We start from the raw sequence: 57260 nt of genomic DNA, 5'->3' as shown, positions 1-57260 counted from the left end.
AGGACATCATCGTCGATCGATAGTGGGATCGACCCGTGCTGCAAGACCGCCCCTTGGTGCCGGACTTGAGCACTACCCGCCACTTTACGGCCGTCGACGGCGAGTTCGTAGTAAGAAGCGGCGTCGAAACAGACGGCCGACTTCGGTTTCCGCAATACTTCGCGGTCTTCTTCGGTCAACGGTACCGAGAATTCGGCCTGGACACCGAGCGCTCGGTAGCCGCGCCGGACGCCTTCGGTCAACAGGCGATAGCTCTCGATGACGTTCGTCGGGAGTGTCGGCGTCGTTTCGGGCAAGATGACGCTGTACGTCAATTCGTCGGCGTGTAAGACGGCCCGGCCCCCGGTCAAGCGGCGGACGACGGGGATGCCGTTCGCTGCGAGCGCCTCACGGTCAAGGTCACGGGTCGCCCGTTGGAAACGCCCGACGCTAATTGCGTGCGGGGCCCATGAATAGAAGCGGAGCGTCGGCTTCAGCTCGCCGCGTGCGACCCAGCCTGAGACCGCTTCATCGATCGCCATGTTTTCAGCCGGGGCGAGTGATTGTGTCGTTAAAATGTGCCATGTTGTATCAGTCATCGTGTCTCTTCTTTCTCTCAATCGATTGGCAACATCGTATGGCGACGTGCCTTATGGACTTGTTCGTCGGCGTGATATGACGAGCGGACGAGCGGACCGGCCTCGCAATGTGAGAAGCCTTTTGACAAGGCGATTTCTTTCAACTCGGCAAACTCGTCCGGGTGGTAGTAGCGCTCGACGTCGAGGTGTTTCTTTGTCGGCTGTAAATATTGACCGAGCGTCAAAATATCGACGTCATGGGCCCGGAGGTCGTCCATCGCTTGAATCAATTCTTCTCTTGTCTCGCCAAGACCGAGCATGATCGACGACTTCGTCGGGATGTCCGGATTCAATTCTTTGGAACGTTTTAGGAATTCAAGGGTGCGGTCGTACGTCGCTTTGGCCCGGACTCGCGGCGTCAAGCGGCGCACCGTCTCCAAGTTATGGTTCATGATGTCCGGCCCCGCGTCAATCAACGTCTGGAGTGCCGAGAAGTTGCCCATCATGTCGGACGGCAATACTTCGATCGACGTTTCCGGGTTCATCGCGCGTATGGCGCGGACCGTCTCGGCGAACACGGTCGCCCCGTAATCGTTCAAGTCGTCGCGGGCGACGGCGGTGATGACGACGTGTTTCAAGTTCATGAGCCGAACCGACTCGGCGACGCGTTTCGGCTCTTCCCAGTCGAGTTCGTTCGGTTTCCCGGTCGTGACCGCGCAGAAGCGGCACGCCCGTGTACAGATGCTTCCGAGAATCATGAACGTCGCCGTGCGGCGGACGGCCCAACACTCATGGATGTTCGGGCATTTCGCCTCCTCGCACACTGTGTTCAAATTCTTCTCCCGCATCATCTTTTTAAGGCCGGTATACGTCTCGTTCGTATTCAATTTGATTTTCAGCCACTCTGGTTTTCGTTTCAGTTCCCCTCTTGCCACTTCGGATTCCCCCTTTATCATGTCAACCCCTAACGAAATGAGTTTACCAAAAAACAAATGAAAATCGAACCACTCAAATTATTGGCTTTGCCAATACAGGTGGAACGTGTTCCAAGACAGGTCAAATGTTTCAAAATGGTTACGCTTTCATCAAAGTCATTGTTTCCCATTTTTTGAATTGCTATACTGACGTTGACCACCTGAATAATGACCATATGTAACTGATTCGATCAGGCATGGGGTGAACGAGCGTTGGTGAGGCAACGCTTATTCCTCCATGCCTTTTCGTTTGTGGTCGGGGGAACTTTCAAAAAGGAGTGAAAACATGAACAAAGTACTGAACTGGACAGCAACACTCGGATTGACGACAGCGTTACTCGTCTCGTCCGTCCCGATGGCAAACGCGGTCGTGGCAGAGGAGACGCCGACACAATCGATTGAAGCACGGGTGAACGCGCAACTCGAGGCGATGACGCTTGAACAGAAACTCGGACAGATGATCATGCCAGACTTCCGACTTTGGAACGGGGCGAACCATACGGCACTCGCGCCAGATGTGGCACGGGTCATCGACCGGTTCGACCTTGGAGGCGTCATCTTGTTCGCGGAAAACGTGACCGAGACCGAACAGACGACGAAACTCGTCCACGACCTGCAAGAAGTCGTCAAGCAAGACGACAGCAACGACATTCCGCTCTTCATCACGATCGACCAAGAAGGCGGGATCGTGACTCGGTTCGGAACCGGCACGAACTTGCCGGGGAACATGGCGCTTGGGGCGACGCGGAGCAGCCAATACGCGTATGATGCGGGGAACATCATTGGGTCAGAGTTGAATGCGCTCGGGGTGAACGTCAACTTCGGTCCGGTCTTAGACGTCAACAACAACCCGGCCAACCCGGTCATCGGGGTCCGCTCGTTCTCGAGTGATCCGGAACTCGTCGGTGAACTCGGCTCGGCGATGACGCAAGGGATTCAAGACCAAGGCGTTGCCGCGACGGCGAAACATTTCCCGGGACACGGCGACACGGCCGTCGACTCGCACTACGGCTTGCCGATCGTCGATAAGTCACTCGAAGACTTGCGCGGGCTCGAGCTGTTGCCGTTCAAGCGGGCTATCACGGAAGGTATCGATATGATCATGACGGCCCATATCGGGATGCCACAAATCGAGGACGAGGTCGTCAACTCGCCGCGCGGCACGTTCCCGCTCCCGGCGACGCTCTCTGACGACGTCATCACCGGCGTCTTGCGTGACGAGATGGGCTATGACGGCATCGTCATCACGGACGCCCTCAACATGAAGGCGATCACGGACAACTTCACAGAAGCCGAGGCGGTCATCAAGACGTTTGAGGCGGGTGTCGATATCGCCCTCATGCCGACGATTTTACGGTCGAACGCGGACGTCGTGAAACTTGAGACGATCTTTGAAGACGTCATGGCGGCTGTCGAGAGCGGCCGTTTGCCAGAAGCGAAGATCGATGAAGCGGTCGAACGGATCTTGAAGCTGAAAGCGGAACGCGGCATCTGGAGCGAGTCAATGGATACGACGACGCTCGAGGCGAAACTCGCGGAAGCAAATGCGGTCGTCGGTAGTGCCGAGCATAAAGCGACAGAACGTGAGATTGCCGAAGCGGCCGTCACACTCGTGAAGAACGACGACAAGACACTTCCGTTCAAACCGAAAAAAGGGGAGACGGTGCTCGTCATCTCGCCAGCAAAAGATCAGACCGACAGCATGGTCAAGACGATCAAATCGCTTAAAAAGAACGCGGGCAACATGAAGCAAGTGAACGTCATCACGGCGAACTATACGGCGTCGACACCGCACCTTGACCAAAACCCAGATTTAAAACAAAAAGTCGAGGCGGCCGACTACATCATCGTCGGCTCGAACGTCAACAACAGCGCCAAGCTGAAAGCGACGTCAGCGGACAATTATGTTCCGGCAGAAGTGTTCCGCTATGCCAACGAGACGGGCAAGAAATCGGTGTTGCTCAGCCTTCGTAACCCGTACGATGTGGCCGTCCAACCGGATGCGCCGGCCCAGCTGCTCATCTATGGCTTTAAAGGTGACCCGAACGGACCGGACTCTGAAGCAGGTAACGCCAAGTCGGCTGGACCAAACCTTCCGGCTGGCATCCGCGCCATCTTCGGTGAAGTCAAACCAGGAGGCAAGCTCCCGGTCGACGTCCCGACGTTTGAGAACGGTATGTTCGGTGACGAACTCCACTTCGAATTCGGTGACGGCTTCAAAAACTGGAATAAATGAAAACAGCGAGCGCCCTTGAGGGTGCTCGCTGTTTTTAGTTTTAGTTTACGCCTCGAAGTAACTGACGACAAGGAGTCCAGGACCTGTGTGCGCGCCAATTGCCGAACCGACGATCGTCTTCGTCACGCTGGCCGGATTCATCTGTTCAAGTAGCAATGCTTCCAACTGATCAGCTTTGGCCGGGTCATCCCCGTGGCCGATAAAGATATGATGTCCTTCGATGAGCGGTTTTGACTCGGTCATCCACTCGACGATGCGCCGCATCATTTTTTTATGACCGCGAATCTTTTCGATCGGGACGAGCTTACCATCTCGGACAGTGAGCAGCGGTAAAATCGTCAACAAGTCCCCGATGAACGCGCTCGCTCTCGAAACGCGGCCACCGCGCATCAAGTACTCGAGCGATTCGACGGTGAACAAGTGGCGGATCTTCCCGACGAGCGACTCGGCGTAGGCGATCGTCTCCTCGTACGAGTGGTCTTGGCCGTATTCGGCGACCGTTCGGACGAACAATCCTTGTCCGACCGACGCGGTCCGCGTGTCGAGAATATGGAACGTGCTGTTCGGGTATTCTTCTTTAAGCAAGTTCCCGACCATGACGGCCGTCTGATATGTACCGGACAGTTCGCCCGAGAAGGCGAGGTAAAGGAACGGGATCTCAGACTCGAGATGTTGACGGAAACAGCGCTCAATCCGGGCCGCCTCGATTTGGAACGTCTTCGGCGTCTTGCCGACACGCATCGCGTCATATACTTCTTTCGGCTGAATCGTCTCTCCGTCTAAAAACTCTTCGTTGTCGATGATGACCCCGAGCGGTAACATCTCGAGGCCGTATTCGACGATCTGGTCTTGCGTCAAATCAGCACCGGTATCGGTTATGATTTTGAACATGGTTGGATCACTCCTCTAGTAGTTGGTGTTCAATGTCGCGGATCGGTTCGTTTCGCTGCCACATGCGATCGAGCTGAACGACGAGCGTCGCTTGTTCGTCTGTGTCGAGCGTTGCCGGGACGAGTCGGCTCGTCTCCCCGAGCACGTCATAGGCGCGGCGGAGCACATCGTTGACGGTGAGCGGGATGTGAAGCAAGTCTTCGAGCGACGCCATCGTCTCCGGGACGATGGCCGGGTACGTGAATCGTGTCGCTTCGCCTTGGATGGCACGGTCGTAAAAGTCACGGATGAGGGCGGCACGAGCGCTTCCGCTCTTGCGGACGCTCAAATAAATTTGGACGGCGACACCGCCACGGACACGTCGCTGCGAGATGCCGGCGAACTTTTTACCGTCAATCGATAGATCGAAGCTACCCGGGCAGTACGAACCGACGATTTCTCCAGGCACGATTTTGTCCGTCACGTCTTTGAACATATGTTGAATGAGCGACGTCATCGCCTCATAGCCGCTATCGATTTGAATGCCGTCATTCTCGGGTAGAATAAGAGATAAGTTCAATACATCTTCGTCGAGGACGACCGCAAGTCCTCCCGAGTTACGGATGACGGGACGATAGCCATGTTCATGCAGCAGTCGAATCCCGTCGCGCAGATGAGGCAGCCGCGCGTCTTGAATCCCGAGCACGACTGTGTTCAGATGGACCCAGGCCCGAAAGACGGCGCCTTGGTGTTTTGTCGACGCGCACAGCGTATCGTCCGTCGCGAATGATTGCTCGGCTTGAAACGCCGCACCGAGCGATGATTGGTCGATCAGGCGGTAGGTCGGTTGCCGTAAAAGTGGATGGATCATATGCATAATTCCTTTTCAAAAAATAATGTCTTCCTCATTATAGCATGGAGGGAACGACTCGGAAGAAGTCGAATCAGTACAATACATAAAACGCAGGGGGCACCAACATGTACACATCACGAGGTCAGCTATCTGGGTCAAAAGTGTTTAAAGACCCGGTCCATCGCTATATATACGTCTACGATCATCTCATTTGGGAGTTGATCAACACGAAAGAGTTTCAACGGTTACGTCGGATCAAGCAGCTCGGGACGTCGTTTTTGACGTTCCACGGGGCTGAACACACCCGATTCCACCATTCGCTCGGCGTCTATGAGATTGCCCGGCAGTTGATCGACCAGTTCCGCGACTATCCGGAATGGGACGACCGCGACCGGGAGCTGTTGCTCGCGGCGGCACTGTTGCACGACGTCGGGCACGGCCCGTTCTCGCACGCGTTCGAGCACGTCTTCTCGGTCCGCCATGAAATCTGGACGGAACGGATCATCTTAGGGAACACGGAAGTGAATAAAGTCCTCTCCGAGATGGGCGTCGGGTTCCCGGAAGAAGTCGCGGCCATCATCAACAAGACGCACCCGAACCGGCTGATCGTCAACATGCTCAGCTCACAGCTCGACGTCGACCGGATGGACTATTTACTTCGCGACGCCCATTTCGCCGGCGTCAGTTACGGGAAGTTCGACCTCGAGCGGATGCTGCGCGTGTTGCGGCCGGACGAAGATCAAATCGTCGTCAAACAGTCGGGGATGCATACGATCGAAGACTATATCATGCGGCGCTATCAAATGTATTGGCAAGTCTATCTGCATCCGGCGACGCGTTCGAGTGACTTGTTATTAAAAGCCGTGCTCGAGCGGGCCCAAGAACTGCATGAATCGGGTTATGTGTTTGAGATGACACCGAAGCATTTCTTGCCGATCTTCAACCATGACGAGATGACGCTCGAACACTATTTGAAGCTCGACGAGACGATCGTCTACTTCTATTTCCAAGAATGGATGGACGAGGCAGACCCGATTTTGGCCGATCTGGCGAGCCGTTTCGTCAATCGTCGCCTGTTAAAGTACAAAAATTTCCCGGAAGCGAACCGCGTCCGCTATATGGATCGGTTACGGTCGACGATGGAAGCGATCGGGTTGCCGACGCGCTATTATTTGCTCGAGGACCAGCTCAGCCAGCTGCCATATGATCTATATAAAGGACACGGCACGTACGAAGGGATTTACCTGCAGATGAACGACGGCGACCGTCGCGAGATTTCAGAGGTGTCGATGCTCGTCCAATCGATTTTGAATTCGCGACAGTCGGACGAGAAAATCTATTACCCTGAGGACGTGCTGTTGAACTTGAAAGACCACGCCTCAGAAAAATCATGGATGTTGTCAACGTTACGCGGCGATTGAATCGCTTGAAAAGGATGTGACACCATGGGGATTGGGACGCTCATCGGCGGAATCGGCATCTTTTTGTTAGGGATGATGCTGTTGACCGATACGTTGAAAAGCTTGGCCGGGGAAAGACTGCGAGAGCGGTTGAACCGCATGGCGGAAGGACCGGTGGCAGGGGCGTTTCTCGGTGCGACGATGACGGCGTTGTTCCAGTCTTCGACTGTGACGACGCTCATGACGATCAGTTTCGTCAGCGCAGGGCTGTTGACGTTCACGCAGGCGCTCACGCTCGTCATCGGGGCGAACGCCGGTAGTGCGACGACGGGATGGATCGTAGCGCTCCTCGGCTACAACGTCGACATTCGGGAGCTCTTACTGCCGCTCATCGGCGTCGGGATGGCGCTCCGCTTGATCGGACGACGGGTCAAGCGGATTGGGATGTTGCTCGTCGGTCTCGGACTTGTTTTTGTCGGCATCGGAACACTTCAAGAAGCGATGCGGGAAGTCGTCACGTTCTCGTTTTCGGGCTGGGACACCGACACACCGCTTCATCAATTAGCCTTGCTCGGCACGGGCCTGTTCATGACCGTCGTCTTGCAATCGTCGAGCATCGGTCTCGTCTTGACGATGACGGCGCTCGCGACCGACACGGTGACGCTCGCGCAGGCTGCATTCCTCGTACTCGGGCAGAGTGCCGGGACGAGTCTTGTCGTCGCCCTCGGCTCGCTCGGAGGATGGAAATCAGCGCGGCGCATTGTGCTCGGACACGTACTCGTTCATAGTTCGATTTTGTTGATTGGCTGGCTGACGTTCCCGCTCTTGTTTGGTGTCGTCAATCGCGTGGCCGACTGGTTGAATTGGAATGAGCTATTGCGGCTCGCATTGTTCCATACGTCGTTTCACTTGCTTGGCGTGTTGACGTTTCTGCCGTTTTACGAAGCGTTCAGCCGGCGGTTGCTCAAATGGGTGCCGAGTCGGTCTGAAAAGCTGATCCGTTTCCTCGACCCGAACATGTCGCGGATTCCGACGGTCGCACTCGAGGCGGCAAGACGTTCGTTGATTGAAATCGAGCGCTATCTCGGAAACGAGACGAAACTGTTATTGACGGAAGCGCGCAAGCGGGAGGACGAGTTGCAGCTCGTCGAGAAGACGCTCGGTGACGTCCGGGTGTTTTTGAGCACGATTCAATTGGAAGAAGGACAGGGCCGCAACGACTACGGACAACACTTGTCACTGCTCCATACGATCGACCATTTGGAGCGCTGGCTGTTCGTCCTGCGCGAAGTCGATCCCGTCGACGCCCTCCGCGACACTGACTTTTTAGTCGCACGTCAGCTCGTCTTGCACGAGCTCGAGCTTGTCGATGCCCTCAACCATCACACGCCGCCGGAGGATTCGAAACAATGGAAGACGGCGTCGAAGCAGCTCGCCGAGTACCGGAAAGCGCATCGGGCCGAGATGTTAGAGGAGACGGCGGCGAACCAGCTTGAAATGGAGCAGACGATTCGCAAAGTTCAAGCGCTCCTTTGGCTCGACCGACTTGGTTATCACGTCTGGCGGGCGACGCGGCACTTGATCAAGCCGACCGTCCCGAGCGAGCGGTTCGAAGTGAACTTAGAAGACTGAAAAAACACCCGCGCGTCCAACTGGATGCGCGGGTGTCTGGCGTTATTTTTTGTCGGCGTGCATGACACCGGCTTGACCGTAGTTCGTCGCGTCCATCTCTTCGATGAAGACGGTGATGTTTTCTTTCGGTGCGTTCGTCGTCTCTGAGACGGCGTCCGTCACTTTCTCAATCAAGGCACGTTTCTGTTCAACAGTACGGCCCGGGAGCATTTTTACGGTAACGTATGGCATATCATTTCCTCCTTTTCTAGTTCTCTTCTATTTTAGAGAATCACTAGTCGAGAGGAAAGCGGAAAATCAATGGAATGCAGCTTCGATGATGTGAGGCGCACTCGATTTCGACAAGTTTTTGTGCACGACGCGCTCTGGTTTCGTCCGCAACTCGTCACGGAACGAGTTGGAAAGCTCGGCTTCTCCGATGACGACAAGCGATTCCCAGTCGTGTGCACCTTTCATCTGTTCGACAGTTTGGGCGAGGTCACGGTAGAACCGACCGAGGTTTTCGGCAAGTCGACGATCGAATTTATCGACTTGCGAGCTGCTCGACGCCATACGGTCACCCGAAGCCGTCCCTTCAAACCGAACCCACTCCTCGGTCTCAGGGTCGAACGCGAATTCGAACGTCGCATCGATGTGCCCGAGTGAGGTATCGAGTACCGTCACGTGGTCGAGGTTCGTCAAAATAATACCGGTGGACGGGAATTTTTGTTGTAACGCCTCGAGTGGTTCAAGTACTGGCTTCGTTTCCCAGTGGAACGACGTCTCGACATCGTGTTGAAGGTAGTATGTTTCAAATAAATCGTTTTCTTCCGAAGCAAAAATGATTAGGCTTCGCGCCAAGTCGTTCCGGTGTTTGCCGAGTTCCTGATCGACTTGCTTACGTACTTTTTTGAAGTTCTTCAGTTGCGTCTCGTTACCGGACGCCTCTAAATATTCACCGATTCGCTTCAAACCGTTCTTCAAGTGGATTGACCAGTCGCCTTGTTGGTTAGGTCCTGTATTAAGGTAGACCGATAGCACACACTTGTCCTTGCATTCAATCTGACGCAATTGTTTCAAGTCGCTTGCTAATCCCATCTTAATTCCTCCCTAAAGTAAACGTTCTCTTAACCTGTTTCCTACTTGGTTAGGACTCAAACACCGAACACGATGGGAAAATGTGAAAAAGCAGGTGCGAAACGAGATGAATCCGGGTAAGTAACAAGACAGACTAGCAGTAGGAGGAACAATCGTATGAAATGGAAAGGCAGACAGGCGAGTCGGAATGTCGAAGACCGACGGGGGCGAAGTGTTGGGGGGAAAGGGATTGCAGGAATCGGAGGCGGTCTTGGCCTGATTTTAGTCATCGTCTTCACGCTTTTGAACGGGGGTAACCCGGGAGACATCGTCAACAATATTGGAATCGGTGAGCCGCAGTCTTCTGAGACGTATCAAGGCTCGGCGCGGGAAGAAGAGATGGCGGACTTTGTCTCAGTCGTCTTGCGTGACACCGAAGAAGTGTGGACCGACATCTTTGCCGAGAACGGCTTGACGTATCGGGAACCGACGCTCGTCCTCTACTCAGGACAAGTCGAGTCGGCGTGTGGGATCGCTGGCTCTGCGGTCGGACCGTTTTATTGCCCGGGCGATCAGAAACTGTATATCGATTTGAGTTTCTATGACGAACTCAGTCAGCGCTTCAACGCGCCGGGCGACTTCGCGATGGCGTACGTCGTCGCCCATGAGGTCGGACACCACGTGCAGACGTTGCTCGGCACGACAGACGAGATCATGCCGCTGCGAAACGAGATGAGCGAGACCGAGTTCAACACGTACTTGGTACGGTTCGAACTTCAAGCCGACTACTATGCCGGTGTTTGGGCGCATCACGCCCAAGGCATGGGCTATTTAGAGGCGGGTGATGTCGAAGAGGCGATGAACGCGGCGCATCAAATCGGTGACGATACGCTACAAAAACAAGCACGCGGCTACGTCACGCCGGACTCGTTCACGCACGGGACGTCGGAACAGCGGAAACGGTGGTTTGATAAAGGTTTTCAAAATGGAACGATCCAAGGCGGCGACACGTTCAATACAAAAAACTTGTAAGTCTCACCTACAGGTTGAGCGCGAGCTCGGCCTTTTTCGTGTCCAAGTTGGAATGTAGGGAAAGAATCCGCTATCATTAAATACAGCAACTAGTAGCAGGAAGGGGATGACCTGATGGAATCCTTACTGAAAAAAATCGAGCTCGCCCAAGGCGAGATGACGTCCGTCGAAAAGAAGATCGCGGACTACATCTTGACCCATTCGACGCTCGTCCCGAATATGACGACGAAAGAACTCGCCCAAAAGACCGACGTGTCAGAAGCGAGCATCGTCCGCTTCGCGCGTGTCGTCGGGATCGACAGCTTCAAATCGTTCAAGCTCGCCCTCGTCAAAGACTTGGCGATCACAGAGACGATGCTGACCGACTTTAATGTCCTTCAACAAAAGGACACGCCGTACGACTCGTTCCAAAAAGTCATCCACGTGAACAAAATGGCCATCGAGGCATGTGCCGAGGCGATGGACAAACGCGAACTCGAACACGCGATCGATACGTTCGCTCGCGCGAACCGGGTCATCTTCTATGGAGTCGGCGGCTCATCGACGGCCGCCTATGACGCGCAGTACAAGTTCACGAAACTCGGCTACGCCGCTCTGACGTCGCAAGACTTTCACTACATGCTGTCGCTCATCCCGCATCTTGGGCCGACCGACGTCTTCGTCGCGATCAGCACGTCGGGCCGGACGAAAGACGTGCTCGAGCTCGTCCGGTTCGCCAAGAAAAAAGGCGTCACCGTCGTCGCCATCACCGATCTCGACAAGTCGCCGCTTTACCGCGAGGCGGACGTCCGTCTGTGCACACCGACTGTCGAACGAGATTACCGGATCGCGAGCATCGCTTCACGGATGACACAATTGACGATTATCGACACGCTCTACATGGGTCTGTTGCACCGAAAAGGCGAAGGGCTGATCGATCGTTACGCTGAGGCGCGCGACGAGATGGTGAAGCTGCGCCGGTGATTCGCCGATATGAAGCGTCAGACCGCGAACGAGTGGCAGCTTTCCTCATGAGACAACAAGCGTTCGCCGGATTGAACGCTCAGACGCTCGAATTGTTCCGCGATGAGAATTTGGCTGACTTCGAGGCGACAGGTACGGTCAGCCTCGTCGTGGAGGACGACGGGGCGATCGTGGCGATGGCGGATTTGTTGAGGCGTCACCCGATTGATGGCTCACTCTGGCTCGGCCTGCTCCTCGTCGATGAACAACTTCACGGCACCGGTCTCGCCCAGACGGTATACGATCAACTCGAGCGGGACCACATGCGTCCGTTCCAGACGACGTTCCGGCTCGGTGTGCTCCCGAAGAACGTGCGGGCCCGTCGTTTTTGGGAGCGGCAAGGCTACGTGTATGAGCAAGACTCGGTCACGGGGGATGGTGTCCACGTCCACGTGTTGAAAAAAGACATCGAATGAAGCGAACTCGGCCTCAAACGGCCGAGTTTTTTTTGTTGGCACTCGAGTCGAGCGTTTATGAAATTATAATTCTTTATTTTTTTAAATAAGTTTGACTTTTAATTTCAAATTAGTACAATAAAACTAGAGAGAAGAAAGGATGGTGGCGATGTTAGACAAATTGGCTACGGAACGACGGAACGAACGGACGATGCGCCTAGATGACATGACGGTTGAGGAACTGCTCGGCGTGATGAATGAAGAGGACCAGTCGGTGCCTCACGTGATCAAGCAACAGCTGCCGGTCATCGCACAAGTCGTAGAACGAGCGATCACATCGTTTAAACGAGGCGGACGCTTGATCTATATCGGTGCGGGGACGAGTGGACGACTCGGTATTTTAGATGCGGCAGAATGTGTCCCGACGTTCGGCGTGTCAGCGGACATGGTCGTCGGCCTGATTGCCGGGGGTGAACGCGCGCTCGTCAAAGCGGTCGAGGGAGCAGAAGATAGTATAGATTTGGCAATCAACGATTTGAAAGCGCTTCACTTGAGTCCGGACGATACGGTCGTCGGCATCGCCGCGAGCGGCCGGACCCCGTACGTCATCGGCGGACTCGATTACGCACGTGAAGTCGGTGCGACGACGGCGGCGCTATCTTGCAACAAAGGCTCGAAAATCAGCGACCACGCCGAGTTCAAAATCGAGGTCGAGACGGGACCGGAAGTATTGACCGGATCGACGCGTTTGAAAGCGGGGACGGCCCAAAAACTTGTCCTCAACATGATCTCGACGGCGTCGATGATTGGAGTGGGCAAAGTGTATCAAAACTTGATGGTCGACGTGCAACCGACGAACGAGAAATTGGAAGTTCGGGCCAAACGGATGATTGCGGAAGCGACAGGGGTCGACGAACAGACGGCCGCGCGTTATTTCGCTTCATCGAACGGCCACGTCAAGACGGCGATCGTCATGATTTTAGCCGACGTCTCCTATGCAGAGGCAGTCGAGCGATTACAGCGCGCGAACGGATTCGTCCGCGACGCGATTTAAGGGGGATTACGAGATGAAGAAAGAAGAGGTGTTGGCGCAAGCCATACTCGAGCACGTCGGGGGAAAAGATAATATCCGCCAACTCGCGCACTGTATGACACGCGTCCGGTTGGCGTTGAAAGACCCAACGAAAGTGAACATCGATGCGTTGAAAAAAATCGACGGTGTCATGGGCGTCATCGATGACGAGACGCTGCAAATCGTCGTCGGACCTGGAACGGTCAACCGTGTCGCGGATCACTTGAGCCGTGAGACGGGGCTCGCCATCGGGGAAGAGGCAGTCGATGCGAACTTGACGCCTGACGAGCGGGCGGCCATCGAGCGTCAAAAAGTGAAAGATAAACAGAAGTCACCGTTCAAACGTTTCTTGCGTCGCTTAGGGAATATCTTCATCCCGCTCATCCCGGGACTTGTCGCTTCAGGGATCATCAACGGGGCAGCGAACTTTGCCGTCAACGCTGGTGTCGACCGGACCGAGACGTGGATGCAAATTCTGCTTGTGCTCGGGAGCACGGTCTTCGCCTATCTCGCCATCCTCGTCGGGTGGAATACGGCGAAAGAGTTCGGCGGGACGCCGGTGCTCGGAGCGATTGCCGGGGGGGTTTTGTTCAACCCGTTACTCGCCGACATCGTCATCTATGGGGAAGCACTCGTCGTCGGAAGGGGTGGACTGTTCGGTGTCATCTTTGCCGCTTGGCTCATGACGTATATCGAAAAACACGTCCGCCGCTTCATGCCGGTCTCGATTGATATTATCTTTACGCCGCTACTTACGGTGCTCGTCGTCGGCTTCACGGCGCTCTATGCGATCATGCCGGTCGCGGGCGTGTTGTCAGACGGCATCATGCAAGGACTGAACGCCGTGCTTGAAATCGGCGGACCGGTAGCAGGGGCCGTCCTCGCTGGCTTCTTCTTGCCGCTCGTCATGGTCGGCTTGCATCATGGTTTGACGCCGATTCACCTTGAGTTACTGAACACCGTTGGCAACACGGCGCTCTTGCCGATCCTTGCGATGGCAGGAGCGGGACAAGTCGGGGCCGCGCTTGCGATTTTCGTGAAGACGCGCAACCAACGTCTCCGCAACATCATCAAAGGGGCGATCCCCGTCGGATTCCTCGGCATCGGCGAACCGCTTCTTTATGGGGTCACGCTTCCGCTCGGTCGTCCGTTCTTGACGGCTTGTATGGGAGCCGCGGTCGGCGGTGCGTTCCAAGCGTCGATGCAGACGGCAGCGCTCGGGATCGGGGTCTCGGGTCTCTCGCTCACACCGCTCATCGACAATGGGATGTACTTGACGTATATTGGGGGTCTCGTCATCTCGTATACGGCTGGCTTCATCTTCACGTATTTCTTCGGTTTCAAAGAAGAGATGGCGGATGGGATTTAACAACCAAGGTGGCTCTTTCGAGTCACCTTTTTGAATAGGGAGGGCTGTTTTATATGAGAGGATTATCTGTTTACTTGAGCGAACCGCTGACAGAAGCGTTCACGGTGTGGATGAAACGCATGCGTGAGATCGGTTTCACGTCACTGTTCACATCGCTACATATCCCGGAAGACGATCCATCGGTCTACACGGAGCGGTTGCGTCGACTCGGCACGCTCGCTCGACAGCATGACATGGAACTGTTCGCCGATATCGCCCCGACTTCGCTCGCCGCGCTCGGGAAGACGTGGGACGACGCCCATACGCTCATCGACTGGGGCGTGACCGGCCTCCGCGTCGATTACGGGGTGACCCCGAAACAAGTCGCCGATCTGTCGAAACGGATGACCGTCGCCTTGAACGCGAGCACGTTGACTGCTGAAGAGCTCGATGAGATGAAACAGGAAGGGCTCATGACGGACAATGTCGAAGCATGGCACAACTTCTACCCGCGCCCAGAGACCGGGCTCGACCGGCAATGGTTTGACGAAAAAAATGACTGGTTGAAACGACAAGGGTTGAGCGTGCAGGCGTTCATCCCGGGAGATGGGACGCTCCGCGGACCGCTATACGAACGACTGCCGACGCTTGAAGACCACCGGCAGCTGTCGACGTTCGCTGCTTATTTAGAGTTGACGGGGAGTGTCGACCGCATTTTGATCGGTGACCCGGGACTAGCGGATGCGACGGTTGAACAGTTCGCGTCATACGGGGACGGGATGCTCGTCCTCCGGGCCGAGGCGTATACGACAATCGAGGCGGCGCTCTACCGCGTCCAGACGAACCGGATGGACCCGGCGCGCGACGTCATCCGTTCCGTCGAATCACGGGCGTATGGTCGCCCTGGGGACCGCTTGCTCGAACCGGTTGCGGCGAAACAGCGACCGCTCGGCACGATCACGATTGACAACAGGGATTACGGGCGCTATGCTGGCGAAATGCAAGTGACGAAGACAGACCTTCAAGCCGACAAGCGGGTCAACGTGCTCGGACGTGTCATCGAAGCGGATCGTCCGCTCCTTCGTTCGGTTGGACCAGGCACGAAGTTTCGAATCGAGTGGGGCTGACGTTCGCGATTGCCACGTTCCCTCGTCTTTGTGTACAGTAGAGGGGGAGGGAATGCCATGAAAGATATCAACTTTAATATTATCGCTGACGATGCGACGGACGGCCACGGCGGTTTCGGGGTCGGATCGCTCAGTTTGAACAATATGTCGCCCGTCATCATCGACGTCGAGGCAGGTACGGCAGTGATCGACATGGGTGCGATGCACGCCAAGTCGGCAATCGAGAAACGGATCAAGTTTTTGACCGACCCGGAAGCTGTGCCGAACGGTAAACCGTATTGGATCGTCTGGGTGACGGTCGGACGCAAGCCGGAAGGGTTCTACTACGGCGGCATTGCGGCTTGTGACATGTCGATTGACTTGGAGGCGCGTCGCGGGTACAAATTGCTCCCGTATCACGTCAACCAAATGGACAAGTCGCTCAAAGGACGGATCCTCATCGATATGATGGATGCGCCGTCACGGAGCGTGCTCGCGGAGTTTCTGCAACAGCATCGTCCGGAGATTTGGGACCAGTCGACCGAACTTCATACTGAACTCGCGCGTCTCGCTGCCGAGTAAAAAGATTGGACCGTCACGGTCTCCAATCTTTTTTGTTTTCTTTTGAAGCAACTTGGGAAAATGACCGTGTTAAGGCCCGCAAATCAACCGGAATTGTAAGAAAATTTAGCATTATGCTATACTAAACGCACTGTGTAAAAAAGAAAGGGTGACACGATGAGTGAAACTAAGAAAATTTTGATTGGCCTCGCCTTAGGGGTCATCGTCGGTCTCGGCCTCGCCGGCCTATCCGGTAACGTCTACGACGTGATCAATACGTACATACTATCCCCAGTCGGGACAGTGTTTTTGAACTTGATTAAAATGTTAGTCGTCCCAATCGTCTTCTTCTCGATCATTCTCGGTGTCATGGGCCTAGGTGACCCGAAAGAGCTCGGTCGCGTCGGGTCGAAGGCGCTTCTGTTCTTCTTGACGACGACAGCGCTCGCCATCGTGCTCGCGATGGGTGTCGCTTCAATTATCAAGCCGGGAGAGCGTGGAGATTTCCCGACAACTGGATTGGAATTTGAATCGACAACGACCGAAGAATCGTCGAACATCGTCCAGACGTTCGTCAATATGATTCCGACGAACCCGATCCAAGCGCTTGCTGAAGGGAACATGTTACAGATTATCGTCTTCGCGGCGTTGATCGGGTTTGCGATGATCGCCCTCGGCGAACGTGCCAAGACGTGGCGTCGCTTTGTGAAACAAGGGGATCGCATCATGATGCATCTCATTCACTTGGTCATGAAGCTCGCCCCATACGGTGCCTTCGCGTTGATCGCCTCGGCCATCGGCGGTATCGGACTTGATGCTGTTGTCGCTATGGCATGGTACATGTTTGCCGTCGTCTTGACGTTGTTCTTACATGCGACCATCGTCTACGGCGGAGCGCTCATCTTGCTCGGTAAGATGAGTCCGGTCTTCTTCTTTAAAAACTTCTATGAAGCGATCACGCTCGCGTTCTCGACGTCGTCTTCAAACGCGACGCTCCCTGTGTCGATGGAGCTCGCCCAGACGAAGCTCGGCGTCCCGCGTTCGATCTCGTCATTCGTCCAACCGCTCGGTGCGACGGTGAACATGGACGGAACGGCCATCATGCAAGGGGTCGCGACCATCTTTATCGCCCAAGTGTTCGCCGCTGACTTGACGATCACTGAGCTCGTGACGGTCGTCATCACGGCGGTGCTCGCCTCGATCGGGACGGCTGGCGTGCCGGGTGTCGGGCTCATCATGCTCGCGCTCGTCTTACAGTCGGTCAACTTGCCGGTCGAAGGGATCGCCCTCATCATCGGGGTCGACCGTATCCTCGACATGCTCCGTACATCCGTCAACATCACGGGTGATGCGACATGTGCGGTCGTTGTAGCGAAGCTTGAAGAGAAACACCTTCCACCTGTCGACGAAGACGCGTGGGATGAAGTCGAAGCGAAATAAAACAAAGGCTGACCTCGCGGGGTCAGCCTTTTGAAATGGGGTTTGAATGATGGAATGGGAACTGCTCCCGATCCCGCTGTTTGTCGTCATCAGCATCGTCTTAAACAGTGCCATCGCCGTCGCTGGCGTGTTACCGAGCGCGTTTTTGACGGCGCTGAACGTAAAGGTTCTCGGTTTCGGTCTCGGCGTCACTGTCTCGATCATCGGTGAGGCGGTCGGAGCGGTCATCAGTTTCGTACTGTACCGACGTGCGCTACAAACGTATACGTCACCGAACGGAAAGCGCTTCAAGCGTCTCCGCGAGGCGAGCGGGGTTGAGGCGTGGTTCCTCGTCCTCGGGATGCGACTCATGCCGTTCGTCCCGTCCGGACTCGTCACGTTATCGGCCGCGTTCAGTCGGATGACGCTAACGTCGTTCGCCACGGCGAGCACGATTGGGAAAGTGCCGGCGCTCCTCATCGAGGCGCTCGCGGTCACGGCCGTGATGCGTATTGCGACCGGTTGGCAATTCGTGTTGATCGCGCTCCTCGTGCTCATCTATCTCCTCTGGCGTGTGTTTCAAAGCAACGGCGAGAAGATATGACAGAACGCCTCGATGAACCGTTTGCCGTTCGATTTTTTTCGGAGCATCGACCAGTCGACGAGAATCGACTCGTCGAAGTCTTTCAAAAACGCGTCATGCAGTTGACCGATTGATGACGTCTCGAACTGGGCGATCGTCATCTCATGATTCAAATACATGCTGCGGAAATCAAAGTTAGCCGTCCCAACGAGCGCAATCTTGCCGTCGATGAGGACGGTTTTTGCATGGATGAAATGACGATTGTATTTATAAATGCGGATGTTCCGTTTCAGCAGCTGCTCGAAATAATATTCGGTCGCATGGAAACTGAACCATTCGTCGCCTTGTCCTGGGACGACGATGCGAACGTCGATGCCGCTCTTCCCTGCTACTTCGAGCACGGCGAGCAGTTCGGGCGGTGGGATCAAGTAAGGGGTCGTGATCCAAATCGACTCTTTCGCTTCCATCAACAGACGCATCATCCCATCCCGGATCGTGACGTCCTTACCGGGAGACGTCACAAGTAGTTGTGTCGCCCCGTTCGCGTCTTGCGGTTCGTTAATGAAGTATTCCGGAAGATGTTTAGCGTCGGCGAACAGGTCCCACGTCTCGCTCTCTTCTTCGTGACCGGCGTAAAGCCAATTCTCGATGAACAGACGCTGAAGCTCCCGGACGAGCGGTCCTTCGACACGCAAATGCGTATCTCGCCAAAAACCGAGCTTCTTATGTCTGCCGAGATATTCATCGCCGACATTAAGCCCACCAGTGTAGGCGATCCGTCCGTCGAGCACGATGAGTTTTTGATGATTTCGGAAGTTGGCGTTAAAGACGAGCAGCGGATGCAGGACCGGATCGAACGCTTCGACGTGCACCCGCGACTTGCGGAGCGGCTCGAGGAAATCTTCGCTGATCTCTTGGCTGCCGAGACCGTCATAAAGAAAACGGACGGTGACGTTTTCATTGGCTCTTTTGATTAAGGCGTCGCGAATCTTCAGGGAGATCTCATCGGTCCGGAACAAATAATATTGGACGTGGATATGGTGCGTCGCTTGCTCGATGTCTTTGAGCACAGCGTCGTACTTTTCATCTCCGTTGACGAGCAGTTTCGTCGCCGTATGGCCGTCGGCACCGGTCGCGCCCATTTTTTCGAGCGCTCTCGTGAGAGGGAACCGGTCGGATACTTCATTCGTCGTCTCGACGCGGTCGGCTTCGATCGCTTGCCGGAACATGCGAATCTCGGACGATGTTCGTTTGATCCGGCGGTGGCGTTTCGGTGTCCGGCCGAACAGCACCCAGGCGAGAGCGCCGAGAAACGGGATGAACAAGACGGTGAGCAGCCAAGCGAGCTTCGCTTGCGGTTGAACTTGGTCAAATAAAATATTCCAACCGACGATGAGCGGGGCGAAAACCCCGATTAAAATTAAAAACGGAGTGAGCGTGTCAACCCAAAACAAAAAAACTAATAGTAAAACGAGACTGACTATCATCATGATCAGTTGAATGACTCGTCGCTTCAACAAAGGCACCTACTTTCTAAAACGTTTAAAACGAGGGGAGTCCCCTCGTCTTAATACAAGCTGTTTAATACGGCGTTGATCTCATTCGCGTAGCGTATGAAGAAGTACAGGTTGACAACGAGTGAGAACAAAACGAGGAAGAGAGCGAATTGTGCTTTCGTTCGATTACGGTTCCAGTAGTAAAAGACGGAAAATAAAACGGCGATACCAACGAATAGAGCGACAATTTCAACAATTCCCCAAAGGATGTCTTTCGATAAAAACATATCGACGATTGTCATGACGACAAAAAAGAATACGACAATCCCCATGAGGACCACCAAAATGGCTAAGATGATACTAATCCAATCTGAACTGACTGCATCAACTAAATTTTCAATTGCGACGTTGTATTCGTTCATAAACGATCCTCCTTTCCAGGCACTGCATAACTATTCATCCAATACCCTTTTTTTTCATACTGAAATCAATTGTGTACATTAGGATGGATGAACGCGGGAAGGGGGATTTTTGATACAATCGCCACGACTCCAAATACATAAACCCAGCTGTTCGGAGGAAAGAACAAGACGAGCAGGACGATAATCGCCAACGGTTGGCGCATAGTAGTCGCAAGCAGGGTACTCGTCGCTAAAACGACGGCAAAAGTTGGATCGAGGTCGAATGATCCGCTGAAAAAGTAGCCGAGGGTGAAAGCAGAGAAAAGCAATGGATAAATATGTCCACCACGCCAGCCGGTGGCGAGACAAAAGGCGGTAAAAAATAGCTTTAAAAAGCTAAACCATAATAGTGTATACAGCGGAATACGCTCCCAATCATTAAAATACTCTAAAATGGTCTCTTCCCCAGAGAATAAGAGGTCTGGATAAATGAGAGCCATCGTACCGATTCCGATTCCACCTGTGATTGTCAAAAACAAGATAGGTACTTGAGAGGTTAGACTCATCAAAGCATGCTCTGCTAGTAAATAAAGCCAACCAAAAACCATGCCAATCAGGATGATGAATAAAATCGACCAGTCAAGCTGAATTGACTCGATGGCGGGGAACTTGACGACAAAAGGTGGACGTTCGTCCAATCGGTTGAGGAGATAAAACGTCCCGACTCCAGCAAGAGTTGCCAGTAAGTTCAGCATCGATTGCTTTTTATGTTCAGTTTCTTCGGCTGCGAGCGCTCCAAACAATGGTGCGTTGAAAACAATCCCGAGAACGACCGCGTGCCCGACTTCTTGCAATTCACTCAGCTCGTGCCGGACATAACGGAGTCGTTCGGCAAACCAAGTCGTAAGCCCGCCGACGATTCCGATGAGAGCCGCCTCGGGACCGAGACTAGCACCACCAATCAAGACGAGAAGAGCGGTGAGCGTCGTGAATCCGATGTAGCGGTAGGTAATCCGTCCTGAGGTCTTCCTGTCTTCTAAAATTTCTGGCATCAGGCGCGGCATCGGCCCGTATCGCCGTTGTAATAGTCCGATCAAGACTCCGGCTACGAGCGGTACGAAAAAGATGTAAAAAGGGCTTTCGACTCGTTCGGGTACGGTATGCCAGACAAAGTGAATTCCTTTATAGACGACTGATAAAAAAATCCAGCTAATGAATCCAATCAATATACCGAGTATGCCTGCATAGACACTTACGATGATGGATTTCACTGATCTCCCACCTTTTTGCCCGTATCGATAAAAACTTCTGTTAGTTATCCTATCTCCCGAACGTTCTTCTCTAAAACCTAAAAAAGATGCTACTCTGTTATAAGAGTGGCATCGATTTAAGCGAAGTAACATCATCTGGTGCAGCTGGTTTTCCGAAAAAGTAGCCTTGGCCGAGATCATAACCGAGTTCGCGACAGACGTCGACCTCTTCGGCGCGTTCGATCCCTTCGGCGAGGATTGTAATGCCCATCGAGCGCGTCAATTGACGGACGTTCTTCAAGAAGGCCCGCTTCTCAGCATCTTGGTCACAGAACGAAATATACGACCGATCGATTTTGACGTAATCGGGCTCGAGCCGCTGTAACATGTCAAGCGTCGAGAAGCCGGCACCGACATCGTCGAGCGCGACTTTCATGCCGCGTTTTTTATATGTCGCGAACACGTGCTGCAAATGAGCGACGTCTTGGACTTTCTCCGTCTCGACGACTTCAAAGATGAACCGGTCGGCACTAAGCCCGTAGCGGTCGATGACTTCGAACGTGTGTTGCAGACAGTAGTCCGGGTTGTAGATCGTCGACGGCAAGAAGTTGATGAACGTCTTCTCGTGAGGTGCGACGGCGTGATACGTCGCTTTGATCGCCTCGGACCGGGCGCGTTGGTCGAGCTTCGAATGAAGTCCGAACCGGTTGGCGGCGCGGAACAGCTCTCCAGGCGAGATATTGTTCTGACTGCGGAGGAGCGCCTCGTAACCGAACCGTTCACCTGTGTCGAGATGGATGATCGGTTGCAGGTGACTTTCGAACTCCCCGTGTTGGATCAGCTCGATCGTGTCACGGTTGGCGATCTGTTCGAGCAAATCGACTGCTGGTAGAATCGGTGTTTGCTGTTTCGTGGCAGGGTTGACACAATATACATTGTCCTCGACCGAAGATAGCTTAGTCTTGAGTTCATCAAATGATTCGTATGGCTGAGGTTGGTCGTTGACGACCAACAAGCCCCGTTCAAAGAGCGGGATTGTCGTGGAGCAGGCCACGCAAGGAGACCACATAGGATCCCTCCTTTCCTGTTATAAAATACATCTATATCCAGTTTATCGGCTAAACCTCATGGAAAACTCACACATCTGGACGAATAAATAAAAAAATCGTGCAAAATGCGGACAGTTTTTGTATACTTCCTATCGTATGAATAAGAAGCGCCTCAAAACGCCACTCGCATACGAACAACTTTTTGAACAGAAAGGGGTTCTATCGATGGACCAAAAATTAAAGTTATGGTTTACGGAGCACCAGACAGAAGATTACGGGATCACGTTCCGGGTTAACCACGTTTATGAGAGCGAACAAACGGAGTTTCAACGACTAGAGATGGTCGAAACGGACGAGTTCGGTACAATGTTGTTGCTTGACGGAATGGTCATGACGACGGATAAAGACGAATTCGTCTATCACGAGATGGTGGCGCACGTGCCACTGTTCACGCACCCTAACCCGAAACACGTTCTCGTGGTCGGCGGCGGCGACGGTGGTGTCATCCGTGAGATTATGAAACACCCAACAGTCGAGAAAGCGGTTCTTGTCGACATCGACGGGAAAGTCATTGAATATTCGAAGAAATACTTGCCAAATATTGCGGGTGAGCTCGACAACCCACGCGTCGAAGTCATCGTCGGAGACGGCTTCATGCACATCGCGAAATCGGAAAACGAGTACGACGTCATCATGGTCGATTCGACTGAACCGGTCGGACCGGCAGCGAACTTGTTCACGAAAGGGTTCTACGCAGGAATCTCGAAAGCGCTCAAAGACGATGGAATTTTCGTCGCGCAGTCGGATAACCCGTGGTTCACACCAGAACTCATCCAAACGGTACAGCGTGACGTGAAAGAGATCTTCCCGATCACGAAGCTGTACACAGCCAACGTGCCGACGTACCCGAGCGGCTTGTGGACGTTCACGATCGGCTCGAAGAAGTACGACCCGCTTCAAGTACCGGCTGAGCGGTTCCACGATATCGAGACGAAATACTACACGCCAGCGCTTCACTCGGCGGCGTTCGTACTTCCTAAATTCGTGGAGGACTTGACGAAATGATCAAACGATTCGATGAAGCCTACTCAGGAAAAGTGTTTATCGCGAGCCTACCGGAAGTGACGGATGCGAAGACGGTCCTTTACGGCATGCCGATGGACTGGACGGTCAGTTTCCGTCCGGGCTCACGTTTCGGTCCGAACCGCATCCGTGAAGTCTCGATCGGACTCGAAGAATACAGCCCGTACCTTGACGGGGACTTGAACGAAGCGGCCGTCTATGACGCAGGGGACATCCCGCTTCCGTTCGGCAACGCCCAAAAGTCGCTCGACATGATCGAGTCGTTCGTCAAAGACGTCATCAAAGAAGGGAAGTTCCCGCTCGGTATGGGTGGTGAACACCTCGTCACGTGGCCGGTCATCAAGGCGATGCATGACGCGTACGGGGACGACTTCGTCATCTTGCACCTCGACGCGCACACCGACCTTCGTGACGATTACGAAGGCGAGCCGCTCTCGCACTCGACACCGCTCAAAAAAGCGGCCAACTTGATTGGGCCGTCGAACTGCTACTCGTTCGGGATTCGTTCGGGGATGAAAGAAGAGTTCGACTGGGCAAAAGAAGTCGGCTACAACTTGTACAAGTATGAAGTGCTCGAACCGCTCAAGCGCGTCCTACCGACGCTCGCCGGCAAAAAAGTGTACGTCACGATCGACATCGACGTCCTTGACCCGTCGGCCGCACCAGGAACCGGCACGCAAGAGATCGGCGGCATCACGACGAAAGAGTTGCTCGAGTCGGTCCATGCCATCGCCAACGCTGACCTCGATATCATCGGTGCCGACCTCGTCGAAGTGTCACCGGCGTATGATCAGTCGGACATGACGGCGATCGCCGCCGCGAAGATCCTTCGCGAGATGATGATCGGGTTCGTGAAGTAACGATGCCGAAAAAAGGTCAGCTCGAGATGGAACTGAGCGCCCGGATCACCCAATGGGAGAAAGAGTATCTCGGGCGCGGTTCATTAACGTGTAAGAGTGACCTGCTCCGCGATTTGGCCATCGTGACGCTGCAAGGCGTCTTGACCCCGGCCGAATATGAACTCGCCGCGAAGTCGAGTGGTCGCGAACAGTTAAAGAAATACCGTAACAACCTCGTCGAATCCGGCCGGGTCCAACTCGAGACGATCATTCATGACGTGCTCGGGAGACGGCTCGTGTCGCTCCATACGGACATCAGCACGAAGACAGGCGAACGCCTCATCGTCTTTCGGTTGGATGCACCGTGGGACGATGTGATTGACAAGGCGTGACGACATTTTTACACTAGAAGCAGAGACGCGTCAGGATTGGTGGAGAATGCCTACGGGAACTTTCCACCGCCGTCCTGAAACGGAGCTGTCAAAAACTACCCCGACAGTTGTCGGCTAGACGGAACGAACGTGTTCGAGCCGTCGGCATGCAGCGCACACCTTTCTTTGGTGTGCGCTTTTGTCGTCTAGGAGGAAACAATGGAACTATTGACGTTTTTATTGACGAGCGCCCCGGTGCTCCTGTTCGTGACGGGCGTGATTGCCGCCCTCGGAAAGTCGAATTTAAGAATCCCCGAATCGCTCAGTGTGACGCTTAACATTTATCTGCTACTCGCCATCGGGTTAAAAGGCGGCATGGGGCTCGCCGCTGTCTCGCTTGACGAGCTTGCGGCACCGCTCGCCGTGACACTCGTCCTCGGGATGGTTTTACCGCTCGTCGCTTTTGGACTCGGTCGTCTGCTCAAGTTCAGCTTTCACGAACGGATCGCCATGGCGGCGACGTTCGGTTCGGTCTCGCTCGTGACGTATGTCGCTGCGACCGCCCAGCTCGAGCGGATCGGTATCAGCTATGAACCGTTTATGACGACGCTCGTCGTCGTCCTCGAGATTCCCGGTCTCGTCGTCGCGCTCTTACTGTACAACCAGACGCGTGTGCTCGGTATCACGGCCGCCCCGAGTCAGTCGTTCACCGTCATCCGGGACAGTATGCTCTCAAAGAGCATCCTCTTGCTCATCGCCGGCCTTGTCGTCGGATTCGTCACGCCGGACACGTCGGCGCTGACACCATTCTTCGTCGACTTGTTCCCGGGCGTCTTACTCTTATTCTTACTGAGCCTTGGGGTCAAGGTCGGCCATCAGCTGAAAGACGTCCCGGCGTACGGCATGAAGTTTTTGATTGTCGGGACGATGTTCCCGCTCATCGGGGCCGTTGTCGGCTATTTTGCCGCCGGACTGGCCGGTTTGTCTGACGGGGGTACGATCTTGCTCATGACGCTCGCGGCAAGCGGCTCTTACATCGCGGCGCCGGCGATGCTCCAGGCGTCCGTCCCGGAAGCCGAGCCGTCGTTTTATTTGACGCTCGCCCTCGCTGTCACGTTCCCGTTCAATTTGCTCGTCGGTATCCCGCTGTTCATCACGATCGTCACATGACAAAAGCGCCGTCTCATCGAGAGACGGCGCTTTTGTCATGTGATGACTTGCTGTTGTTCCATACATTTCAAAGCGGCGGTCCAGCTGCCGAACAAGGCGTTGATCGTCGACGTGCTCGGCACGTTTCGTCCTTCGGCCCATTTGCGGTAGTGAAGGATGCTGAAATGGTTTAATTCATCTTTAGCGACCCGGAGCGCCTCGATGACGTCCTCCTCGTCCCATTTCCGTTTCGGTGGGGCGATATCGAGGACGAACAAGGCGTAGCTCCAGGAGCCGTACTTCCGGGCAATCGTTGCCACGGTCGGATATCCCTTCTCCTGCGCCCAGACAGCGTAGTGCTGTGAAGTGAGACGTGTCAGTTCGGCGGACGCCTCGATGAGTGCCTGAATGATGCGCTCCTCGTTATTGCGGGCCGTCGTCGTCTGCAATTTCGCTTCGCGAAGTGCGTTCGACCACGAGCCGAACCGACTGCTGATCAGCGTGAGCGACGGGGCTTGTGCGACTTTGGCCCACTCCCGATACGTTTGGCTCGTAAAGATGTCGAGCTCTTCGGCGGCCTCGTTTAACGCGGTTAAAATATCTTCGTCCGAATAATAGCGGTACATCATTTTGATTTCAGCGGCCTGAACGGCTTCGCGCCAAGAACCGAATTTGTAAATCACGGTCGAGAGGGAAGGAACGTCTTTGCTGCGGGCCCAGAGTGTGTATTGTTTCGTATCGAATTCTTTGAGTTCATTCGCTGCTTGTTGTAGGCATGAGATGATTTGCTGCTCTGTCCATCTTTTCATCGTGATGTCTCTCCTTTTTAGAAGCGCTTGATTGCTTCAAAGGTCATGGTGTGGTTGAACGATGATGGTCCTCAAGGAAAGCCCAAACGGTCGAGGGCGCGACTGCGGTTGACAACGAACATAAAAGACTCGTGACTGACGGTGTAAGCAAGTCGTGAAGAGGTCATGTGACGAGCATGCATATTTACTTACTTCTAAATTCCCCTCCTTATTGACAATTTACACCTAATTCACGACTCATATACTTTCAATATTACCCATTTAGTGCGGAAATATTCACAAACAAAAAGAAATGGCCATCATACATTCGTAAAACTGTTTGATGGCTAAATTTCGTTGCTATGAAAAAGCTATGGTTTTCTTTCAGATTGTGAATCTCGAACGGGTACTAATCTAGCATCAGCGAATAACCCGTTTACATTCGGCAATCTTTAAAGGTGGTGACAGGATGACTATTCGATTCAATCATTATCCGATGGACCGAAAAAACACGATGCTTATGATGCTCGACGTGACGATCGCGGCGGCGGCCATCTTTCTCACGTTCAAACTGTTGTTCGCTCATGACACGACCGTCTCCGGGGACACGACGAAGTTGATGACGATTTTAGCGCTGAAGAGTACAGCTCTGCTCGTCCTCGGGTGGATGACACGCGTTTATCGGATTGACTGGCGTTACGGTTCGATGCGTGAGCTACAATTGCTCGCCCTCGTGTTGCTCACGAGTGATTTAATTGTTCTCGGTGCTGCCTTGATCGTGTTAGAGAACATGTCGTATCAAGCGCTGTTCGTCCAGAGCCTGCTCGCGTTCAACGGGATGCTGTTCATCCGGATCGTGGCGAGAACCCGGTCTTTCTTCCGATTCCGGAACGCACCGCCGAGCGGGAAAGCGACACTCATCATCGGCGGTGGGGACTCAGGACAAAAGATCACGAAAGAGTTGAAAGAACATCGGACGAACGTGTTAAACGTCGTCGGTATTTTAGACGACAATCCGTTCCTGCAACGGCTCTATATCCATGGGACACCGGTCATCGGCCCGATTGATGCGCTCGAGCGGAAAATTGAAGAGCTCGGGATCGAAGTCGTTGTTCTCGCAATCCCGTCCCTGCCTTACAGCAAACGGCTGCAACTGCTCAAGCGAATCGAGAAGACGGGCGTCGAATCACACGCGTTACCGATGCTCTCAGAGCTTGCGTCCGGAAAAGTATCGATGAATGAGATCAGGGAAGTGGCGATCGAGGACTTGCTCGGACGAGAGCCGGTCCAACTCGACGTATCCGAGATCTCACATAAGCTAAAAGGCACGACCATTTTGATTTCAGGCGCTGGCGGATCGATTGGGTCTGAGCTATGCCGGCAGTTAATCAAATTCGAACCCGGTCGTCTCGTCTTGTTCGGGCATGGCGAGAACAGCATTTATTCGATTGACCGTGAACTTAAAGACTTACAAACGGAAACGGAGATTTGTCCGATCATTGGGGACGTCCAAGACCGGGCGCGGTTGATGGAAGTGTTCGAACAGTTCGAGCCTGAGATCGTCTATCATGCGGCGGCCCATAAACACGTCCCGCTCATGGAAGGGAACCCGAAAGAGGCCGTGAAGAACAACATCTATGGTACGAAAAATATGGTCGAAACCGCTGATTTGTTCAACGTCGAACGTTTCGTCATGATCTCGACAGACAAGGCGGTCAATCCGACGAACGTGATGGGCGCGACGAAACGGGTCGCCGAGATGATTGTTCAGCAACAAGCGCGTCATAGTGCGACGACGTTCTCGGTCGTTCGGTTCGGTAACGTCCTCGGCAGTCGCGGCTCGGTCGTCCCGTTGTTCAAAGAACAGATTGAACGCGGTGGTCCGATCACGGTGACACATCCCGAGATGACGCGTTACTTTATGACCATCCCCGAGGCGAGTCGGCTCGTCGTTCAAGCAAGTGTTCGCGCGAATGGCGGTGAGGTGTTCGTCCTTGATATGGGACAGCCGGTCAAAATCGTCGACTTGGCCCGACGGATGATCACGCTCAGCGGCTTCACGCTTGAGCAAATTTCGATTGAATACAGCGGAATCCGGCCGGGCGAGAAATTGTATGAGGAGCTGCTTGCCACGAGCGAACGCAGCGAAAATCAAGTGTACGACAAAATTTTTGTCGGCTGTACGCGACCGTTCAAATCGGTCGAACCAATTTTACGTACGATTGAACATCTGCTTGACCAACAAAGCGCATTGACGTCCTTCCTCTTGTTCGTCGCCAATAGCGAAATCCCGGAAGAAGTGATGGCAGATATGTTCGCGCCTCAGATCGAGCCCGTTCGGATTCGTTCGAGCGACCCCACCCAAAGGAGGAAGACGTTATGAAAAAGACTGTGCTCGTCACAGGTGTCGCAGGGTTCATCGGCTTTCATTTGGCGCGCCGGCTGTTGCGAGAAGGGCACCACGTCGTCGGCATTGATGAAGTGAATGATTACTATGATCCTCATTTGAAAGAGGCGCGTCTCTACGTCTTGACGCACCCGAACTTCAAACTGTATCGGGACTCGCTCGAGAACAAAATGGCCGTCACACGGGTGTTTGAGAAACGGAGTCCTGATATCGTTGTCAACTTGGCTGCGCAAGCAGGCGTCCGCTACAGTCTTGAAAATCCGGACGCTTATATCCAATCGAATATCGTCGGATTTTTAAACATCCTTGAGGCGTGCCGGAACTTCCCGGTCGAGCAATTGATTTATGCATCATCAAGTTCCGTGTACGGCTCGAACCAAAAGATGCCGTTCTCTGAACAGCATCCGGTCGATCATCCGCTCTCGTTATATGCGGCTTCGAAGAAAGCGAATGAACTGATGGCCCACACGTATAGCCATCTGTTCGGTCTAAAGACGACCGGACTACGATTTTTTAGCGTCTACGGACCGTGGGGAAGACCAGATATGGCGCTGTACAAATTTACAGAAGCCATCATTAAAGGTGAACCGATCGACGTCTATAACTATGGGCAAATGGCCCGTGACTTCACTTATGTCGACGACGTGATTGAGTCGATCGTCCGCTTGATGGACATTCAACCGTTCGCTGACGAAGAGTTTGACTATCACGACCCGCTCCCGGACCGAAGCGACGTCCCGTTCCGTGTTTACAACGTCGGGAATCATAGCCCCGTCCAACTGATGGATTTTATTCGGATCATCGAGAAAAAACTAGGGAAGCGAGCAATCGTGAACGAACTCCCGCTGCAGCCGGGTGACGTACCGGAAAGTTTTGCCGATTCATCGGAATTGTATGGAGCGATTGATTTTCAACCACAGACCCCGATTGAACAAGGGGTGCATGAGTTTATCGATTGGTATATCGCGTATCACCATGCATTGAAGGAGGGAATCGAGTGATGATGTCACTTCAAGACAAAATCTATGCCAACTCTCCGTTGCCGGTTCAAAACTGGCTCATCTCGCTATACGGGTTGAAGTTATACCATGAGCGTTACGGTCCCTATTACGAAAAAGAGTTGACCAAGCTTCGAAGTCGACGGCTCGTCGATCCGCAAACAGCCCAACTGAATCGGCTCAATCGGTTCCTCAAGTTCTGTCAGACGCATAATAGCTACTATCGGGACTTGTTTGACCGCCATCACGTGGAGCTGCCGCTTCTGCAACTGAGCGATTTGAAACAAATTCCAGTGCTTGAGAAAGAGACACTCCGTACCGAACCGACTATTTTCTCGGATGTTAAAGCACCAATCGTCGGGTGTACGGGTGGAACGACCGGGACGGCACTCCAAGTCCGGTTCACGGTCGAAGATTACCAAGCCCGCATGGCCCATTTGGATTACTTTAAAGAGCAGCACGGCTTTACAAAAGGGATGAAACGAGCAAGTTTCACCGATCGGATGATTTGTCCGCGCGGCCAGGAAGAGCCGGTCTATTGGCGTTATAACGCTCCGATGAAACAGATGCTCTACTCGGTCGTTCACTTTCATCCGAAAACGATCCCGGCCTACGTCGAATCATTGAACGACTTTCAACCTGACGCCCTCGACGGTTCGCCGTCCGCGATGATCGAAGTCGCCAAGTATTTAAAAGACACGGATATGCGCTTAACGTTCAAGCCAATCGCCATCTTTCCGACGTCGGAAACGTTGTCGCCATGGGGACGCGCATTGCTCGAGGAGGTTTTTGACGCCCCGGTATACGACCAATACGCTTCTTCAGAAGGCGCACCGCTCGTCACCGAATGTCAGCATGGACGGATGCACCTCCATCCGGAGACCGGCATCATTGAGGCCGGAGAGAACGGAGAAGTGCTCGTCACGAGCTTCACGACCCATGGCACGCCGCTCGTCCGTTATCGAATCGGAGATCGGATGACACTCAGCGATGAGACGTGTCCGTGCGGCCAGACCGGTACGGTCATCTCGTCGATCGATGGCCGTCAAATGAATTACGTCGAGACACCGGAAGGTTATAAAGTGTTCGAAGGCGACTTGACGGCGACCGTCGCCGTGCTGCCGAACTCGGTACTTCAAGTCCAAGTGCTCCAACATGAGATCGACCAGATTGAAATGTTGTATGTCAAAGATGAGGACCGGTTCGAAAACGAACATGAGACGATATTAAAGCAAGAAGTGGAACGACTGTTCACACCGAATATGCGAATCCGTCTTAAAAATGTGCCGGCCATCAAAAAAGAACCAAACGGAAAAATTCGGGTCGTGAAGAGACTTCACGTCTGACCCATACAAAAGGGGAGTTCGATCATGGCGATCTTCGCGTTGCGGGACGTATATTTTAAGGCGCCGATCCGCCTTCAAAACTGGATGACGTCACTTTATGGCTTGAAGTTGTCACAAGAGCGTTACGGGAAAGCGTACGAGCAGGAGCTTGCCGCACTACGCAACCGTCCGACGGATGACGCGGCCGTTCGAGCAGACCAGCTTCGACGACTCAATGACTTTTTAGCATTTTGCGAAGCGAACAATGACTATTACCGTCAGTTATTCGACGAGGCCGGCGTATCGCTCCCGCTCCACTCGATTGAAGATCTAAAACAGATTCCGATACTCGAGAAGGAAACGGTCCGCTCGACCCCGGCCATCTACTCGCACGTGAAGACAGACATTATCGGCAAGACAGGCGGGACGACCGGTGCGTCGCTCCAAGTGAAATTCACAGCAGAAGATTATCAGATCCGGATGGCCCATTTGGATTATTTTAAAGAACAACACGGCTTTAAAAAAGGGATGAAACGAGCCAGTTTCACGGGACGCGTCATTTGTGAACCGGATCAAGCGGCACCCGTGTTTTGGCGGTATAATCGTCCGATGAATCAACTACTGCTGTCGTTGTTCCATCTGACCGAGGAGAATATCCCGCACTATATCGCAGAACTGAATCGGTTCAAACCAAGCGTTCTCGATAGCGCCCCGTCCGCCATGATCGACCTGGCCTCATACATTAAAGCGCACAACATCAAACTCGACTTCCAACTGATCGCCTTGTTCCCGACGTCAGAGACGATCACGGCGTTTGGACGGTCGTTGCTTGAAGAAGCGTTCAACGCGCCCGTATTCGACCAATACGCCTCGTCCGAAGGGGCACCGATTTTGAGCGAATGCAGTCATGGACGGATGCACCTTCATCACGAGACAGGGGTCATCGAGCCTTATGGGGAGGACGGCGAAATTCTCGTCACGTGCTTTACGACCCACGGCACACCGCTCGTCCGCTACCGGATCGGGGACCGGATGAAGTTTGGGGGAGGGACTTGTCCGTGCGGTCAAGGCGGGACGTATGTCGAGTCGATCGAGGGACGGCAATCGAATTTCATCGTCACGCCAAAAGGACTCAAAGTCTATGAAGGGGATTTGACGACGATCGTCAGCGAGCTCCCGAACTCGGTCATTCAAGTCCAGTTTCGGCAGTTCGATTTGCATCACATCGAGATGCGCTACATCAAAGACCCAAATCGCTTTACCTCGTCGCATGAACAAGTGCTTCGACGGGGGTTGAAAGAGCTCGTCGGAGACGGCGTCGAGATTACGTTGACGCCGGTCAAACAAATTCCTCGAGGCCCGAACGGAAAAGTCATCGTCGTCGAAAAGTTGATGAATCAAATTTCACAATAACTGGAGGCAGATGGACATGGACAAACTCATCTCAGAATCACGGACAGCACGAAGAACCATTGCCAATCGCCATATCGCCGTCGTCGGACTCGGGTACGTCGGTCTCCCGGTCGCGGTCGCGCTCGGAGAAGTCGGAGACGTCATCGGATTTGATATTAATGAGGCCCGCATCAACGAACTGAACGGTCATCTCGACAGCACGCGAGAAGTCGAGCGGGAATCGCTTGAAATCGCCTCAGTCGCATATACGACCGACGCGTCACAGCTTGAAGAGACGGATTTTATCATCATCGCCGTACCGACGCCGATCAACGAACAAAATCAGCCGGACCTCGGTCCGATCTGTAGCGCGACGCGAACCGTCGGCAAGCACCTACGGCCGGGGGCGATTGTCGTCTACGAGTCGACCGTTTACCCTGGACTGACGGAAGAAGAATGCATCCCGCTGCTCGAACGAGAGTCGGGTCTACGGGCCGGGATCGATTTTAAAGTCGGCTATTCGCCAGAGCGTATCAATCCAGGGGACCGGGTCAACACATTCCGGACGATCAAGAAAGTCGTCGCCGCCGAGGATGAGGAGACGCTTGATATCGTCGCAGCCGTATATGAGACGGTCGTCGATGCCGGTGTGCATCGCGCTTCGTCCATCAAAGTCGCCGAAGCCGCGAAAGTGATCGAGAATACGCAGCGGGACTTGAACATCGCATTGATGAATGAACTCGCGATCATCTTCGAGCGGATGAACATCGATACGCTTGAAGTGTTAGAAGCGGCCGGTACGAAATGGAACTTCCTGAACTTCCGGCCTGGACTCGTCGGTGGCCATTGTATCGGGGTCGACCCGTTCTATTTGACGATGAAGTCTGAGATGCTCGGCTATCACCCTGAGGTCATTTTAGCCGGACGGCGCATCAACGAGACGATGGGCAGTTTCATCGCCACGTCGCTCATTAAAACGATGATCCGTCAAAACATGCCGGTACTCGGCTCACGGGTCACCGTGCTCGGCATGTCGTTCAAAGAGAACGTCAGTGATATCCGTAATTCAAAAGTCGCGACACTCGTGCGGGAAATCGAGGAGTTCGGCCTTGAGGTGCAAGTGTACGACCCGCTCGTCCACCATGAGGAAGTCGAACAAGAATACGGGATCCAAGTAAAATCGTACCATGAGCTCAAGCCGGCGGAAGTCGTCATCTACGCCGTCTCACACGATGAATTCGTGAGTGCCGGTTGGAAAATTGCCGAACGTCAGTTGAAGATGGGACGAGGGATCGTCATGGATTTAAAAGGTATCTTAAACCGAGCGACGAAGCCAGAGGAGGTCCACTTATGGCGCCTTTAAAGATCCTTCAATTCTGCGCGGTCGACGTGACCGCTGACGTCCTGTTGCGTCCGCTCATCGAGTCGCTGAAAGCCGAAGGGCACCAAGTTGATGTCGCCTGTGCCTACGGTGACCGGACGGACCGGTTGCGGGCGGAAGGTTGGGTCATCCATACGCTGCCGATCGATCGCAAATTCCATCCGAAGCGGAACGTGCAGACGATTCAAGGGCTCGTCGCCTTGCTCAGACGGGAGAAGTATGACGCGATCCATGTCCATACGCCGGTTGCGGCCGCGCTCGGACGGGTTGCGGCCCGAATCGCCCGCACCCCGCACATTCTGTACACGGCCCATGGCTTTTACTTCCATGAACGGATGAGCCGGGTCGCCTATGAACTCGTGTTTTGGCTCGAAAAATCGCTTGCCGCACTCGCGACCGACTGGCTGCTGCTCCAAAGTGAGGAAGATTATTCGCTTGCCAAGACCCGACAATTTAAAAGCGATGACCGTCTGCTTCATCTCGGGAACGGGATTGATTTGACTCGATTCCAACCGCTTGAAAAAACAGTTGACCCGAAGCAGTTAAAGTTTCTGTTCGTCGGTCGCCTCGTCAAAGAAAAGGGGATCCTCGATCTACTCGAGGCGTTTCAGGAAGTGTCTGCGCGTCATCCGGGAGCGACACTCACGATTGCCGGAGAGTTGCTGTCGAATGAGCGGGATCAAGAGACCGCCAAACTCGTTGAAGCTCACTTGGTAGACAATCCGAACGTTCATTACGTCGGATACGTCATAGACACCCCGTCTTTGTTCAACCGTCATGACGTCTTTCTGTTACCGTCTTATCGGGAAGGGCTCCCCCGTTCCATTTTAGAGGCGATGGCGTCAGGTCTTCCGGTCATCGCGACGAACATCCGCGGTTGTCGAGAAGAAGTCATTGACGGAGAGACGGGATACCTCGTCCCGGTGGCCCGTCCGCAAGCGCTCGCGGAGGCGATGGAGTCGTTCATCGAGCATTCAGATCGGATCGAATCATACGGTCGCCGAGGTCGCGAAGTCGTCGAGGAACGGTTCGATGAATCGAAAATTTTGACACGGCAAATCAATTTATTTGCGCAAATTAGCGCTCGTGAAGTGGGATGAGTCGTCGCATATAAAAGGGGGAGGCGGCATGGAAGAGAAACAAGTGATTCACCAGTTGAGGACGGCCGCCGATGACGGTCGTCTCACAATCCATATGTACCAGCAATGGCAACAAGCGAACGGCGGACCGACCGTACTCGAACTGTTAGAGGTGTATGGTTCGTGGGCGAACGTGCTGCGGCTCGTCGGGTTTGAAAACCAGATGCCGCGTTTCACGAAGTCGGAAATGTTGCGAACGCTTCGCCGGGCAGCGAAGGATCTTGGCTCGATCAATAGTGCCGATTACCGAAAATGGGCGCATGACCATGATGCTCCGACGCTCACGGAAGTTGTCATCCAGTTTGGGTCTTGGAAGGTCGCATTGATCGAGGCCGATCTACTCGGGATGATGGCAAAAGACCAAAAGATTGAAATTATTCAAGCGTTGCTCGATGCGAGCGATGAAATCGAACCATTTAATTCAACGACGTATGCGAAATGGGCGAAAGCGAACCAACGTCCGAGTATCACAAAAGTCGTTCGGCGCTTCGGGTCTTGGACGCAAGCACTTGAAGAAATCGGATTGTCGACGCGTAAAGCGTTCACGGAACAAGATATTCTATCGGCGTTGAAAGAAGCGAGTGAGGATTTGGCCGTCCTCTCGCCATGGGGTTATGAAATATGGCAAAAAAAGACGGGAAAGGACCGGCGCTTAAAGATATCCAACAGATGTTCGGTTCTTTTGACATAGCGCTTTCGGCGATGGGGCCAGAATTTACAGACCAGACAGACGATGACGCTTCAAAGAGAGGGAAGGAGGAGGGCTTATGACGCGTCCGATCGTCTTATGTATCGGCGAGGATCCGACTTCGACTTATGTGTACCAGGCGATCCGGAATCTCGGGGTGACCCATGTGATCAAAGAAGACGGTCCGGCTGAAGTGCGGCCCGACTCGATCAACGAGTGGATGCGTCAATCATACGTTCGCTTTATGTCACCGCTCATGTGCCGATTCAGTCGTCAGCGCGTCCGAGAGTTACAAGCACGTTATCCGCTGAACGACAATCCGATTCCATCGCATCATCTGTTGCGTGTCACGTCACTGAATGACGCCCGAACGATGATGTGGCTTGATCGCTTACAACCACAACTCGTGATCTTGCACGAGACCGGACCCGTCGACATGAGCCGACTGCACCGTCTTGACTGTCCGATTTTAACGGTCAGCCCTTCGATGGCCAAAGGACAACTTGAAGCTTACTGGGCGTTTCGCGCTAAGCCTGACGTCTGTGAAGTGAGAATCGAACAATGGGGCGACAGAGGGTGGACTGTACTCGACCGGTCCGTCCTGTATGTCGGTGGCACCGATAACTTTGCGACGTATCCTTACCTTCAACTTGTGACGGCACTGCCGCTTTTGCGTCGTCAAATTGAATCGATGCTCGAAGAGGACGTGTATGATCGACGGACGGCAGAGTAAAGGCCAAAGCGAGTTCACTTTGGCCTTTTAGCTATTTTTGATGCAGTAATGTTGGATCGCGTCGTTATAGTAGACGGCAAGTCCGGTCGCGTACTTGTCGTAAAACATCGTGAACCGCTCATCCATGACATACATGTGCCCGAGTCCGCTGAACATGTCGAATGAACAGTCATAGAAATTAGCATTGATGAACTGATGGTTCGCCTTGACGACGGCTTGGACACGTTCGTCTTCAATCGGCACGTCCGCTCGGAACAGGTCGACGAGCGGTTTGACGAGATTCATCTGTTCTTGGCTGAGTGTTTCCCAATCATCTTTCGAGCGTTGGTTGGCACGCTCGAAAGATGTGTGGTACGCCTCGCTGTCGCCCCAACGGTCTTGTACTTCAGTCTCATGTTTTGCTTCGTGTGCCTTGAGTTCGTCAAACGACAGTCCGTTGAACAATGCGTTGTCTTCCATGGGAAGTCCTCCTTTGAGTGAGGTGAGTGTCGCCTCGGCCGTGTCGGCGAGCATATCAAAATAAGCCGCTTTCTCGCGCAACGCTGTGACTTGGCGCTCGAGCGTCTGAGCCCGGTCGAACGAATCGGCTTCAAGTAAGTGTTTGATCGCGTCGAGTGAGAAGTCGAGCGACCGATAGAACAGAACCGTCTGCAAACGGTCGACGTCATGTTTTGCATAGCGGCGATATCCATTGTCGTCGCGCAGCGGTACAAGCAGACCGATCGCGTCATAATGCCTTAGTGTCCGTTGCGTCGTCCCGGCGAGCTTCGCGAGCTGCTGAATCGAATACATAAGCCTCACCTCCTTGAATTCAGCGTAAAGCGTGACGTCACGTCAAGGTCAAGCTTGTTTTTCAAATAAGGAAAAACCGTCGCGTTCGCCGACGTAGCTGAAGCCGAAGCGAAGATAATAGTCGTTCAAAAATCCGTTCGTCGCGACACAGTCGAGCCGGATCCGTTTTGCCCCGGCCATTGCCTGACGCATCAATTGAGTACCGATTTGTTTTCCTTTATGGCGCGAGTCGACGACGAGGCGATGCACGTAGACGGCTGTGTCGGCGTCGTTCCATAAGTTCTCGTCCCACGACGTCGGCGGGATCAGACTGACCGCCCCGATGATGGTGTCGTTCTCTTCATATACGTACACCGTCCCGTTCGTGACGTCATACGTCACAGTATCGGTCCGACTCGGCTTTAAATATTTTTGCCATTGCGTTTTTCCGGCTGCTTTAAACTCCATCGCTTTCGTTAGAATAAGCGTATCGATGGGAGATACATCGGCCACGGTGGCCAAACGAATCATATGAGTCGCCTCGCTTTCAATTGGTTTTCAAATCGTGTAGGGTACACGGTGAGCAAGCTATTTAAAACTTCTTTGTGTCGGCGAATGATTTTTGGTAAGATAAACTTACTGTAATCGTGCAAACGATTGCGCTAGCCGTAAGAAGAAAAAATAGCACTGATATTAGGATAAGTATATAGGATGCGCAGTAAGTTTAGAGACAAGGGAGTCTTATTGAGATATGCAACTTTTACAACGTGACCAACAGACAAAAACTTTAAAACGAAATTGGTGGAAAGAAGCCGTCGCCTATCAAATCTATCCGCGCAGTTTTTACGACGCGAACGGTGACGGGATCGGTGACATTCAAGGCATCATCGACAAACTCGATTATTTGAAAGACCTCGGCGTCGACGTCATCTGGATTTGCCCGATGTACAAGTCGCCGAACGACGACAACGGTTATGACATTAGTGACTATGAGGACATCATGGACGAGTTCGGGACGATGGCAGACTTTGACCGTCTCTTGGAAGAAGTCCATGCGCGCGGCATGAAGCTGCTCTTGGACCTCGTCGTCAACCACACGTCAGACGAGCATCCGTGGTTCATCGAATCGAAGAGCTCGAAAGACAATCCGAAGCGTGACTGGTACATTTGGCGCGACGGGAAGCCCGACGGTTCGAAGCCGAACAACTGGGAGTCGATCTTTGGCGGCTCGGCTTGGGAGTTCGACGAGACGACCGAACAGTATTTCTTGCACGTCTTCTCGAAGAAACAGCCGGACCTCAACTGGGAGAACGCTGAGATGCGCCAGACGATATACAACATGATCAACTGGTGGCTCGACAAAGGCATCGACGGTTTCCGCGTCGACGCCATCAGCCATATCCGTAAACACCCGTCGTTCGGCGATCTTCCGAACCCGGAAGGCCTCGACTTCGTGCCGTCGTTCGAGATGCACATGAACGTCGACGGTATTCACGGCTACCTGGAAGAACTCCGTGACGAGACGTTCAACAAACACGACATCATGACGGTCGGTGAAGCGAACGGCGTCTCGCCTGACGACGCCCACCTTTGGGTCGGTGAGAAGGACGGCAAGATGAACATGGTGTTCCAATTCGAGCATATGGGTCTTTGGCGTGAAGACGCCGAGTCGAAACTCGACGTCGTCCATTTGAAGAACGTCTTGACGAAATGGCAAAAAGGCCTCGAGGCAGACGGCTGGAACGCCTTGTATGTCGAGAACCACGACCAGACACGGACCGTGTCGTCATGGGGCGACGATGAGCGTTACTGGAAAGAGAGCGCCAAGTCGATCGCGATGATGTATTTCCTCATGCAAGGGACACCGTTCATCTATCAAGGCCAAGAGATCGGGATGACGAACGTGAAGTTCGATTCGATCGACCAGTACGACGACATCGCGACACGTAACCGTTACTATATCGGACGTGAGCACGGCAAGAGCCATGAAGAGATGATGGAGATCACGTGGAACTCGTCACGTGACAACACACGGACGCCAATGCAATGGAGCGACGCCGCGAATGCCGGCTTCACGTTCGCCGAGAAACCGTGGTTCGGCATCAACCCGAACTATCCGGACATCAACGTCGACGCGCAGCTCGAGGACGAGGATTCGATCCTCAACTTCTATAAAGAGATGATCCGTCTCCGGAAAGACGACGAGACGTTCGTCTACGGCAAGTACGATATCGTCTTGCCGGAACATCCGGAGATTTACGCCTACACACGGACGCTCGGTGACACGCAATACCTCGTCATGTCGAACTTGACGGGCAAAGAAGCGATCTTCGCGACGGATATCATGCTTCGTTCAGACGACGTCGTCTTGAAGAACATGCCGCTCGACGCGCATGATGAGACGATGCTCCTCCACTTGAAGCCGTTCGAAGGACGCGTCTACAAGTTGAGCTGACTCAAAGACAGGGGAAACCCTGTCTTTTTTGTGGTGTGAGGCGCGCGCGAACCGGGAAAGAAAAAGTTAGCGATTCCGGACCGTTTAGGAGATATGGTACGATGAGACAGCGGAAAGGGGAATCACCATGGCAATTGAACCACGACGGGTCCGTGTCCGGCAGACGACGAAAGTCAGTGAGGTCGATGAACCGATCGAGCTCCATGCCGACGGTCTCTACTATGAATTAAAGACCGGCTTCATCTTGACGTTCGACCAAGAGCGTGAGGACGGCATCGTACCGACGACGTTGAAATATACGACTGGGCGGCTCGCCCTCATCTGTAAAGGACCGATCGAGATGAACCATTCCTTCATTGAAGGACGGCTGACACAAAGCCTATACAAAAATCCATATATGTCGATGACGATGGCGACGACAACGGTGCGGCTCGATGTCCGGGACGGCCGCTGCCGTTTCCATTACGAGTTGGCAATGAACGACGACTTGGCGGGCGACTATGAAGTCGACGTCGCTTGGACGTTTGAAGGAGGAGAAACGACATGAATTTTACAGAACGTGTGAAAAAAATTGAAGAGATGTTGAACGAGGATTGGTTCGAGATGCTCGAGACGAACGAGGAAGAGTATGAGGAATGGCGAGGCCGCCTCGAAGACCATGCCGAACAAGTCATCGGTCATTATGACAATGAGACCGGCGTCGATATGGACGCGGTCGACAAGTTGCTCCAATTGAACGACGAGTTCCCGCTCCTGTACGGAGAAGACACGGTCCGGCTCTATATCGCGTTGATCGAGGCGCGATCGGAAGATAAATCGGTGTACGACCGCTATATCGACTACTTGGCGGCAATCGGTGACGCTGAGCATGAGGAATTCTTGCGGTTCCACACACTCGTCGAAGCCGGTCGCTTAGACGAAGCGAAACAACTCGCACCCGTGATGCCAAAACGATTAGGACTCGAAGACTAAGGCCGCATTGCGGTCTTTTCTATACATATAATTAGGGGGGAAATGCTATGTTACGGCTCGTGAAGACGTCAGTCGAACAGCAAGACCAAGTTCTTGCCCTGTTAAGCGAATGGAAAGAGGACGGAAGCAACATCGTCCCGACGACGATTAATAAAGATACAAGCGATTTTGACGCCTACGTCAAACGACTACTTGACGCAGAAGACCGTGAAAAGATTGAGGACGGTTGGGTGCCGAGCACGACGTATTGGTTGACGGACGGGGACGAGTTGCTCGGGGCGGCGAATATTCGCCATGAGTTAAACGCCCACCTGTTGAACTTCGGGGGACATATCGGCTACGGCATCAAGCCGAGTGCGCGCGGACGCGGTTTGGCGACAGAACAGCTACGTCTCGCGCTCGAGAAAGCGAAGGAACTCGGGATTGAGCGGGCGCTCATCACGTGTGACCGAGAGAACGTCGCCTCTCGCCAAGTCATTTTGAACAACGGGGGTGTCGCCGACACACCGTATACCGAAGAAGATGGAACCGTCGTCGAGCGATTTTGGATTGAACTGAAAGGGTGACATGGGATGGCGAACTGGATTGTCGTGTATTTAGTGCTCATCAATTTCTTTGGGATTTATTTGTTTCCAAGCGACCGGGTACCGTCTAAAAAATGGTTCTCATTTTCGAGCGGGATCGCCATCACGTATTTTTTCATGTATTTATTGCCATCGCTCAACAAGCGCCAAGATACGCTTCAAGTCAACTGGCTCGACCTTGCCTTGCCGTCAGAGATTTACGTCGTCAGTCTGCTCGGTTTCACCGTCTTCTACGGGACGATGCGGTTCGTGCGGACACCGTACTTTCAAGACGAGACGATTGACCGAAACGTGTCGTATTGGCTTCAAGTGACGCTTCTGACGGCATACATGTCGTTCTCGGCTTACGTCGTCACGGCGACATCGGTCACGTTTGTGGCACGTAGTTTTTATGCGACCGCGCTCGGTGTCCATTTCCTCGCTGTCGGTCACGACTTGTACCGTCACTACGGGGAACGTTATTTGACGCAAGGCCGTTATTTTTTAAGCGGCGGGATTCTCGTTGGCGGCTTGTTCGCTCGTTTCATCGATCTCGCGACGCACGTCGAGGCGCTCCTGTTCGCGTTCGTCGCCGGGGCGATGATCCTCAATATCGTCAAGTTCGAGCTGCCGGCCGACCGCAACCTCCACTTCCGGACGTTCGTGCTCGCCGTTTTCGGCTACGGCGGCATCTTGTTGTTCTTGAAACATGTGCTCGACTTTTGATTCCAACAAGAAAATGAATGACTGTTCATTCACTTTTTGTTATACTGAACTCAAGATTGAATCCGTTTTCATAAGGGGGAGTTTTGGGGATGTCGACATTTTTAATCGTCAACTGGATTCTATTCTTGCTCGTTCTTGGCTATGGACTGTATTTGTTCGCGACGCTCGTCTATCAGCGTTATACGTTCATCAAGCATGGGAAGAAGGCAGAATGGAGCCAAACGAATAAGGAACGGCTCGAACAAGTCATGATCAACGTGTTCGGTCAAAAGAAACTACTGAAGGATAAGAAGAGCGGGATCATCCACGTCATGATGTTCTATGGGTTCATCCTCGTCCAATTCGGGGCCATCGACTTCATCTGGAAAGGGCTCGCCGTCGGAACCCGTTTCCCGCACGTGCCGCTCGGTCCGCTCTATCCGATTTTCACATTCATGCAAGAAATCGTCATGCTCATGATTCTCGTCGCGGTCGTTTGGGGATTCTACCGCCGTTACGTCGAGAAACTTGTGCGCTTGAAGCGGAACTTTATGGCCGGCCTCGCCCTCATCTTCATCGGCGGGCTCATGGTATCGGTCTTGTTCGGCAACGGGTTCTATCTCGTCTATAAAGAAGAGCTGCCGATGTGGGGCGAACCGGTCGCGACACTGATCGGTTCAGCGTTCGCTTGGGTACCTGGGGGCGTCGCTTTCGCCTTGTTCGTCGTCTTCTGGTGGCTACACCTCATGTTCTTGCTCAGCTTCATGATTTACATCCCGCAAGGCAAGCACGCCCACTTGATCGCCGGCACGTTAAACGTCTGGCTCGGCCGGACGCACAAAGTCGGCCGTCTCGCGCCGGTCGATTTCTCGGCGATGGAAGACGCGGAAGAGTCGGACGAAGAAGTCGTCTTCGGTGTCAACAAAATCGAGGACTTCAACCAGAAGCAACTCGTCGACTTGTACGCTTGTGTCGAGTGTGGGCGCTGTACGAACGTCTGTCCGGCGACCGGTACCGGCAAGATGCTGTCGCCGATGGATCTCATCGTCAAGCTGCGTGACCATATGAACATGAAAGGGGCGGCCATCACGCGGAAATCACCGTGGGCACCGGCCCTCATGTTCCAAAACACGCAAGGTGCGGAGATCGCGGCCGCGGCCCAAAACGGGCACATGCTCGTCGCCGATGAGTTGATCGGCAACGTCATCACGGAAGAAGAGATTTGGGCGTGCACGACATGCCGAAACTGTGAAGACCAATGTCCGGTCATGAACGAGCACGTCGATAAAATCATCGACCTTCGCCGTTACCTCGTCATGATGGAAGGGAAGATGGACCCTGAGGCGCAACGTACGGTCGCGAACATCGAGCGCCAAGGCAACCCGTGGGGCATGAACCGGAAAGAGCGCGAAAACTGGCGCAAAGACCGGGAAGAGCTCGTCATCCCGACTGCCAAAGAGAAAAAGAAAGCGGGAGAAGAGTTCGAATTTCTCTTCTGGGTCGGGGCGATGGGCTCTTACGACAGCCGTAGCCAAAAAGTCGCCCAAAGCTTCGCGAGTGTCTTAAACAAGGCCGGTGTCTCGTTCGCCATCCTCGGAAACGAGGAGAAGAACTCAGGGGACACGCCGCGCCGAATCGGGAACGAACTATTGTTCCAAGAACTCGCCGAAGCGAACATCAAACTGTTCGAGAAATACGGCGTCACGAAAATCGTCACAGTCGACCCGCACGCGTACAACACGTTCAAAAACGAGTATCCGGACTTCGGGCTGACTGGTGTGAAAGTGTACCATCATACCGAGCTGCTCGCCGAACTGCTCGATACGGGACGGGTCAAGCCGGACTTCGCCGTGAACGAACGCGTCGTCTACCATGACTCGTGCTATCTCGGCCGCTATAACAACGTCTATGACGCACCGCGTTTCGTCCTCGAACGAATTCCAGGTGTCGAGCTCGTCGAGGCGGCACGTAACCGCGAGAACGGCATGTGTTGTGGAGCCGGTGGCGGACTCATGTGGCAAGAAGAGAAAGTCGGGACGCGTGTCAACGTCGCTCGGACCGAGCAGTTGCTCGAGACGAAGCCGACGGTCATCGGTTCGGCATGTCCGTACTGCTTGACGATGCTCTCGGACGGTACGAAAGCGAAAGAAGTCGATGAGACGGTCGGAACGTTCGACGTCGTCGAGCTGCTCGATCGCTCACTGAAGCCGATCGAAGTACCCGAACCAATCTTACAATGAAACAAATCCGGGCTTGGTCAGCGACCAGGCCCGGATTTCGTTTACTTACATTTCGGATTTTGTGAGCAGTGAAGACGTGAGGTGAGACAGTCCTTGCGTCGTCTCGTTGATGGCTGAGATCGTCTCGACCATCTGTCCGAGGTCTTGCTTGTTGCGCTCGAATGAGAGAACGTAGTTGCCCATCTCGTCTTTCACGGTCGAGAAGCCGACTTTGACCGCATTCAACTGACGCATCGCCTCGTCGTTCGTCCGATGCATTTGTCCCATCTGGTCGAGCAGGGCTGCGATGTTCGTCTCGTTCTCGTGGATGAGTACGTTAATCTGGCTGCTCAGCTGTTTGGCGTTCTCGGCGAGCGTCCGGACTTCGGTCGCGACGACGGCGAAGCCTTTGCCGTGCTCACCGGCCCGGGCCGCTTCGATTGAGGCGTTCAACGCGAGCAAGTTCGTTTGGTTGGCGATCTGTTCGATGCTGCGGGTCATGCTGACGATCTCTTGCGAGCCGTCTTTGAGTGCTGTGATGCGCTCGAGCGAGGCGTCGACGTATGTCGCCGATTGCGTGAACTCCGTCTCCATCTGCTCGATCTGTTTGCCGTTCGTTTGCGTCAGTTCCATCAAGTGACGGCTCATCTTCTCCGTCTGTTCGGTTTCAGACAACACTTGGTGGGCCCGGTCGCTCGTCTCGGACATGGCGGCGCCGGTCCGTTCCATCGTCGTCGCGACTTCTGTGCTGACACGACCGATATCGGTCAACAAGTCGGTCCGGGCCGCGTTTGCCGATTCGATTTCACCGAGTCTGGCGTCGACGTACTGCTCGGTCACGATTTGAGCGTCTAAATTCATCGCGTGAGACAACGCGAGCAACGACTCGGTCATCGCCGCCGGGTCGTGTTGATAGTGCTCGACGATTTTCGGGACGAGCAACGTGTTGAAGGCAGAATACGTCGCGAGGAACCAGACGACCGGTACCGAGAAATTATGGTGTGTCTGTCCCATGCGTTTACGCATGGCGAGAAACTTCTCATCGATCCGACCCGTCAACAAGCTGCGGAAGTAGTCGGCGAATACTTTTTTCAAACGCTCGCGCGTCGATGAGGCGTTGGCGATCTTGACCATGTCAGGCTGCAACATCAAATGGTCGAGTACGCTTTCTAACACGTCATCAAGCACGGATTCGACGAGTGGGGCCATCGCTTGAAGTCGTTCGACTTGAGTCGACGTATAGCCCATATAATGCGCGCGTCCGCTCAGGCGTTTGTCTGATGGTTGTGCGATGGTCGTTGCGTCAGGGAAAGCGATTGATGCGGTATAATCAGGTTTTTTCGGTTTACGGAAGAGTGTCATTCAAAAATCTCCTTTTTCATCATATGTAGAATAGAGGTGTCTCCTTTATATCGGCTAAGTTGTGAAAAAAGTAAGGGGTGGATGTGTAATCGCTTTATTCTTAGCGACTAAGCGAACTGGATAATTTTGAGTCATTGTTATTCAGTCGCGAAACCGGGGAAAAGATTCAAAGAAGCATTTGTGTAAGTGTTCGCTAAGAAAGAAGGGGACGCACATGAAAAACGTTATTGTTTTGTTGACCATCGTGAGTGCGCTCAGCAGCCAAATCCTCCCGCAAATTTTGTATTTGTCAGTCATGGCATTAGAAGAAGGCGCCGGGGGTTTAATCCCATTCATGATTTTTTATGTCGCGAGTATGTCGGGTCTATTGTTGTGGGTTTATGTCATCGGTCGTCTCGGGTCGAAACAGACGTTTTTGATTGCTTTATGGGTACTGGTCGGCGGACTGATCTGCTTTTTGTTGCCGTTTGAATGGGCCGTTGAGTTGAGTGCATTTTTAGTCGGCGTCGGCTCAATTGGCGTCGGGTCGATCATGACGACGATTTTGTCCCAACTGAGTGAACTGTCTGTACCAAAAGAACCGACGGAGGACAAAGGGAGTTCATTGCCGCTCGTATTGGCACTCGTTGCGTGGATCGCCGCATTCTCATACACGCTCACCCAATCTTACAACGGGGCCGTCATCTTATTCCTTGTCAGCCTCGTCCTGCCATGGTTATTCGTGAGAAAATTGCCACTCCAAAAAACGGCAACTTGGACATTGACGACGGTAAAGTTTGTGGGCGCCTTCATCGCCGTCACATTATTTACGTTAGTGAGCCGTCTTCTTAGTTTGTTAGAAGGAACGAGAGGCTACATTGAAATATTTTTGTTGATGGTCATTTTACTAGGATATGTGGGCTGGGTTCTGTTCCAAGAACGGACGAGAACATACGTCAGCGCGACTAGGACGCGACAAGTCCAATTGCTTGCGTTCGTCGTCGGCTTGTTCGGGGGATGGACATTGATCGGTGCCGTATTCGTCAGTCTCGCCCTATATTCGTTTCAAGTACTCCTCTTCTATGTATTTGTCCCATTTTTGGCAGGGGTTATCGGTTGGGTATTGATTAGTCGCGTTTTCGAGTTGGCTCGCCGTCCTTATCTCGTCCTGTTCGTCTCATCTCTGGTGTTTTTCTTAGGTTTCATCGAACCGCTCGTGTTCATTCCCGTCCTGTTCGTGAGCGGTTACGTTCAAACGATGTACTCAAGTGCCGGGCACGTCTACTTATATGAATACTATGGAGACAACAAAGAGTTTGCTTCGTTACTGCTTCAACTATGGAAACGATTTGGCATGGTCGTCGCCTATTCCGCTTTGATGGTCGGAATATTAAGCTATGGTCTCTACGTTGGACAGACAGTCAATGCCGAGCTGTCGTTTCAAATTCCTCGCGGCTGGATGATGGGGGTACTCGGTCTGACTTGGTTGTTTAACGTTGGATTGATTACAATCTATTGGCAACGCGTCAATAAAAATCAAGCGTAACCGAAATAATTTCCTCTAGCTTTTTTATATCGGTTTTGTTTATAATGAGGAGTGATGTTTAACTAGTGACGGAAAAGGAGTGTCCTTTAATGAATAAATCGTTGATCGATTTTGTTTACGAAATTCTTCAAAAGACTGGGGAGCAACCAGTTTCATTTGATGAAATCCGCGAGCAGATCAGACAAAACTATACGTTCACAAGTGAAGAGGAAGAGCTCGAGAAAATCGCGCAACTCTACACGGACATGAACATCGACGGACTATTCGTCAACTTGGGAGCTAACCGTTGGGCGCTTCGTGTTTGGTATCCGTTCGATAAGTCAGACGAAGATCTCGTCATCGAGGCACGCCAACGCGGCGAGCTCGACGAGTTTGAGGAAGATCTCGATGAGACGGACGAAGGCATCGTCGACATCGAAGACGACCTTGACGTCTTTGCTAAAGGTGAAGATTTCGATGCATCTGAATTTGATGCGGATGATGAAACTGAAAAAGTACCAGACCTTGACGAGTTCAAGGACGACGACTTAGACGACGACCTCGACCTTGAAGACGAGGACGACTTATAAGAGACCGCAAAAAGCCGGGCATTTGTCCCGGCTAGGCGTGTCTCTTTTTCTTTTTTGGCACACGTAACCAAGAAAAAAATAATAACTTGACGACTGCATCGTCTCTGACGTAAATTAGTCATGGGCTAGTTTAGCACGTACGATGCAGCAAAAGTGTCCCCCATGTCAGTGGGGGCACTTTTGCTTTTTTTGTTTTTCGTTTCCCGATGTGGGCATTCAAGAGAGGAGAATGATGATGACAAAGTATATTTTCGTAACAGGTGGGGTAGTATCTTCACTCGGTAAAGGGATCACAGCCGCTTCACTCGCACGTCTGCTTAAAAACCGAGGTTTGAACGTAACGATTCAAAAGTTTGACCCATATATCAATATTGACCCAGGGACGATGAGCCCATACCAGCACGGTGAGGTGTTCGTCACGGACGACGGCGCCGAGACCGATCTTGACCTCGGACATTACGAGCGTTTCATCGACATCAACTTGTCGCAAAACGCGAACGTGACGTCGGGGCGCATCTACTCGACGGTATTGAAAAAAGAACGTCGCGGTGACTATAACGGGGGGACGGTCCAAGTCATCCCGCATATCACGAACGAGATTAAAGACCGCGTCTTCCGTGCCGGCCGCGAGACGAACGCGGACGTCGTCATCACAGAGATTGGTGGAACAGTCGGGGACATCGAGTCGCTTCCGTTCATTGAGGCCATTCGACAAGTGAAGAACGACATCGGCAAAGAGAACGTCATGTATGTTCACTGTACGCTCGTCCCATACCTTCGCGCAGCTGGCGAGATGAAGACGAAACCGACACAACACAGCGTCAAAGAGCTCCGCAGTTACGGAATCCAGCCGGACATCATCGTGCTCCGTACTGAGTATGATATCCCGGAAGAGATGCGTGAAAAGATCGCCCTCTTCTGTGACACGCGCAAAGAAGCGGTCATCGAGGCACAAGACGCGTCGACGTTGTATGAAGTGCCGCTCAACCTTCAAAAACAAGGCATGGACCAGCTCGTCAACGACTACTTCGGCTTCAACACGCCACCGGCTGACATGACGGCTTGGAAAAACCTTGTCCATACGGTCACGCACCTCGAGAAGAAAGTGAAGATCGCACTCGTCGGAAAATACGTCGAACTCCGCGACGCCTATATCTCGGTCGCCGAATCGCTCAAGCATGCCGGTTACGCGTTCAACGCCGACATCGACATCGACTGGGTCAACGCAGAAGAGGTGACGGCTGAAAACGTCGATGCGCTTCTCGGCGACGCCGACGGTATTCTCGTCCCGGGCGGCTTCGGAGAGCGTGGGATTGAAGGGAAGATTGAAGCGACGCGTTATGCGCGTGAGAACAACGTCCCGTTCTTCGGGATCTGTCTCGGGATGCAACTCGCGACGGTTGAGTTTGCCCGTAACGTCTTGAAGTTAGACGGCGCCCATTCGGCGGAGATCGATCCGACGACGAACTACCCGATCATCGACCTTCTTCCTGAGCAAAAAGATATCGAGGACCTCGGCGGTACGCTCCGCCTCGGCCTTTACCCTTGTAAACTTGAGCCGGGCACGAAAGCGCACGCCGCTTACAACCAAGAGCTCGTCTATGAGCGTCATCGCCATCGCTACGAGTTCAACAACGAGTACCGTGAAGCGTTCGAAGCGGAAGGCTTCAAGTTCTCGGGGACGAGCCCGGACGGCCGTCTCGTCGAGATCATCGAGATTCCAGAACACAAGTGGTTCGTCGCGTCACAGTTCCACCCAGAATTGATTTCGCGTCCTGAGCGCCCGCAGCGCTTGTTCCACGATTTCATCCAAGCAGCACTCGCAGAGTGAGGGAGAGGTCACGACCGTTTTCGGTCGTGGCCTTTTTTCTCGGGCAAAAGACTGACCGCTTCAACAGCTTAGGATGGATACATGTTCACCTAAATCCGGGTAAACTAAGAGTAGAACGGGGAGAGGGCGATGTCACATGGGGGAACGAAACATGATTTACTGGGGGTATGGGGTCGCATTAGTCGCGTTGAGCATATTGCCGTTCGTCGTCTTGCCGACACTCTTATTGCCGTATCAACTCGGATGGACCGGGGTTGTCCTGTTGGCTCTATCGATCGGTCTGTTGCGGTCGATCCGTGAAGGGTCGAGCGTCTATTTGAAGCAGATGTTGAAAGTGACATTCACGTTGTTTTTATTATTTGTCTTGATCTATTACGTCTCATTCGGTCTCATCTTATACGATACGTATGGGCTCGATCGTCTGCTCGAACGTTATGAGGCTCATGCGGTCTGGGTGTTCGCCGCCTTCAGTTTCCTGCAGCCGATCGCGTTGCCGGTCCCGGAAGCGATCAGCGTCCCGATCGGCAGTGTCGCCCTCGGTCCGTTGCGCGCGGCCATGATCGGCAGTGTCGCGACGACGCTCGGCATCCTCGTCATGTACGGGCTCGCGCGGTTCGGACGGGAGCGGGTCATGCACTTGATTGATGCGGATAAGCTCGCGACGTATGACCGTTATGTCGGCAAGTACGGTCTCGGTGTCTTGCTCGTCTTGTTCATCATCCCGATCTTACCGGACGAAGTCATTTGTTTGGCGGCCGGATTCAGCCGCGTACCGTTCGGACGTTTCGTGATGATCGCAGCCGGAGCGAAGCTCGTCACGTCGTTCGGATTAGCTTATTCGGTCACGCTCGGTGAATTGTTCGTGACCGGTACGAGCCCGTTCGCGGTCGTCTCGGTGACGGCGAGCTTGATCCTCGTCATCTTGGCGCTCGTCTGGCGCAAACGTAGAAAAGGGAATTCGAACTGACGTCTCGAATGAGTGAAGAGCATATACAGAGAGGGAGAGATTATGTATCGAGATGAGAAACTGGTTATTCGACCGATCGAGGCGCGCGACTTGGGACGGTTATGGGAATTGATTTACAAAGAAGCGGCGCCCGAATGGAAACGGTGGGACGCACCGTATTTTGAACATCGCGCGCAAAGTTATGATGCGTATCAGGAGGAGGCGGACCGCCACGTCGGACGTGACGACATGTGGGTCGTCGAAGTCGATGGGACGGTATTCGGTACGGTGTCCTACTATTATGAGGACGCCGGGAAGGAATGGCTCGAAGTCGGGATCATCCTTCATCAGTCAGACCGCTGGAATCAAGGTGTCGGGACGAGGGCGCTCAAACTTTGGATCGACCATCTGTTTAACACGCTCTCGACGGTCCGGGTCGGATTGACGACGTGGTCAGGGAACGAGCGCATGGTGCGCGTCGCTGAAAAGATCGGCATGCAGCTCGAAGGTCGGATGCGGCGCGTCCGCGTCGTCCGTGGTGAGCGTTACGATTCGATTCGGATGGGCATGCTTCGGGAAGAATGGGAAGACGAACAAAAGCGCGACGTCTCAAGTTGAGGCGTCGCGCTTTTTAGACGTGAGAAACAATTGGCGGTATTGGAGCGGGGTCATCTGCTTGTACGTCTTGAACGTGGTAATATACGCCGTGCAAGAGGTAAAACAGTATTTTTCGCCGATGGCACAAATCGGCAGATTCGTACCGAGCAGGTCGGCTATCGACGCATCGATCCGTCGCCTGCGAATCCGTTCTGGCACACTTTCCCCGACTTCTTGTTTGAACAGGGCCGACAGATAGTTGTTCGACATACCGATTCGTTGGGCGATCCAAGGGAGCGATAACGCCGGTTCTTGCAGATGGTCCTCGATCAAGTGGATGATCGTCGTCACGTTCGGATTGGTCGATACGGGTGGAGACAAGAAAGCCATCATCTTCGTCAAGGAATCGACGATGACCGGGACGGCATAGATGAAGTCGAGCGTCGTCGTCAGTTCGTCGATCAAGATGAGGAGCGCACTCGTATAAGTGAGCGCGGTCTGGACGTTCGGGTTGTCGACCGGGATCATGCGGATGACGTGATAGACGAGTCCGCGATAGTAGAAGCGGACACTCCTATATTCATCCGTGACCGGAAGTTTCAAAAGGTCGAACGTCAACGTTTCAAGCAATTGCTCGGCCCGGACCGGATGGGCGCTCCGGAGCGCACTCACAATCTGTTGGTCGAGCGCATAAAAGTTATCGAGCAGCTGAAAGTCAGCAAATAAGTTTTTGTCGCGCTGCAAGTGGTTCATAAATTGGCGTTCGATTTTGTTTTCCACCGGTCAAGTCACTTCTTTCATCGTACCATCGGGAATCGTTCATTTGTCTCGTTGAGCGTTTCGCATCGTCGCCTGCTTCAGCTCGGCGATTTCTTTGGCGAGTGCTTCTTCTCGGGAACGTGTGGATGATTCGAGGTGGTGTTCGAGTTCTTTGCTTTTGTTGCGATACGTTTCAGCCGCTTGTTTTGTGCGCTGGTGATGTTGATTAAGCTGTTTGTTGTGTACATCGAGATCAAACGGCTTTTTTGTCATATATATGCCCCTTTCAAAACAAGGTCAAACAGACAGACGGAACGAATGATTGGTCTCGAGCCGCGGTCTCAATGAGGAAACGCTTCCTGTCCTTAGCTTACGAATGGGGCGAATGCTTGGAAAGTTAGGTCAACACGAAAGGAGTGGTGAAAAAGATGATAAATGTGACGGAATTGTGTCTGAAGAGACTTATTTGTGTCACATTCCGGTCTCGTCTCCGAACGCAATAAAAAATCCGCAGACTTATGTCTGCGGACAGCTTGCTTATTTGACTGCTTCGTCTTTGATTGGGAACCAGCCGGCACGTGTCGTGATGGCGTTCCAAAGTGGGGCCGGGACAGCGAGTTCGGCTTGCTTGTTCAAGTCAAGCGCCGTTTCGATTTCATCTTCACGATCCGTTTGCACTTTTTCAAGCCAGTCAGGGTCGATGATGAGTTCACGGCCGAGCGCGGCCAGGTCGATGACGTTCAAAGCGTCTTCGACTTGACCAGGGCGCTGAAGTTGTCCGACTCCGATGAGCGGGACGGCACCGTTGATGCGTTTCGCGATCCGGTCGATCGAGCGCTCCATCACGTTCTCGTTGCGCATCGAACCGATATTGAAGTTCCAAAGCGAGGCGTGGAGGTAGTCGAGTCCTTCCTCGAGCAACATGTCGATCAATACGTCCGTGTCGTCGAGCGTGATACCTGGCTCTTCGACTTCTTCTGGTGAGAAGCGATAGCCGATCAAGAAATCGTCAGCGTCTTTCGCCGCGGCTTTCACAGAACGGATGACTTCACGCGGGAACGTGAGACGCGCCTGTACGTCGCCTCCGAAGCGGTCGTCTCGGCGGTTTGAGTGCGGTGAGAAGAACTGCTGGATCAAGTACGTGTTCGCTCCGTGAATCTCGACGCCGTCAAATCCGGCTTCGATGGCACGGCGTGTCGCTTCACCGAATGCTTCGATGATTGCCTCGACTTCTTCTGTCTCGAGGGCACGCGGTGTGGCGGCACCTTCACGGACGGGTGCGACCGCACTTGCGCTCACGGGTTGTTCGTTCGGGACGAGCTCTGGAGGAGACATGCGCCCAGCGTGGAAGATTTGCAGAATGGCTTTGGCACCTTCCGCCTTCAAACTTTCAGCGAGTTGACGGAGACCGGTGATGAAGTGATCGTCGCTCGCGCCAAACGCGTTCGGGAATCCTTTACCGTCTTCTGTCACATAGGCACACGCCGTGATGGCGAGACCGACATTTTTCGCTCGCTTCCGATAGTAGGCGAGTTCGTGCTCCGAAACCTCACCTGTCGGCTCGGACGAATAATGGGTCATCGGCGCAAGGACGAGCCGGTTATGAAGCTCGACGCCGTTTTTAAATTGAAAAGATTGTAACATGCGTTTCATGAAAACTCCTCCTTCGTAGTGATACTTTGAAGTCTAGTCTTCTGAATTTCAAATTGCGAGCGTGACGCTTTCGGTCGGGCAGGTTGCGTGTCTAGTGAGCCGGTCGATGGTTGAAGAATGGAGAATAGGGTATAATACAGGAGAAAAGTTGATAACCGGTTGGAGATTACAGAGAGACCACGACATAGAGGGCGAAGCCTTGTTTTGTTGTGGTCTCTTTGTTTATACGAACCGGATTCATTATAGGAGGGAATAAGATGGAAATCAGAAACTTCTCAGCAAAAGAACGTGCCAAGCGATACGAACAATTGACGAGTGAGCGTCATGACATCCTCGTCGTCGGTGGGGGCATCACCGGTGCCGGGATTGCCCTCGACGCCGCTTCAAGGGGAATGAAGACGGCGGTTCTTGAAATGCAAGACTTCGCGGCTGGAACATCGAGCCGCTCGACGAAACTTGTCCATGGTGGCTTGCGCTATTTGAAACAGTTCGAAGTCGCACTCGTCGCCGAGGTCGGGAAAGAACGCGCCATCGTCTATGAGAACGGACCGCACGTCACGACGCCAGAGCGCATGCTTCTACCGATGCACAAAGGCGGCACGTTCGGACCGCTCTCGACAGCGCTCGGGCTGATGGTGTATGACTTGTTGGCCGGCGTCAAACGAGCGGAGCGCCGTTTGATGTTGACGCCGGAAGAGGTGATCGAGAAGTCACCGCTCGTCAAAAAAGACGGGCTCGTCGGTGGCGGTTATTACGTCGAGTATCGGACGGACGATGCGCGCATGACGATCGAAGTCGCGAAAGAAGCGGCGAACCATGGCGCACTCCTCTTAAACTACTCGAAAGTGACCGGTCTCATTTACGAGCAAGGCAAAGTCGTCGGCGTGAACGTCGAAGATCAAATCGACGGGAAGACGTATGAAATTTATGCGAAAAAAGTCATCAACGCGACCGGCCCATGGGTCGACGTGCTCCGTGAGCAGGACGGCTCGAATAAAGGCAAGATGCTTCGTCTGACGAAAGGTATTCATCTCGTCATCGATCAATCGAAGTTCCCGCTCAAACAAGCGACTTACTTCGATACACCAGATGGCCGAATGGTGTTCGCCATCCCGCGTGACGGCAAAGCGTACGTCGGGACGACCGACACGTTCTTCGATAAGGATAAGGCGCATCCGCGCATGACGACAGAAGACCGCGACTATATCTTGGGCGCGATCCACTATATGTTCCCGGATGTGTCGTTGACGGAAGATGACGTCGAGTCAAGCTGGGCCGGCATCCGTCCGCTCATCTATGAGGAAGGCAAAGACCCGTCCGAGATCTCACGGAAAGATGAGATTTGGCAATCGGAAAGCGGCCTGATCACAATCGCCGGTGGTAAGTTGACAGGCTACCGGAAGATGTCTGAGACGGTCGTCGATCTCGTCGCGAAGCTACTCAAACAAGAAGAGGGTATCGTCTTCCTCGCTTCACGGACGAAACATATGCCGATGTCGGGTGGACATGTGGGCGGTTCGAACGGCTTTGACGACTTCTTGACGAAGAAGAAAGACGAGCTGAAAAACCTTGGTTTCGATGACGTGAAAGCGGAGCAGTTAGTCCGTCTCTACGGATCGAACATCGATCGCGTCGTCGAGCGGATGGATACGAACGCTTATGACCTGCCCGAGATCGTCTACGCGCAGTTGATGTACGGCATCGAAGAAGAGTCGGTTGTCCGTGCCATCGACTTCCTCGTCCGTCGGACAGGGGCGATGTTCTTCGACATCGACTTCGTCAGAGACTATAAAGACGGTGTCTTGCGCTGTATGGCCGATGTCTTCAAATGGTCGGATGCACGTCTCGCCGAGGAGCGGGAAGAAGTCGAGAAAGAGATCGACCTCGCCGTCGTCCCGGTCACGATCGACTAAACGTAAACCAAAAGGAACTTCGCTCAAGCGAGCGAAGTTCCTTTTCATATGCCTAATTCTTCATAGTACGCTGTGATTCGATCATCGATTGCGAAGACCATCTCCTCGTCGCCCGAAAAATAGAAGACAATATACGTTCCGTCCTCGCGATACACTTCCGCTTCGACGATGAGCGTTGTCGGCTGTCCGTCATACGTGACTTCAAGTTCACCGAGCGGATGCACGGTCGCCTCGTCTAAATCTGGATTGGAGACGAGTAGATGCATGCGCTCGACGTCTTCTGCTGAAATCGGTTCGTCGAAAACCTCGGAGATGAGTTTGAACGTCTCGGGCACGTCTTCTAATTCCGCATCTATTGAAGTAGCGAGCGGTATATCGTCTTCATAAACATCTTCATACGCGTCGGCGGACGGCTCTTCTCCGAACGTCCCAGCCGTGATGGCGACACCTCCGGCAAGCGTCACTAAAAAAAGTAAAAATCCGAATAAATGCTTCATGTCGTGTCTCCCATCATGTCTTGTACGTTGAGTATAACAAGAAGCGTTGCGTTTAGGAATCGTTCATATATGGTATTGGAAGATAGCGATCAATAGAAGTGAGGGATGCACATGCAACGGAACCGAGTACTCATCGTCACAGTCTGTCTCGCGGTCTTTGCCGGATGGTTGGTCATCGATTTGGACCGTCTGTTCGCGGATACATATTATGTGAAAATCCCGAAGGCGGAGACGGCGGAGCGAGATGGGACGGACTATGTGTATACGACAATCGGCTATGATGAGGAACGAAAAAAGCGTTCGCTCACATTCACGTCTGACTCACGGCTCGCAGAAGGTGATTTTTTGCAATTGTACGTGAAAGATGAAGGGACGGTGACGTCGTATGAAATCGCCGACGAACGAGACGTTCCCTTTGAATTGAAAATGGAGCAAGCGGGGGAGGCGGGGACCTGAGCCTCGTTTCCATCTTTTAGAAAATGACGCGTCGCCAAACGAAAACGATTTTGGTATGGTTATATTATCGCACAAAGCTATAGAAGCTACGGAAAGAAGGTAACTAGATGTCACGCATGTTAATCGCAGACGACCAAGATGGAATTCGCTTGATGCTCGCCCAAGTGTTTAAAAACCTCGGTATCGAGGTCGACACGGCCCAGGACGGCTTGAGCGCTTGGGAACAGCTAGAACAAAGTACTTACGATTTGGTGCTGCTCGATATGAACATGCCGCGCATGTTCGGGCATGAAGTGTTACGGAACATGCGGAACAACGACATCGACACACCGGTCATGATCATGACCGCATTTGGGGAAAAATCGACAATCGAAGAAGTGCGCCGCCTTGGGATCACGGCTCAGTTCGAGAAGCCGTTCGATATTTACGGCATGATCGAGAAAGTGAAAGAAGTGCTCGGCATTCAGTGAATCGTCACGAAGATGACATATGTAAACGCTTGCGCGGGGCCATTTCTATATGCGAATAGCATAGGCACAAGTTTTGACGTGTGTTATAATGGGAACGAATTGCACAGGGTCACTTTTCCCACAGTGCACAACAGCGAACAGAGGAGGACATCATTATGCCATTAGTATCAATGACAGAAATGCTTAACAAAGCATTCGAAGGCAAGTATGCAGTCGGCCAATTCAACATCAACAACCTCGAGTGGACGCAAGCGATTCTTCGCGCTGCGGAAGACGAGAAATCACCAGTTATCCTCGGTGTATCAGAAGGTGCAGCAAAATACATGGGGGGCTTCACAACAGTTGTTAAAATGACTGAAGGTCTCATGCACGACTACAACATCACTGTTCCAGTTGCAATCCACCTCGACCA

At 53.3% G+C, this 57260-nt stretch carries 57 protein-coding genes (2 of these 57 cut by a window edge); 39 read left to right on the top strand and 18 right to left on the bottom strand.

Annotated features, from left to right (window positions below):
- Window positions 1–578, bottom strand: partial view of a lipoate--protein ligase family protein gene (locus EVJ21_RS07605; RefSeq protein ID WP_131490261.1) — the 5' portion only. The gene continues 253 nt to the left of window position 1, outside the view; 578 of the gene's 831 nt are visible here — the first part of the coding sequence; the start codon lies at window positions 576–578; its stop codon lies off the left edge, out of view.
- Window positions 579–595: 17 nt separating this feature from the next.
- Window positions 596–1513: a lipoyl synthase gene (lipA, locus tag EVJ21_RS07600; RefSeq protein WP_131464673.1), complete on the bottom strand. Its 918-nt coding sequence runs from the start codon at window positions 1511–1513 to the stop codon at window positions 596–598.
- A gap of 304 nt (window positions 1514–1817) precedes the next feature.
- Here lipA and EVJ21_RS07595 point away from each other — a divergent pair, with 304 nt between their 5' ends.
- The gene (locus EVJ21_RS07595; protein ID WP_131490260.1) at window positions 1818–3767 is read left to right on the top strand and encodes a glycoside hydrolase family 3 protein; all 1950 of its coding nucleotides are present in this window, start codon (window positions 1818–1820) and stop codon (window positions 3765–3767) included.
- A gap of 45 nt (window positions 3768–3812) precedes the next feature.
- Here EVJ21_RS07595 and EVJ21_RS07590 read toward each other — a convergent pair whose 3' ends face one another.
- Complete coding sequence (locus EVJ21_RS07590) at window positions 3813–4658, bottom strand: DegV family protein (RefSeq protein WP_070328258.1); 846 nt, start codon at window positions 4656–4658, stop codon at window positions 3813–3815.
- A gap of 7 nt (window positions 4659–4665) precedes the next feature.
- Window positions 4666–5508, bottom strand: a complete 843-nt coding sequence (locus tag EVJ21_RS07585; protein WP_131490259.1) for a lipoate--protein ligase family protein — start codon at window positions 5506–5508, stop codon at window positions 4666–4668.
- A gap of 107 nt (window positions 5509–5615) precedes the next feature.
- On the opposite strand from EVJ21_RS07585, the gene EVJ21_RS07580 reads away from it, so the two are divergent.
- Window positions 5616–6911: an HD domain-containing protein gene (locus EVJ21_RS07580; RefSeq protein ID WP_070328256.1), complete on the top strand. Its 1296-nt coding sequence runs from the start codon at window positions 5616–5618 to the stop codon at window positions 6909–6911.
- Window positions 6912–6935: 24 nt separating this feature from the next.
- Window positions 6936–8522 carry a Na/Pi cotransporter family protein gene (locus EVJ21_RS07575; protein ID WP_131490258.1) on the top strand — a complete coding sequence of 529 codons (1587 nt, stop codon included), beginning with the start codon at window positions 6936–6938 and terminating at the stop codon, window positions 8520–8522.
- A 42-nt stretch (window positions 8523–8564) separates the two neighbouring features.
- Here EVJ21_RS07575 and EVJ21_RS07570 read toward each other — a convergent pair whose 3' ends face one another.
- On the bottom strand, window positions 8565–8753 hold the full coding sequence (locus EVJ21_RS07570) for a 2-hydroxymuconate tautomerase (protein WP_070328254.1): 189 nt from the start codon (window positions 8751–8753) through the stop codon (window positions 8565–8567).
- Between the two features lie 66 nt (window positions 8754–8819).
- On the bottom strand, window positions 8820–9599 hold the full coding sequence (locus EVJ21_RS07565; RefSeq protein WP_131490257.1) for a VLRF1 family aeRF1-type release factor: 780 nt from the start codon (window positions 9597–9599) through the stop codon (window positions 8820–8822).
- Between the two features lie 156 nt (window positions 9600–9755).
- On the opposite strand from EVJ21_RS07565, the gene ypfJ reads away from it, so the two are divergent.
- The 9 genes from ypfJ to EVJ21_RS07520 all read left to right on the top strand — a co-directional run bounded on the left by ypfJ (window position 9756) and on the right by EVJ21_RS07520 (window position 18117).
- A complete protein-coding gene (gene ypfJ, locus EVJ21_RS07560; RefSeq protein WP_131468481.1) occupies window positions 9756–10610 on the top strand; it encodes a KPN_02809 family neutral zinc metallopeptidase in 855 nt (284 codons plus the stop codon).
- Window positions 10611–10724: 114 nt separating this feature from the next.
- Complete coding sequence (locus tag EVJ21_RS07555) at window positions 10725–11573, top strand: MurR/RpiR family transcriptional regulator (RefSeq protein WP_070328251.1); 849 nt, start codon at window positions 10725–10727, stop codon at window positions 11571–11573.
- Window positions 11570–12028, top strand: a complete 459-nt coding sequence (locus tag EVJ21_RS07550) for a GNAT family N-acetyltransferase (protein WP_131490256.1) — start codon at window positions 11570–11572, stop codon at window positions 12026–12028. The genes EVJ21_RS07555 and EVJ21_RS07550 overlap by 4 nt, the downstream gene beginning before the upstream one ends.
- Window positions 12029–12167: 139 nt before the next feature.
- Window positions 12168–13061, top strand: a complete 894-nt coding sequence (gene murQ, locus EVJ21_RS07545; protein ID WP_131464658.1) for an N-acetylmuramic acid 6-phosphate etherase — start codon at window positions 12168–12170, stop codon at window positions 13059–13061.
- 13 nt (window positions 13062–13074) lie between these two features.
- On the top strand, window positions 13075–14448 hold the full coding sequence (locus EVJ21_RS07540) for a PTS transporter subunit EIIC (protein WP_131490255.1): 1374 nt from the start codon (window positions 13075–13077) through the stop codon (window positions 14446–14448).
- A 53-nt stretch (window positions 14449–14501) separates the two neighbouring features.
- The gene (locus EVJ21_RS07535) at window positions 14502–15554 is read left to right on the top strand and encodes a DUF871 domain-containing protein (protein ID WP_131490254.1); all 1053 of its coding nucleotides are present in this window, start codon (window positions 14502–14504) and stop codon (window positions 15552–15554) included.
- A gap of 57 nt (window positions 15555–15611) precedes the next feature.
- The gene (locus EVJ21_RS07530) at window positions 15612–16115 is read left to right on the top strand and encodes a YwhD family protein (protein ID WP_070328246.1); all 504 of its coding nucleotides are present in this window, start codon (window positions 15612–15614) and stop codon (window positions 16113–16115) included.
- Between the two features lie 156 nt (window positions 16116–16271).
- Window positions 16272–17534 (top strand): dicarboxylate/amino acid:cation symporter, encoded by a 1263-nt coding sequence (locus EVJ21_RS07525; RefSeq protein ID WP_071398414.1) that lies wholly within the window; start codon window positions 16272–16274, stop codon window positions 17532–17534.
- A gap of 49 nt (window positions 17535–17583) precedes the next feature.
- On the top strand, window positions 17584–18117 hold the full coding sequence (locus tag EVJ21_RS07520; protein ID WP_236633460.1) for a TVP38/TMEM64 family protein: 534 nt from the start codon (window positions 17584–17586) through the stop codon (window positions 18115–18117).
- Here the strand turns inward: EVJ21_RS07520 and cls are convergent.
- The 4 genes from cls to EVJ21_RS07500 form a co-directional block, all read right to left on the bottom strand.
- Window positions 18093–19622, bottom strand: coding sequence for a cardiolipin synthase (gene cls, locus EVJ21_RS07515; protein ID WP_131490252.1), 1530 nt, complete (start codon window positions 19620–19622; stop codon window positions 18093–18095). The genes EVJ21_RS07520 and cls overlap by 25 nt on opposite strands.
- 41 nt (window positions 19623–19663) lie before the next feature.
- Window positions 19664–20014, bottom strand: coding sequence for a hypothetical protein (locus tag EVJ21_RS07510; protein ID WP_131439249.1), 351 nt, complete (start codon window positions 20012–20014; stop codon window positions 19664–19666).
- A 65-nt stretch (window positions 20015–20079) separates the two neighbouring features.
- A complete protein-coding gene (locus EVJ21_RS07505; protein ID WP_161567341.1) occupies window positions 20080–21264 on the bottom strand; it encodes a chloride channel protein in 1185 nt (394 codons plus the stop codon).
- Window positions 21265–21361: 97 nt separating this feature from the next.
- Window positions 21362–22312 carry an EAL domain-containing protein gene (locus EVJ21_RS07500; protein WP_201738999.1) on the bottom strand — a complete coding sequence of 317 codons (951 nt, stop codon included), beginning with the start codon at window positions 22310–22312 and terminating at the stop codon, window positions 21362–21364.
- 205 nt (window positions 22313–22517) lie between these two features.
- Here EVJ21_RS07500 and speE point away from each other — a divergent pair, with 205 nt between their 5' ends.
- The 4 genes from speE (at window position 22518) to EVJ21_RS07480 (ending at window position 25755) form a co-directional block, all read left to right on the top strand.
- Window positions 22518–23357, top strand: coding sequence for a spermidine synthase (gene speE / locus EVJ21_RS07495; protein ID WP_070328241.1), 840 nt, complete (start codon window positions 22518–22520; stop codon window positions 23355–23357).
- The gene (gene speB / locus EVJ21_RS07490) at window positions 23354–24235 is read left to right on the top strand and encodes an agmatinase (RefSeq protein WP_131464648.1); all 882 of its coding nucleotides are present in this window, start codon (window positions 23354–23356) and stop codon (window positions 24233–24235) included. Before speE ends, speB begins: the two co-directional genes overlap by 4 nt.
- A 2-nt stretch (window positions 24236–24237) precedes the next feature.
- A complete protein-coding gene (locus tag EVJ21_RS07485; RefSeq protein WP_131464646.1) occupies window positions 24238–24606 on the top strand; it encodes a Na-translocating system protein MpsC family protein in 369 nt (122 codons plus the stop codon).
- Between the two features lie 198 nt (window positions 24607–24804).
- Window positions 24805–25755, top strand: coding sequence for a sodium-dependent bicarbonate transport family permease (locus EVJ21_RS07480; protein WP_131464644.1), 951 nt, complete (start codon window positions 24805–24807; stop codon window positions 25753–25755).
- Window positions 25756–25790: 35 nt separating this feature from the next.
- Here the strand turns inward: EVJ21_RS07480 and EVJ21_RS07475 are convergent, their stop codons facing one another.
- Window positions 25791–26543, bottom strand: a complete 753-nt coding sequence (locus EVJ21_RS07475; protein ID WP_131457752.1) for a homing endonuclease associated repeat-containing protein — start codon at window positions 26541–26543, stop codon at window positions 25791–25793.
- A 448-nt stretch (window positions 26544–26991) separates the two neighbouring features.
- Between EVJ21_RS07475 and EVJ21_RS07470 the strand changes: the two genes are divergently transcribed.
- From EVJ21_RS07470 to EVJ21_RS07435, 8 genes are all read left to right on the top strand, one after another.
- The gene (locus EVJ21_RS07470) at window positions 26992–28905 is read left to right on the top strand and encodes a polysaccharide biosynthesis protein (protein WP_131464642.1); all 1914 of its coding nucleotides are present in this window, start codon (window positions 26992–26994) and stop codon (window positions 28903–28905) included.
- Window positions 28902–29930, top strand: coding sequence for an NAD-dependent epimerase (locus EVJ21_RS07465; RefSeq protein WP_131464640.1), 1029 nt, complete (start codon window positions 28902–28904; stop codon window positions 29928–29930). The genes EVJ21_RS07470 and EVJ21_RS07465 overlap by 4 nt, the downstream gene beginning before the upstream one ends.
- Window positions 29930–31273, top strand: coding sequence for a phenylacetate--CoA ligase family protein (locus EVJ21_RS07460; protein WP_131464638.1), 1344 nt, complete (start codon window positions 29930–29932; stop codon window positions 31271–31273). The genes EVJ21_RS07465 and EVJ21_RS07460 overlap by 1 nt, the downstream gene beginning before the upstream one ends.
- A 24-nt stretch (window positions 31274–31297) precedes the next feature.
- On the top strand, window positions 31298–32665 hold the full coding sequence (locus EVJ21_RS07455; RefSeq protein ID WP_131490250.1) for a phenylacetate--CoA ligase family protein: 1368 nt from the start codon (window positions 31298–31300) through the stop codon (window positions 32663–32665).
- A gap of 10 nt (window positions 32666–32675) precedes the next feature.
- Window positions 32676–34007, top strand: a complete 1332-nt coding sequence (locus tag EVJ21_RS07450) for a nucleotide sugar dehydrogenase (protein WP_131490249.1) — start codon at window positions 32676–32678, stop codon at window positions 34005–34007.
- A complete protein-coding gene (locus EVJ21_RS07445) occupies window positions 33995–35125 on the top strand; it encodes a glycosyltransferase family 4 protein (protein WP_071398401.1) in 1131 nt (376 codons plus the stop codon). Before EVJ21_RS07450 ends, EVJ21_RS07445 begins: the two co-directional genes overlap by 13 nt.
- A 28-nt stretch (window positions 35126–35153) precedes the next feature.
- Window positions 35154–35855 carry a hypothetical protein gene (locus EVJ21_RS07440; RefSeq protein WP_071398400.1) on the top strand — a complete coding sequence of 234 codons (702 nt, stop codon included), beginning with the start codon at window positions 35154–35156 and terminating at the stop codon, window positions 35853–35855.
- 76 nt (window positions 35856–35931) lie between these two features.
- On the top strand, window positions 35932–36585 hold the full coding sequence (locus tag EVJ21_RS07435) for a hypothetical protein (RefSeq protein ID WP_071398399.1): 654 nt from the start codon (window positions 35932–35934) through the stop codon (window positions 36583–36585).
- Window positions 36586–36612: 27 nt separating this feature from the next.
- Here the strand turns inward: EVJ21_RS07435 and EVJ21_RS07430 are convergent, their stop codons facing one another.
- Together EVJ21_RS07430 and EVJ21_RS07425 are read right to left on the bottom strand one after the other, a co-directional pair.
- On the bottom strand, window positions 36613–37377 hold the full coding sequence (locus EVJ21_RS07430; RefSeq protein ID WP_131464632.1) for a MerR family transcriptional regulator: 765 nt from the start codon (window positions 37375–37377) through the stop codon (window positions 36613–36615).
- Window positions 37378–37425: 48 nt separating this feature from the next.
- Entirely contained in the window at window positions 37426–37887 is a 462-nt protein-coding gene (locus EVJ21_RS07425) for a GNAT family N-acetyltransferase (protein ID WP_236633456.1), read from the bottom strand.
- 220 nt (window positions 37888–38107) lie between these two features.
- On the opposite strand from EVJ21_RS07425, the gene EVJ21_RS07420 reads away from it, so the two are divergent.
- From EVJ21_RS07420 to EVJ21_RS07395, 6 genes are all read left to right on the top strand, one after another.
- Window positions 38108–39811, top strand: coding sequence for a glycoside hydrolase family 13 protein (locus tag EVJ21_RS07420; RefSeq protein WP_131490248.1), 1704 nt, complete (start codon window positions 38108–38110; stop codon window positions 39809–39811).
- A 127-nt stretch (window positions 39812–39938) separates the two neighbouring features.
- Entirely contained in the window at window positions 39939–40358 is a 420-nt protein-coding gene (locus EVJ21_RS07415; RefSeq protein WP_070328227.1) for a YwiB family protein, read from the top strand.
- On the top strand, window positions 40355–40783 hold the full coding sequence (locus EVJ21_RS07410) for a hypothetical protein (RefSeq protein ID WP_131464628.1): 429 nt from the start codon (window positions 40355–40357) through the stop codon (window positions 40781–40783). Before EVJ21_RS07415 ends, EVJ21_RS07410 begins: the two co-directional genes overlap by 4 nt.
- A 47-nt stretch (window positions 40784–40830) precedes the next feature.
- Window positions 40831–41349, top strand: coding sequence for a GNAT family N-acetyltransferase (locus tag EVJ21_RS07405; protein ID WP_070328225.1), 519 nt, complete (start codon window positions 40831–40833; stop codon window positions 41347–41349).
- A 6-nt stretch (window positions 41350–41355) separates the two neighbouring features.
- Window positions 41356–42072 (top strand): hypothetical protein, encoded by a 717-nt coding sequence (locus EVJ21_RS07400; RefSeq protein ID WP_131490247.1) that lies wholly within the window; start codon window positions 41356–41358, stop codon window positions 42070–42072.
- 89 nt (window positions 42073–42161) lie between these two features.
- Window positions 42162–44291: a (Fe-S)-binding protein gene (locus EVJ21_RS07395; RefSeq protein ID WP_131490246.1), complete on the top strand. Its 2130-nt coding sequence runs from the start codon at window positions 42162–42164 to the stop codon at window positions 44289–44291.
- A gap of 45 nt (window positions 44292–44336) precedes the next feature.
- Here EVJ21_RS07395 and EVJ21_RS07390 read toward each other — a convergent pair whose 3' ends face one another.
- A complete protein-coding gene (locus EVJ21_RS07390) occupies window positions 44337–45632 on the bottom strand; it encodes a protoglobin domain-containing protein (RefSeq protein ID WP_070328221.1) in 1296 nt (431 codons plus the stop codon).
- A 214-nt stretch (window positions 45633–45846) separates the two neighbouring features.
- On the opposite strand from EVJ21_RS07390, the gene EVJ21_RS07385 reads away from it, so the two are divergent.
- The 5 genes from EVJ21_RS07385 (at window position 45847) to EVJ21_RS07365 (ending at window position 51121) form a co-directional block, all read left to right on the top strand.
- Complete coding sequence (locus EVJ21_RS07385) at window positions 45847–47157, top strand: hypothetical protein (RefSeq protein ID WP_131490245.1); 1311 nt, start codon at window positions 45847–45849, stop codon at window positions 47155–47157.
- A gap of 89 nt (window positions 47158–47246) precedes the next feature.
- On the top strand, window positions 47247–47726 hold the full coding sequence (gene rpoE / locus EVJ21_RS07380; protein WP_070328219.1) for a DNA-directed RNA polymerase subunit delta: 480 nt from the start codon (window positions 47247–47249) through the stop codon (window positions 47724–47726).
- A gap of 235 nt (window positions 47727–47961) precedes the next feature.
- The gene (locus EVJ21_RS07375; protein WP_070328303.1) at window positions 47962–49557 is read left to right on the top strand and encodes a CTP synthase; all 1596 of its coding nucleotides are present in this window, start codon (window positions 47962–47964) and stop codon (window positions 49555–49557) included.
- 151 nt (window positions 49558–49708) lie between these two features.
- Window positions 49709–50524 (top strand): TVP38/TMEM64 family protein, encoded by an 816-nt coding sequence (locus EVJ21_RS07370; protein ID WP_236633442.1) that lies wholly within the window; start codon window positions 49709–49711, stop codon window positions 50522–50524.
- A 42-nt stretch (window positions 50525–50566) separates the two neighbouring features.
- A complete protein-coding gene (locus tag EVJ21_RS07365; RefSeq protein WP_131490244.1) occupies window positions 50567–51121 on the top strand; it encodes a GNAT family N-acetyltransferase in 555 nt (184 codons plus the stop codon).
- On the opposite strand, the gene EVJ21_RS07360 is transcribed toward EVJ21_RS07365, so the two are convergent.
- The 3 genes from EVJ21_RS07360 to EVJ21_RS07350 all read right to left on the bottom strand — a co-directional run bounded on the left by EVJ21_RS07360 (window position 51113) and on the right by EVJ21_RS07350 (window position 53512).
- A complete protein-coding gene (locus tag EVJ21_RS07360) occupies window positions 51113–51880 on the bottom strand; it encodes a helix-turn-helix transcriptional regulator (RefSeq protein WP_070328216.1) in 768 nt (255 codons plus the stop codon). The genes EVJ21_RS07365 and EVJ21_RS07360 overlap by 9 nt on opposite strands.
- Window positions 51881–51919: 39 nt before the next feature.
- Window positions 51920–52132 (bottom strand): hypothetical protein, encoded by a 213-nt coding sequence (locus EVJ21_RS07355; RefSeq protein WP_070328215.1) that lies wholly within the window; start codon window positions 52130–52132, stop codon window positions 51920–51922.
- Between the two features lie 264 nt (window positions 52133–52396).
- Window positions 52397–53512, bottom strand: a complete 1116-nt coding sequence (locus EVJ21_RS07350) for an NADH-dependent flavin oxidoreductase (protein ID WP_070328214.1) — start codon at window positions 53510–53512, stop codon at window positions 52397–52399.
- Window positions 53513–53769: 257 nt separating this feature from the next.
- Between EVJ21_RS07350 and EVJ21_RS07345 the strand changes: the two genes are divergently transcribed.
- Window positions 53770–55425 (top strand): glycerol-3-phosphate dehydrogenase/oxidase, encoded by a 1656-nt coding sequence (locus EVJ21_RS07345; RefSeq protein ID WP_070328213.1) that lies wholly within the window; start codon window positions 53770–53772, stop codon window positions 55423–55425.
- A 44-nt stretch (window positions 55426–55469) separates the two neighbouring features.
- Here the strand turns inward: EVJ21_RS07345 and EVJ21_RS07340 are convergent, their stop codons facing one another.
- On the bottom strand, window positions 55470–55922 hold the full coding sequence (locus EVJ21_RS07340) for a hypothetical protein (RefSeq protein WP_131468501.1): 453 nt from the start codon (window positions 55920–55922) through the stop codon (window positions 55470–55472).
- 111 nt (window positions 55923–56033) lie between these two features.
- On the opposite strand from EVJ21_RS07340, the gene EVJ21_RS07335 reads away from it, so the two are divergent.
- The 3 genes from EVJ21_RS07335 to fba form a co-directional block, all read left to right on the top strand.
- Window positions 56034–56378, top strand: a complete 345-nt coding sequence (locus EVJ21_RS07335) for a YxeA family protein (RefSeq protein ID WP_070328211.1) — start codon at window positions 56034–56036, stop codon at window positions 56376–56378.
- Window positions 56379–56485: 107 nt separating this feature from the next.
- Window positions 56486–56848, top strand: coding sequence for a response regulator (locus tag EVJ21_RS07330; RefSeq protein ID WP_070328210.1), 363 nt, complete (start codon window positions 56486–56488; stop codon window positions 56846–56848).
- Window positions 56849–57003: 155 nt separating this feature from the next.
- Window positions 57004–57260 carry the beginning of a class II fructose-1,6-bisphosphate aldolase gene (fba, locus tag EVJ21_RS07325; protein WP_131464610.1) on the top strand. It continues 598 nt past the right edge of the window, so 257 of the gene's 855 nt are visible here — the first part of the coding sequence; the start codon lies at window positions 57004–57006; the stop codon falls past the right edge of the window.

Source organism: Exiguobacterium sp. SH0S2 (genome assembly GCF_004337185.1).
Classification (GTDB): domain Bacteria; phylum Bacillota; class Bacilli; order Exiguobacteriales; family Exiguobacteriaceae; genus Exiguobacterium; species Exiguobacterium aurantiacum_A.
Note: the sequence above shows the minus strand (reverse complement) of the source record. Positions and strands in the feature narration are given on the sequence as shown.

Bases quoted from the DNA above. Each gene is read 5' to 3' on its own strand.
- lipA (WP_131464673.1), bottom strand. From the start codon at position 1,513: ATGATAAAGGGGGAATCCGAAGTGGCAAGAGGGGAACTGAAACGAAAA.
- EVJ21_RS07595 (WP_131490260.1), top strand. From the start codon at position 1,818: ATGAACAAAGTACTGAACTGGACAGCAACACTCGGATTGACGACAGCG.
- EVJ21_RS07590 (WP_070328258.1), bottom strand. From the start codon at position 4,658: ATGTTCAAAATCATAACCGATACCGGTGCTGATTTGACGCAAGACCAG.
- EVJ21_RS07585 (WP_131490259.1), bottom strand. From the start codon at position 5,508: ATGATCCATCCACTTTTACGGCAACCGACCTACCGCCTGATCGACCAA.
- EVJ21_RS07580 (WP_070328256.1), top strand. From the start codon at position 5,616: ATGTACACATCACGAGGTCAGCTATCTGGGTCAAAAGTGTTTAAAGAC.
- EVJ21_RS07575 (WP_131490258.1), top strand. From the start codon at position 6,936: ATGGGGATTGGGACGCTCATCGGCGGAATCGGCATCTTTTTGTTAGGG.
- EVJ21_RS07570 (WP_070328254.1), bottom strand. From the start codon at position 8,753: ATGCCATACGTTACCGTAAAAATGCTCCCGGGCCGTACTGTTGAACAG.
- EVJ21_RS07565 (WP_131490257.1), bottom strand. From the start codon at position 9,599: ATGGGATTAGCAAGCGACTTGAAACAATTGCGTCAGATTGAATGCAAG.
- ypfJ (WP_131468481.1), top strand. From the start codon at position 9,756: ATGAAATGGAAAGGCAGACAGGCGAGTCGGAATGTCGAAGACCGACGG.
- EVJ21_RS07555 (WP_070328251.1), top strand. From the start codon at position 10,725: ATGGAATCCTTACTGAAAAAAATCGAGCTCGCCCAAGGCGAGATGACG.
- murQ (WP_131464658.1), top strand. From the start codon at position 12,168: ATGGTGGCGATGTTAGACAAATTGGCTACGGAACGACGGAACGAACGG.
- EVJ21_RS07540 (WP_131490255.1), top strand. From the start codon at position 13,075: ATGAAGAAAGAAGAGGTGTTGGCGCAAGCCATACTCGAGCACGTCGGG.
- EVJ21_RS07535 (WP_131490254.1), top strand. From the start codon at position 14,502: ATGAGAGGATTATCTGTTTACTTGAGCGAACCGCTGACAGAAGCGTTC.
- EVJ21_RS07530 (WP_070328246.1), top strand. From the start codon at position 15,612: ATGAAAGATATCAACTTTAATATTATCGCTGACGATGCGACGGACGGC.
- EVJ21_RS07525 (WP_071398414.1), top strand. From the start codon at position 16,272: ATGAGTGAAACTAAGAAAATTTTGATTGGCCTCGCCTTAGGGGTCATC.
- EVJ21_RS07520 (WP_236633460.1), top strand. From the start codon at position 17,584: ATGGAATGGGAACTGCTCCCGATCCCGCTGTTTGTCGTCATCAGCATC.
- EVJ21_RS07510 (WP_131439249.1), bottom strand. From the start codon at position 20,014: ATGAACGAATACAACGTCGCAATTGAAAATTTAGTTGATGCAGTCAGT.
- EVJ21_RS07500 (WP_201738999.1), bottom strand. From the start codon at position 22,312: ATGTGGTCTCCTTGCGTGGCCTGCTCCACGACAATCCCGCTCTTTGAA.
- speE (WP_070328241.1), top strand. From the start codon at position 22,518: ATGGACCAAAAATTAAAGTTATGGTTTACGGAGCACCAGACAGAAGAT.
- speB (WP_131464648.1), top strand. From the start codon at position 23,354: ATGATCAAACGATTCGATGAAGCCTACTCAGGAAAAGTGTTTATCGCG.
- EVJ21_RS07485 (WP_131464646.1), top strand. From the start codon at position 24,238: ATGCCGAAAAAAGGTCAGCTCGAGATGGAACTGAGCGCCCGGATCACC.
- EVJ21_RS07480 (WP_131464644.1), top strand. From the start codon at position 24,805: ATGGAACTATTGACGTTTTTATTGACGAGCGCCCCGGTGCTCCTGTTC.
- EVJ21_RS07475 (WP_131457752.1), bottom strand. From the start codon at position 26,543: ATGAAAAGATGGACAGAGCAGCAAATCATCTCATGCCTACAACAAGCA.
- EVJ21_RS07470 (WP_131464642.1), top strand. From the start codon at position 26,992: ATGACTATTCGATTCAATCATTATCCGATGGACCGAAAAAACACGATG.
- EVJ21_RS07465 (WP_131464640.1), top strand. From the start codon at position 28,902: ATGAAAAAGACTGTGCTCGTCACAGGTGTCGCAGGGTTCATCGGCTTT.
- EVJ21_RS07460 (WP_131464638.1), top strand. From the start codon at position 29,930: ATGATGTCACTTCAAGACAAAATCTATGCCAACTCTCCGTTGCCGGTT.
- EVJ21_RS07455 (WP_131490250.1), top strand. From the start codon at position 31,298: ATGGCGATCTTCGCGTTGCGGGACGTATATTTTAAGGCGCCGATCCGC.
- EVJ21_RS07450 (WP_131490249.1), top strand. From the start codon at position 32,676: ATGGACATGGACAAACTCATCTCAGAATCACGGACAGCACGAAGAACC.
- EVJ21_RS07445 (WP_071398401.1), top strand. From the start codon at position 33,995: ATGGCGCCTTTAAAGATCCTTCAATTCTGCGCGGTCGACGTGACCGCT.
- EVJ21_RS07440 (WP_071398400.1), top strand. From the start codon at position 35,154: ATGGAAGAGAAACAAGTGATTCACCAGTTGAGGACGGCCGCCGATGAC.
- EVJ21_RS07435 (WP_071398399.1), top strand. From the start codon at position 35,932: ATGACGCGTCCGATCGTCTTATGTATCGGCGAGGATCCGACTTCGACT.
- EVJ21_RS07430 (WP_131464632.1), bottom strand. From the start codon at position 37,377: ATGTATTCGATTCAGCAGCTCGCGAAGCTCGCCGGGACGACGCAACGG.
- EVJ21_RS07425 (WP_236633456.1), bottom strand. From the start codon at position 37,887: ATGATTCGTTTGGCCACCGTGGCCGATGTATCTCCCATCGATACGCTT.
- EVJ21_RS07420 (WP_131490248.1), top strand. From the start codon at position 38,108: ATGCAACTTTTACAACGTGACCAACAGACAAAAACTTTAAAACGAAAT.
- EVJ21_RS07415 (WP_070328227.1), top strand. From the start codon at position 39,939: ATGGCAATTGAACCACGACGGGTCCGTGTCCGGCAGACGACGAAAGTC.
- EVJ21_RS07410 (WP_131464628.1), top strand. From the start codon at position 40,355: ATGAATTTTACAGAACGTGTGAAAAAAATTGAAGAGATGTTGAACGAG.
- EVJ21_RS07405 (WP_070328225.1), top strand. From the start codon at position 40,831: ATGTTACGGCTCGTGAAGACGTCAGTCGAACAGCAAGACCAAGTTCTT.
- EVJ21_RS07400 (WP_131490247.1), top strand. From the start codon at position 41,356: ATGGCGAACTGGATTGTCGTGTATTTAGTGCTCATCAATTTCTTTGGG.
- EVJ21_RS07395 (WP_131490246.1), top strand. From the start codon at position 42,162: ATGTCGACATTTTTAATCGTCAACTGGATTCTATTCTTGCTCGTTCTT.
- EVJ21_RS07390 (WP_070328221.1), bottom strand. From the start codon at position 45,632: ATGACACTCTTCCGTAAACCGAAAAAACCTGATTATACCGCATCAATC.
- EVJ21_RS07385 (WP_131490245.1), top strand. From the start codon at position 45,847: ATGAAAAACGTTATTGTTTTGTTGACCATCGTGAGTGCGCTCAGCAGC.
- rpoE (WP_070328219.1), top strand. From the start codon at position 47,247: ATGAATAAATCGTTGATCGATTTTGTTTACGAAATTCTTCAAAAGACT.
- EVJ21_RS07375 (WP_070328303.1), top strand. From the start codon at position 47,962: ATGACAAAGTATATTTTCGTAACAGGTGGGGTAGTATCTTCACTCGGT.
- EVJ21_RS07370 (WP_236633442.1), top strand. From the start codon at position 49,709: ATGATTTACTGGGGGTATGGGGTCGCATTAGTCGCGTTGAGCATATTG.
- EVJ21_RS07365 (WP_131490244.1), top strand. From the start codon at position 50,567: ATGTATCGAGATGAGAAACTGGTTATTCGACCGATCGAGGCGCGCGAC.
- EVJ21_RS07355 (WP_070328215.1), bottom strand. From the start codon at position 52,132: ATGACAAAAAAGCCGTTTGATCTCGATGTACACAACAAACAGCTTAAT.
- EVJ21_RS07350 (WP_070328214.1), bottom strand. From the start codon at position 53,512: ATGAAACGCATGTTACAATCTTTTCAATTTAAAAACGGCGTCGAGCTT.
- EVJ21_RS07345 (WP_070328213.1), top strand. From the start codon at position 53,770: ATGGAAATCAGAAACTTCTCAGCAAAAGAACGTGCCAAGCGATACGAA.
- EVJ21_RS07340 (WP_131468501.1), bottom strand. From the start codon at position 55,922: ATGAAGCATTTATTCGGATTTTTACTTTTTTTAGTGACGCTTGCCGGA.
- EVJ21_RS07335 (WP_070328211.1), top strand. From the start codon at position 56,034: ATGCAACGGAACCGAGTACTCATCGTCACAGTCTGTCTCGCGGTCTTT.
- EVJ21_RS07330 (WP_070328210.1), top strand. From the start codon at position 56,486: ATGTCACGCATGTTAATCGCAGACGACCAAGATGGAATTCGCTTGATG.